Here is a 56,438-nt window from a genome sequence, read left to right on the forward strand (position 1 = left end):
CAGCGCCGATGGTACTGCACCCGACAGGGTGTGGGAGAGTAGGACGCCGCCGAACATCATTTGCACCACCACGAAAGGGGACCCCATAACCGGGGTCCCCTTTCGTGCGTTCACGACCCTCATCTGCACAGCGCATGCTTCACAGTCAGGAAGGAATCCCTCGTGGGAAACACGCCCGACAGCTCGGGACGCCGCTCGTTCGACGGCCCGCGGGGAGGTCGTGACCGGTCCACGTCCGGCCGGCCCACCGGTTCAGGCGGCGCCCGCCACGACCGGGGCGCCCGTCCACGCCCGGGATCGGGCTCCGACGAGCGCCGCACCCCCCGTCCCCCCGAGCCTCCGCTGCCCGAGGACGTCGACGTGAAGCTGCTCGACCCCGACGTGCGCCGCGACCTGCTCAGCCTGGACAAGTCCAACGCGGAGAAGGTCGCCATGCACCTGGTGATGGCAGGCACGCTCGTGGACGAGGATCCCGAGCGAGCCCTGCTGCACGCCCGCGCCGCGCGCGGCCGGGCCGGCCGCGTGGCCGTGGTGCGGGAGGCCGCCGGCATCGCCGCGTACCACGCGGGGGAGTGGGCCGAGGCGATCGCCGAGCTGCGCGCCGCCCGACGCATGGCTGGTGGGCCCGGCTTGGTGGCCGTCCTCGCCGACTGCGAGCGTGCCCTGGGACGTCCCGAGCGTGCACTGGAGCTGGCCCGCTCCGACGAGGCCCGTCAGCTGACCGGGGAGGCCGCCGAGGAGCTGCGCATCGTGGCCGCCGGTGCCCGTCGTGACCTGGGTCAGCTCGACGCCGCGGTGGTGATGCTGCAGACCCCGGAGCTTGATCCCACCCGCACGGGTTCGGCCGCGGCGCGGTTGTTCTACGCCTACGCCGACGCGCTGCTGGCTGCCGGTCGCACCGACGACGCCATCCGCTGGTTCATGCAGGCGGCCACCGCGGACGAGGACGGCGAGACCGATGCCGAGGACCGCGCGGCTGCGCTGGGCGCGGGCGGCGAGGGCGCCGGATCTGGGGAGAAGATCGGGGACCTGGAGGGGGACGAGGACCAGTGAGCACCCTGCGGGCGGGTTTCGACGCCCTGCTGGTCGACCTGGACGGCACGGTCTACGCCGGACCCACCGCCATTCCGGGCGCGGTGGACGCGCTGAGCAAGAGCGAGCAGCGAGTCCTCTACGTCACCAACAACGCCAGCCGGGCTCCGGGCGACGTGGCTGAGCACCTGCGCGAGCTGGGCCTGCCCGCCGAGGACGCCGACGTGGTGACCAGCGCGCAGGCCTCGGCCGGTCTGCTCGCCGAGCAGCTGCCCGCCGGTGCCGCCGTGCTGGTGGTGGGCACCGAGGCACTGGCCGCGGAGATCCGCGAGCGGGGGTTGGTACCCGTGCGCGAGCTGGCCGCCGGCCCCGCAGCCGTGGTGCAAGGGCACTCCCCGGAGACCGCCTGGCCGATCCTGGCCGAGGCGGCGCTGGCCATCCGGGGCGGCGCGGTGTGGGTGGCTGCCAACCTCGACCCCACGCTGCCCTCCGACCGCGGCCTGCTGCCCGGCAACGGCTCGATGGTCGCGGTGCTGCGCTCGGCCACCGACACCGAGCCCCAGGTGGCGGGCAAGCCTGCCCCGCCGATCATGCGCGACGCGGTGGCACGTGCCCGTGCCCAGCACCCCCTGGTGATCGGCGACCGGCTGGACACCGACATCGCCGGCGGGCGCGCCGCCGAGCTGCCCACCCTGCTGGTGATGACCGGGGTGAGCACCGCGCTGGACGTGCTGCGCGCCGACGCCACGGAACGCCCGGACTACCTCGCCGGTGACCTGTCCGCGCTGGACCGTCCGGCCACCGACGCGGCCATCGGCCCGGTCGACGGCTGGGCTGCCCGCCTCGAGGGCGACTCCCTCGTCGTGGCCTGCGACGACCCCGCCGCCAACCCCTGGGACGGGCTCCGCGCGGCGTGCCCGGTGGCCTGGCAGGGTGGCGCGGTCGTCACCGTCACTGCCGAGGGAGCCGGCGCCGAGGCAGCGCTGCGAGCGTGGGGCGTCACCACCGCCTAGCCCGTCGGCGGTCAGAGCCATCCGATAGCGTGGACGCGGTGAACAGCACGGCTCCACGCCCCGGTCCGAGCCGGGTAGACCCCGCAGCCATCACGGCGGACGTGGATGCGGTGCTCGCCTCCCAGCCTCGCCCGGACGGGCCGCACGCACCCGAGGATTCCTCGCCCGCGGCGGCGCAGCTGCACGAGCTGGAGGCTTTGCACCAGCGCCTCGCCGCCGCCCTCGCCACGATCGACAAGGCCTGACGTGGCCCGGCGCGCCCGAGTGGACGCCGAACTGGTACGGCGCGGTCTGGCCCGCTCCCGCGAGCACGCGGTGGAGCTGATCAACGCCGGCCGGGTCCGCATCTCCGGCACCGTGGCCACCAAGCCCGCCACCGCCGTGGAGGCGGGCACCCCGCTGCTGGTCACCGAGGTGGCCGACGAGCAGCAGTGGGCCTCCCGTGGTGCGCACAAGCTGCTCGGTGCGCTGGAGGCGTTCACCCCCGCCGGCTTGACCATCGAGGGTCGCCGCTGCCTGGACGCCGGGGCCTCCACCGGGGGGTTCACCGACGTGCTGCTGCAGCGCGGCGCCCGCGAGGTGGTCGCCGTCGACGTCGGTTACGGCCAGCTGGTGTGGCGGCTGCAGAGCGACGACCGCGTGCACGTGCACGACCGGACCAACGTCCGCAGCCTCACCCCCGACCAGATCGGCGGCGGCGTGGACCTGGTGGTGGCTGACCTGTCCTTCATCTCGCTCAAGCTGGTGCTGCCCGCGCTGGTCGCCTGCGTGCACCCCGGCGCTGACCTGCTGCCCATGGTCAAGCCCCAGTTCGAGGTGGGCAAGGACCGGGTGGGTGCCGGTGGGGTGGTGCGCGATCCTGAGCTGCGCACCGAGGCGGTGCTGGACGTGGCACGCACGGCCGCCGGCCTCGGGCTGCAGACCAAGGGAGTGGTGGCCAGCCCCCTGCCCGGGCCGTCGGGAAACGTGGAGTTCTTCCTGTGGTTGCATGCCGCTTGCACCGATGCTGCCACCACCGTCGATACTGACGCGGTGGAAACCATGGTGCGACAGGCTGTAGCGGCAGGCCCCCAGTGAGCACCTCCCCAGCGAGCACCTCGGCGGTGCGGACGGTGGAGGGTGCCGCGCAGCTGCGGCCGGAGCCGGCCGCGGAGCGCGAGGTGCTGCTGGTGGTGCACACCGGCCGCGCCGAGACCACCGGCCCCGCCGAGCGGGTGGCAGCCCGGCTGACCGAGGCCGGCATCCACATCCGCGTGCTGGTGGAGGAGACCGAGGACCTGGCGCTGCCCAGCGTGCTCGGCGCCCACGCCGTCGCCGCGGGGGAGACCGCCGCCGCCGGGGTGGAGCTGGTGCTGGTGCTCGGCGGTGACGGCACCATCCTGCGCGCCGCGGAGCTGGCCCGGTCGGTGGGCGTGCCCGTGCTGGGCATCAACCTCGGCCGCGTCGGCTTCCTCGCCGAGGCCGACCCCGATGACCTGGAGACCGCGCTGGACGCGGTGGTCTCCCGCAGCTACCGCGTGGAGGAGCGGATGACCCTCGACGCCGCCGTCATCGTGGAGGGCGTCGTGGTCAGCCGCAGCTGGGCGCTGAACGAGGCCAGCGTGGAGAAGACCACCCGCGGCGGCATCCTGGACGTGGTCCTGGAGGTGGACGACCGTCCGGTGTCCGGCTTCGGCTGCGACGGCGTGCTCTTCTCCACCCCCACCGGCTCCACCGCCTACGCCTTCTCCGCCGGCGGCCCGGTGATGTGGCCGGACGTGGAGGCGCTGCTGGTGGTGCCCAGCAACGCCCATGCCCTGTTCGCCCGGCCGCTGGTGGTCAGCCCCACCTCGGTGGTGGCCCTGGAGGTCGACGCCGGCGGTCCGCCCGCGGTGCTGTGCTTCGACAGCCGCCGCATCCTGCCGCTGCCCGCCGGTGCGCGGGTGGAGGTGGTGCGCGGCGAGCGCCCGCTGCGACTGGTCCGCTTCGACGACGCCTCGTTCACCGACCGCCTGGTGCACAAGTTCAGCCTGCCGGTGCAGAGCTGGCGCGGACGTCACCAGGGCTGAGCTGTCGGTGCCGCGGGCTAGGGTGGGCGCGTGCTGGCGGAGATGCGTATCCAGGGCCTTGGCGTCATCGCCGAGGCCAGCGTGGAGCTGCACCCGGGTTTGACGGTGCTCACCGGTGAGACCGGGGCCGGCAAGACGATGGTGGTCACCGGGCTGCACCTGCTCAGCGGTGCCCGCGCCGATCCCTCCCGGGTGCGCACCGACACGCCCAAGGCGGTGGTGGAGGGCCGCTTCCTGCTCACCGAGGCCGCCGGAGCCGCTGCCGCCGAGGTCGCCGAGGGCGCCGGGGCCGACTCCGACGACGACGGCAGCGTGATCGCGGTGCGCACGGTCAGTGCCGACGGCCGCTCCCGCGCCCACCTCGGCGGGCGCAGCGTGCCCGCCGGGGTGCTCAGCTCCTTCACCGAGCCGCTGCTGGCGGTGCACGGGCAGAACGACCAGCTGCGGCTGCAGCGCAGCGACCAGCAGCGCGCCGCCCTGGACCGATCGGCGGAGAGCACGGTGGCACCGCTGCTCAAGACCTACCGGGCGCTGCGCACCGAGTGGCTGCAGGTGAGCAGCGAGCTGGCCGAGCGCACCAGCCGCTCCCGCGAGCTCGCCCGCGAGGCCGACCAGCTGCGGATGGGCCTGGCCGAGATCGCCGACGTCGCGCCCAGCCCCGGCGAGGACGTCGAGCTCAGCCGCGCGGTGCGCCGCCTGGGCGACCTGGACGTGCTCCGGGAGGGCTCGGCCGACGCGCAGGCGGCACTGATGGGCAGCGACGACGGCGAGTCCGGCGGTGCCCTGGGCCTGATCGGGCAGGCCCGCGCCCGGATGGCCGCGTGCGAGGACGAGGTGCTGCAGGCCCAGGCCCAGCGGCTGGACGCGGTGCAGGCCGTGCTCACCGACATCGGCGGCGAGCTCAGCGCCTACCTGGCCGAGCTGCCCGCCGACCCCGGCGAGCTGGACACGGTGCTCACCCGCCAGGCCCAGCTCAAGGCGCTCACCCGCAAGTACGCCGCCGACGTGGACGGGGTGCTGGAGTGGGCCGAGCAGGCCACCCGGCGGCTGTCGGAGGTGGACGTCTCCGAGGACACCCTCATCGAGCTGGCGCGGCGCCGGGACGAGCTGGCCGCGGAGGTGACCGCTGCGGCGGCCAAGCTCAGCGCCGCCCGCCGCAAGGCCGCCACCAAGCTGGCCAAGGCGGTCTCCACCGAGCTCACCGGGCTGGCGATGGGTCAGGCCGAGCTGCACGTGCACGTCGGGGTGCGCCCCGCCGCCGACAACGACCCGGCCGCGCTGGTGGTGGACGGGGCCCGGGTGCACGCCGGGGACTCGGGCGTGGACGAGGTGGAGCTGCGGCTGGCCGCCCACCAGGGCGCCCCCGCGCTGCCCATCGGGCGCAGCGCCTCCGGCGGCGAGCTCTCCCGGGTGATGCTGGCCCTGGAGGTGGTGCTGGCCAAGGCCGACACCACCGCCACCCTGGTCTTCGACGAGGTGGACGCCGGCGTCGGTGGCCGCGCCGCGGTGGAGGTGGGCAAGCGGCTGGCCCGCCTGGCCCGCACCCACCAGGTGATCGTGGTGACCCACCTGCCGCAGGTGGCCGCCTTCGCCGACCGGCACCTGGTGGTGGACAAGCTGACCAGGGGCGGCACCGTCACCGTCAGCGGAGTGCGCACCCTCGACCAGCCGGAGCGGGTGGCCGAGCTGGCGAGAATGCTTGCCGGGCTTGAGGACACCGAGACCGGCAAGGCACACGCGGAGGAGCTGCTGGCCACCGCGGCCGCGGCCCGCGACGCCTGAGAACCGCCGGTCGGGCGGGGCCTGCCGCTGCGGCGCGCCTCCACCGGCAGGCCATAGTGGCCAGTCATCATCAAGGTCATGAAGATCACCGGCCTGCTCAGTCGCTCCCAGGAGGTCCTACCGGGCGTCGAAGGAGTGGCCAGGATCGACCGAAACACCCCGCGGCTGCTGCGTCGGATCGGACCGGGTGACATCGCTGTCCTCGACGAGATGGACCTGGACCGGGCCACCGCTGACGCGCTGGTCAACGCCGAGGTCGCCGGGGTGGTCAACGCCGCGCCCTCCATCTCCGGCCGCTACCCCAACCTCGGGCCCGAGGTGCTGGTGGGGGCGGGCATCCCGCTCGTGGACAGCGTGGGCGGCGAGGTGTTCCGGCGGGTCAAGGACGGCGCCAAGCTGCGCCTGAACGAGGGCTCGCTCTACGCCGGCGAGAAGGAGCTGGCGCAGGGCTCCGAGCAGAGCCAGGAGTCGGTGGCCGACCTGATGGTCGAGGCCAAGACCGGCCTGGTCGACCAGCTGGAGGCGTTCTCCGGCAACACCATCGAGTTCATCCGCCGGGAGAGCTCGCTGCTGCTGGACGGCGTCGGTGTGCCCGAGATCCAGGTGGAGATGCGTGACCGGCACGTGGTGGTGGTCAGCAACGGCTACGACCACGCCGAGGACCTCAAGCGGCTCAAGCCGTTCATCAAGGAGTACGGCCCCATCCTGGTGGGCGTGGACGGCGGGGCCGACGCGCTGGTGGCCGCCGGCTACACCCCGGACCTCATCGTGGGCGACCCCGACGGCATCGGCACCGAGACCCTCAAGTGCGGCGCCCAGGTGGTGCTGCCCGCGCACTCCGACGGCCACGCCCCCGGCCTGGAGCGCATCCAGGACCTGGGCATCGGCGCCATGACCTTCCCGGCCTCGGGCTCCAGCGAGGACCTCGCGCTGCTGCTGGCCGAGCACAACAACGCCTCGCTGATCGTCAGCGTCGGCTCGCCGGCCACCCTGCACGAGTTCCTGGACAGCGGCCGCCGCGACTCCAACCCCTCCACGTTCCTCACCCGCCTGAAGGTCGGCTCCAAGCTGGTCGACGGCAAGGCGGTGGCCACGCTGTACCGCAGCCGGGTCTCGGCCGGCACGGTGCTGCTGCTGGTGCTCGCCGCGCTCGCCGCCATCGTGGTGGCGCTGCTGGTGTCCGACGCCGGCCAGGTGTACCTCGACAACGCGGTGGACCTCTGGGACCGCTTCTACGACTGGGTCAAGGGGCTGCGCGAATGATCACCCTGCGTCACCACATCATCTCGATCGCCGCCGTGTTCCTGGCCCTGGCGCTGGGCCTGGTGCTGGGCTCCACCTCGGTGTCCAACGGGCTGCTCTCCGGGCTGCGCGACGACAAGAGCGGGCTGCAGCAGAACGTCCGGGCCCTGGAGACCGAGCGCAACGCCCTGCGCGAGCAGCTCAACGCCGCCAACGGCTTCGACACCGCGGTGGCGCCGCTGGCGCTGCGCTCGGTGCTCACCCAGCGCAGCGTGGTCATCTTCACCGCACCCGACGCCAGCTCCGCCGACCGGGACGCGCTGGTGCGCCTCATCGCCGACGCCGGCGGCTCGGTGGCCGGCCAGGTGGCCCTCACCCCGGCGTTCGTGAACCCGGCCAACGCCGACCAGGTGCGCTCCACCATCACCAACGTCATCCCGGCCGGGGTGCAGCTGCCCACCGGCTCGGTGGACTCCGGCAGCCTGGCCGGCTCGCTGCTGGGCTCGGTGCTGCTGCTGGACGCCACCACCGCCAAGCCGCGCACCACCCCCGCCGAGCTGGCCGTGGCCGTGCAGGCCCTGCAGGCCGCCGGGTTCGTCGGCAACGGCGGACCCACCCCCACCGCCGGACAGCTCGGCCTGGTGCTCACCGGGGGAGCGGTCACCGGCGACGGCGCCGGGGACCGCGCCTCCACCATCGCCCGCTTCGCCGCCGCGCTGGACCGCAGCAGCGCCGGCGTGGTGCTGGCCGGGCGCACCGGCTCGGCCGAGGGCAACGGCCCCCTGGGGGTGGCCCGCGCCGACGTCGACGTGACCGCCGCGCTGACCACCGTGGACAACGTGGACACCGCCGCCGGACAGATCACCGCCGTGCTGGGGCTGCAGGAGCAGCTGGACGGCCGCGCGGGCCGCTACGGCACCGCGGGCAACGCCCAGGGCATGACGGTGCCCACCCAGGGCTGAGCCGCCCCGCCCAGAACCACCGCCGCCGCCCCCTCGAGTGATCATCTCGAGGGGGCGGCGGCGGCACGTGGGGGCCCGCGCGTGTTAGCGTGGGGTTCCGTGAGTCACGGCCGTTTCTTGCCGGCACCGAGTGACACCGCACCTCATCTCACGGGAGCCTCTTTGCCTCAGTCACGTCAGAACGCCCACCACGCAAAGCACATCTTCGTCACCGGCGGTGTTGCTTCCTCACTGGGCAAGGGTCTGACCGCCTCCAGCCTGGGGCAGCTCCTCACGTCGCGCGGCCTGCGCGTGACGATGCAGAAGCTGGACCCCTACCTGAACGTCGACCCCGGCACCATGAACCCGTTCCAGCACGGTGAGGTCTTCGTCACCGAGGACGGCGCCGAGACCGACCTCGACGTCGGCCACTACGAGCGCTTCCTGGACCGGGACCTGCCCAGCTGGGCCAACGTCACCACCGGCCAGGTGTACTCCAGCGTCATCGCCAAGGAGCGTCGCGGGGAGTACCTGGGCGACACCGTCCAGGTCATCCCGCACATCACCGACGAGATCAAGTCCCGGATCACCGCCATGAGCGGCCCGGACCTGCAGGGTCACACCCCGGACGTGGTGATCACCGAGATCGGTGGCACCGTCGGCGACATCGAGTCGCTGCCCTTCCTGGAGGCGGCCCGCCAGGTCCGCCACGAGGTGGGCCGGGACAACGTGTTCTTCCTGCACGTCTCGCTGATCCCCTACCTGGCGCCCTCCGGCGAGCTCAAGACCAAGCCCACCCAGCACTCGGTGGCGTCGCTGCGCAACATCGGCATCCAGCCCGACGCGCTGGTGCTGCGCGCCGACCGGGAGATCCCGGACGGCCTCAAGCGCAAGATCTCGCTGATGTGCGACGTGGACCAGGACGGCGTGGTCTCCTGCCCCGACGCGCCCTCCATCTACGACATCCCCAAGGTGCTGCACACCGAGGGCCTGGACGCCTACGTGGTGCGCCGGCTGGGCCTGCCCTTCCGCGACGTGGACTGGACGGTGTGGTCGGACCTGCTCAAGCGGGTGCACGAGCCCGAGGAGCACGTCCGCATCGCGGTGGTGGGCAAGTACATCGACCTGCCCGACGCCTACCTGTCGGTCACCGAGGCGCTGCGCGCCGGCGGCTTCGCCCACCGCGCGAAGGTGAAGATCGTCTGGGTGCCCTCCGACGACTGCCAGACCGAGGCCGGTGCCTCCGCCGCGCTGTCACAGGTCGACGGGGTGCTGGTGCCTGGCGGCTTCGGCGTGCGGGGTATCGAGGGCAAGCTCGGCGCCATCCGCTACGCCCGCACCCGGGGTATCCCGCTGCTGGGGCTGTGCCTGGGCCTGCAGTGTGTGGTGATCGAGGCCGCGCGCAACCTGGCCGGCCTGGACGACGCCAACTCCAGCGAGTTCGACCCGGACACCACGCACCCGGTGATCTCCACCATGGCCGACCAGACCGAGATCGTGGCCGGCGAGGCGGACATGGGCGGCAGCATGCGCCTGGGCGCCTACCCGGCCAAGCTGGACAAGGGCTCGGTGGTGGCCGCGGCGTACGGCAGCACCGAGGTCTCCGAGCGGCACCGCCACCGCTACGAGGTGAACAACGCCTACCGCAAGCAGCTGGCCAAGGCCGGGCTGCGCTTCAGCGGCACCTCCCCGGAGGGCACCCTGGTGGAGTTCGTCGAGCTGCCCGCCGAGGTGCACCCGTTCTTCGTGGCCACCCAGGCGCACCCGGAGCTGAAGAGCCGGCCCACCCGGCCGCACCCGCTGTTCGCGGCGTTCATCCGCGCGGCCATCGACTACGAGGCGGCCGAGCGGCTGCCGGTCGAGCTGACGCACCGCGAGTCGGCCACCTCGGCGTCCTGAGGTGAGCGAGCCGGGAGCCCACGACTTCAGCGTGGCCGACAGCCAGGTGGTGTACCGCGGGGCCATCCTGGCGCTGCGTGCCGACCAGGTGCGCATGCCGGGCGGGGACACCTCCACCCGCGAGGTGGTGGAGCACCACGCCAGCGTGGCCGTGGTGGCGCTCGACGACGCCGACCAGGTGGTGCTCATCCACCAGTACCGGCACCCGCTGGGCCGGCGGCTGTGGGAGCTGCCCGCCGGCCTGCTGGACGTGGTGGACGAGGAGCCGCTGCCCGCGGCCCAGCGCGAGCTGGCCGAGGAGGTGGGCCTGGCTGCGCAGCGCTGGTCGGTGCTGGTGGACATCGACCCGTCGCCGGGCTTCTGCGACGAGTCCATGCGGGTGTACCTGGCTGAGGGGCTCAGCGAGGTGGACCGCCCGGACCCGGAGCACGAGGAGGCCGACCTGGTGGTGCAGCGGGTCCCGCTGGTTGATGCCGTGCGCCGGGTGCTCTCCGGCGACATCGTGAACTGCGCGGCGGTCAGCGGGTTGCTGGCGCTGTCGGCGGCCCGGGCCACCGGCACGCCGCTGCGCACGCCGGACGCGGAGTGGACCGACCAGTCGTTCGCGCTGCTCCGCCGGGGCGAGGCCGCGCACAGCTAGAACCTGGGTGCACAGCTAGACCCTGGGTGCTGCCCGCCCGTCAGCGACGACCCCGCTGGCGGGCGTGCAGGGCCCGGACCTGCTCGGCGAGCGAGGCGACCGGGCCCGCCACCGGCAGCCCCGGAACCACCGTGGTGATCGGCAGCGGGGCGACCGGGGCGGCCGGCTCCGCCCACTCGGTGAGCCAGTCCGACAGCTGGGCGGAGCTGGCGGCGAAGACGATTCGCCCCAGCCCCACCCACCCGTGCGCCCCCGCACACATCGGGCAGTGCTCGCCGGAGGTGTAGACGGTGCAGCCGGCGCGCTCCTGCGGGCTCAGGTGCGCGGCTGCCCACCGCGCGATCTCGATCTCCGGGTGCCGGGTGGCGTCGCCGCCGCCCACCCGGTTGCGGTCCTCGAAGCGCACGCGGCCCTCGCCGTCGACGAGCACCGACCCGAACGGCTCGTCGCCGTCGGCGAGTGCCTCGGTGGCCAGCTCGACGCAGCGCTGCAGGTGCACGAGCTCGACGGGGGACGGGTCGTAGAGCTGGGTCATGTGGCTGACCCTAGCGAGGGCACCTGCGGGCGCTGGCCCACGGCGCGGGCGACCACCGGGACGACGGTCAGCAGCGGGATGAGCAGCACCGCCGCGCTCAGCGCGCCGTAGGTGGCCAGGTCCACCGGCGGCACCGCCGGGCCCAGCAGTCCGACGCTGACACCCAGGACCGCGGGGAGCACGGTGGCCGTGCCGATCAGCCACGCCACCACCCCGGTGACCAGCGCCTCCACCCCGGCCATCGCGACCAGCTGTCGGCGGGTGGCGCCGGTGCGCCACAGCAGCACCAGCTCGGCCCGCCGCCCAGCGGTGGTGAGCACCAGGGCGTTGGCGGCGGCCACGCCCACGAAGGCCAGCAGCAGGAGCAGCAGCATCGTGGACAGCTCGCGCTGGCCGCCACCGGCGGCCACCACGGCGTCCACGTGCTCCTGCTCGCCCTGCACGGTCAGCCCGAGGCCGGCGACGGCGGGCCCGACGCCGGCGTCGCTGGTGCGCAGCAGCACCGTGTCCGGCGGGACGTCCACGCCGTGCGAGGCGGGGGTGCCCTGGCCGGTGAGGTAGTCGCCGAAGCCCAGGCCACGGTCGTACACCGCGACCACGGTGGCCACCGTGAGCTCACCACCGGCCCACCGGATCGCGATGGTGTCGCCGAGGCCCTTGCCGGTGTCCAGGCGGGCGTCGCGGCTGATGGCGACGGTGTCGGTGCGGTCCAGGCCGGCCAGGTCGCCGTCCACCACCCCGGGGTCGAGCGTCGCCGCGACGCCGCCGGCAGGCAGGGCCCGCACCGGCACGGGCTCCCAGCCCAGGGCGCCGAGCCACCCGCTCTCGTCGTCGGTGCGCACCTGGGCGGGCACGGAGGCCAGCGGGGTGGCCACCTCCACGCCCGGCACGGCGGTGAGCTGGTGTCGCTCGAGGTCCGTGCCGGTGACCACCAGGTCCGCGTGCAGCCCGTCGGCGAGCTGCTGGGCGCCCGCGACCACCATGGTGTCGTCGATGGTGGCCTGCACGGTGCCGACCCCCAGGGCCAGCGCCAGCGGCACCACCACCGTGGTCAGCCGCCGGGAGAAGCCGCGGGTGTTGGCCAGCGCCAGCTGCGTGGCCGGTCCGCCGCGGCGACCGATGCGGTGCAGCACCCACGCCACCAGCACCGGACCGGCCAGCGCCGCTGCCCCGATGAGCAGGAACGCCGAGACCGCGGCCGTGGCGCTGCCCAGGGCGCCGGGCACGGCCACCGGGCTCAGCGCTGCGGCCAGGCCCACCGCCGCCACGACGATCGCGCTGGTCCGACGAATGCGGCCGATGCCGACCGGCTCGACGACGCTGTCGCCGATGGCCGCCGTGGGTGCGGCACGCAGGGTGCCGCGGGTGGCCAGCCGCGCGGCGAGCCAGGCCACCGGCAACAGGAACACGAGGGCCCCGAGCACCGGCAGGGGGGAGAGCGTCAGCTGGAAGTCCGGGTCGACCATCTGGGACGAGGCCAGCAGCGGGGTCAGGGAACGCACCGCGACCAGGCCGACCAGCGCGCCCACCGGTGCTGCCACCAGCGTGACCAGACCGGTCTCCCGGCTGACCAGGCTGCGGATCTGCCCCCGCGTCGCCCCCACCGCGCGCAGCAGCGCGAAGTCCCGCTGGCGCTGGCGCAGGGCGAGGGAGACGGTGGCGGCGACCACGAAGACCACCAGCACGGTCGCGGTCCCGGTGAACGAGCTGGCCAGGACGACGAGGAACCCGGCGTCGCCGCCGGAGCGGAGACCGGACTCGATCAGCACGCCGGTGCCGGAGAGCAGGACCCCGGCCAGGGCCAGCACCACGAACGGTCCAACCAGGCTCGGCAGGTGCGCGGCGGCACCGGAGCGGGCGAGGCGCCACATCGCGCTCACCGCTCCAGCCCGAGCATGCGCTCGGCGACCGTCTTGGCCGTCGGATTGGCGAGCTGGTCGACCAGGCGTCCGTCGGAGAGGAACAGCACCTGCTCGGCGGTGGCGGCCACTGCGGCGTCGTGCGTCACCACCACCACGGTCTGCCCGAGCTGGTGGGCGGTGTCGCGGAGCAGCGTCAGCACCGCGGTACCGGTGCGGGTGTCCAGCGCACCGGTGGGCTCGTCGGCGAAGACGACCGTCGGCCGGGAGAACAGGGCCCGGGCGATGGCGACCCGTTGGGCCTGTCCGCCGGAGAGCTCACCCGGGCGGCGGTCGGCCATCCCGGCCAGGCCGACGGCGTCCAGCAGCTCCGCCTGCCAGTCGCGGTCTGGCTCGCGCCCGGCCAGCATCACCGGCAGCTGGATGTTGTCGGCCACGCTGAGGTGTGGCACGAGGTTGTAGGCCTGGAAGACGAAGCCGACGTGGTCGCGGCGGAACCGGGTGAGCGCGTCGGGGGCGAGGGCGCTGATGTCGCGCTCACCGACGGTGACCCGGCCGCGGGTCGGGACGTCGAGCCCGGCGGCGCAGTGCAGCAGGGTGGACTTGCCCGACCCCGAGGGGCCCATCACGGCGGTGAAGGAGCCAGCGTCCAGGGTGAGCGAGACACCGCGCAGGGCGTGCACCGCCCCCGAGGCACCGGTGTGCTGCTTGTGGACGTCGACGAGCCGCAGCGCGGCGGCGGTGATGCGGTCCGGCAGTGGTTGCCGGGCGGTGGTGGAGGCGGTCATCGCAGGTCTCCTCGGTCGCAGGATGGGCACCTGTCGAACCTAGGAATTCCTGCGCGGCGTCTCGAGCGCCGTGGGAGGGGGATCGCGACGTTGCATCCTTCGATGCAAGCGCTCACTCGGGGACGGCCACGACCTTGTTCTGGTAGGCCCACACCGCGGCCTGCAGGCGGGAGCGGACGCCGAGCTTGGGCATCATCCGGGCCAGGTGGGACTTCACCGTGGAGGTCTCCAGCACCAGGGTGGCGGCGATCTCGTCGTTGGACAACCCCTGGGCGAGCAGCAACAGGATGTCCAGCTCGCGGGCGGTGAGCAGCTCCGAGGCGCGTCCGGCGGTGACGGGGACGATCTCGCGGCGGGTGACCACCTCGCGCAGCACCCGCTTGGTGAGGCTGTCGTCGAGGGTGCCGTTGCCGCGCGCGACCGACCGCACCGCGGCGACCAGCACCTCCGGCTCGGCGTCCTTGAGCAGGAAGCCCGATGCCCCGGCCTCCAGCGCCCCGAAGAGGTACTCGTCCACGTCGAAGGTGGTGAGCACCAGCACCGGCACCGGGTGGGCCACCCCGGGCCCGCACAGCTCTCGGGTGGCGCTGATGCCGTCCTGGCCGGGCATCCGGATGTCCATGCAGACCACGTCCGGGCGCAGCGCGCGGGCGGCGTCCACCGCCTCGTGGCCGTCCGCGGCGACGGCGACGACCTCGAGGTCGGCCTCGGCGTCCAGCAGGGTCCGCAACCCGGCGCGCACCAGCGCCTGGTCGTCGGCGATCACCACCCGGATCATGCGTCCTCCGCCGCGAGCGCGTCCGCCCGGTGCGGCTCCCGGGGCATCCGGAGGCTCACCTGCCACCCACCGTCGGCGGTGGCGCCGACGTCGAGGCTCGCCCCGGTGAGCTCGGCGCGCTCCCGCATCCCGACGATGCCGAACCCGGCACGCCGCCCGTCGGCCGGGGCCGGGGCCGGGCCTGCCGGGCCGTTGTGCGCCGTCACCAGCACGGCGTCGGGGTCGCGGTTGTCGATGGTGACCTCGGTGCGTGCACCGGGGGCGTGCCGCGCGGCGTTGGCGAGGGCCTCCTGCGCCATCCGGTAGGCCCCCAGCTGGGCGAGCGGGCCGACGCCCTCACCCAGCGGCCGCGTCCCGGCCAGCACCGTCAGTCCCACGTCCCGGCCCGCGGTGGTGACGTCGTCGACGAGCGCGGCGATGCCCGCCAGCGACTCGGGCCGCACTCGGCCGGGGTCGGCTGCGGGGGCATCGTCCTCGCGGAGCAGGCCGACCAGGCTGCGCAGGTCCCGCAGCACGGCGGTGCTCTGCGCCCGCACCTGCGCCACCGCGGCCTTGGCGCCAGCGGGGTCGGAGTCGATCTGGGTGCCGATCGCCGCGGTCATGACGGCGATGCCGGAGAGGTGGTGGGCGGCGATGTCGTGCAGCTCGCGGGCCATCGCCGTGCGCTCGCGGGCGACGGCAGCCTGCACCAGCGCGCCGTGCTCCCGCTCGAGGGCGGCCGCCCGGCTCTCCCGGGCCAGGCGAGCCTCGCGGCGCGCCGCCACCACCACCGCCACCCCCAGGGGGAGGGCCACGGTGCTGAGGCCCTGCAGCAGCCCCAGGCCCACCGACGGCGCCACCGGCTCGCCGCTGCCCAGGCTGCTGGCCAGCGTGCCGGCACCGGCGAGCAGCGCCGCCGCGACGAAGGTGGGCCAGGACCGGGACAGCGGCTGGGCGAGCCCGAGGGTGTAGGCCGCGACCAGGGTGGCCAGCTGGGCCAGCCCGACCGCGTCACCGAGGCCGCAGAGCCCGCACAGCACCATCCCGAGGGCGACGACGAGCAGGATGGCTCGCGGTGCCACCTGACGCCACAGCAGCGCGGTGGCCTGCAGCGCCAGCGTGACCGCACCCAGCAACCACGCGGTGGTCGACGGAACGGGCAGCACCACGCCGGCCTCGGGGGCGACGGTGGTGGCGACGGCAGCAGCGACCAGCGCGGTGAGCGCGAGCGCCCCGGTGCCCAGCGCGACCCGCCGGTCGAGGGTGGCACTGCCTCGGCGACTCACGAGCGGCACGCTACCGCGAGGACCAGCCGACCTGGCCCTGCCTAGCGCAGCGGACGGCCGCGGCGGTCGGAGACGAACCCGGTGAGCATGAGGATGCCGTCGATGACGCCCCACAAGATGACCAGCGGCGCCAGGGTGCCCTGCGACAGCACCGTGATGAGCAGCTGGGCCGTGCCCACGCCGTAGTGGCCGGTGTAGAAGCGGCCGATGCCCAGGCAGCCCAGCACGATCTGCAGCGTTCCCGCCGTCACCCGCACCTTGTCGGAGCAGGGGCGGCCGGTGCGCGGGTCCACGCCGTAGGGGGCACTGGGCTGTCCGCCGTGGCCCGGCGCGGGGTACCCGTAGGCGCCGCTTCCCGCCGGGGGCGCCGCGAAGCCGGGGAAGCGCGGTGGCGCAGGGGGTGCGGGCGCGGCGGCAGGGGCGCCCCAGTACGGCGGCGCGAGCTCGCCGTGGCCCAGGTGGTCCGGCCCGCCGAGCGCGCCGAGCACCCGCGGGTGTGGCTGGGGCAGGTCGGAGAACAGCTCCCACAGGTCCTTGCGGGTGCGTGCAGCGGTGGCGGCGTTGAGCCGGTCCTGGTACTCCGCGTAGTCCAGCCGGCCGGCGACGAAGTGCTGGCCGAGCACCTGCTGGGCGTCGTGGCGCTCGGCGTCGTCCGTGCGCATGAGCCCGGGGTCCGGCGAAGCACTCATGCCTGCACTCTAGGCGCGCCGACAAGCCCAGGCCGGTCAGCGGCTCAGCCGCGCAGCGGGCGTCCCTGCGGGTCGGTGACCTTGCCGGTGAGCATCAGGATGCCGTCGACCAGGCTCCAGACGCCGCAGCCGCCGCAGGTGAGCAGCTGGGCCACCGCGATGCCGGTGTGGCCGGTGTAGAAGCGGCCCACGCCGAAGCCGCCCAGGAACAGCTGGAGCAGGCCGGCGGTGAGCTTCTCCTTGTCGGAGAACGGCACTCCGCTGAGCGGATCGACGCCGTAGGGGGCGCCCGCCGCGGGTCGCGGGTAGCCGGCCGGTGCCGGCTGGCCGTAGGGGCCGGGCTGGCCGTAGGCACCGGGCTGGCCGTAGGGGCCCGGCTGGGCCGGACCGGGCTGGCCGTAAGGGCCCGGCTGGGCCGGACCGGGCTGGCCGTAGGGACCCGGTTGCGCCGGACCGGGCTTGTTGTAGGGGCCGGGCTGGGCAGGTCCCGGCTGACCAGGTCCCGGCTGGCCGGGGGAGTGCTGGCCGCCCAGGGAGATCGGGTAGGGGTGCGGCAGGTCGTTGAACAGCTCCCGCAGCTCGTCCACCGTGGCCGCGGTGGCGGCGGTGCCCATCCGGTCGGAGTACTGGTCGGCGGTCATCCGTCCCTGGGCGTAGTGCTGGCCCAGCAGGGCGCGCGTCTCGTCTCGCTGGTTGTTGGTGACTGGGGATGAACCGTCGTTGCCTGGCTGGGTCATGTGCGCACAATATCGTGGTCAAAGCCACTGAGGGGGTTGCAGTTCCGACGCGCGCAGGGTGGGTCGCCCCAGGTGAGCCAGGTGGAGAGGATGCTGAGCGCCGTGCCCGAACCGTCCGCTCCCCTCACCGTCCAGGTGCAGACCTACCTGGACCACCTGGCGGTGGAGCGCGGCAGCGCCCGCAACACCTTGGAGTCCTACCGCCGCGACCTGCGCCGGTACTGCCAGCACCTGGCCAACCGCGACGTCACCGACCTCGCCGCGGTGCAGGAGCAGGACGTCACCGCCTTCGTCCGCGCGCTGCGCACCGGCGACGCCGAGCACGGGGTGCCGCCGCTGGCCGCCTCCTCCGCCGCCCGGGCGCTGGTGGCCGCCCGGGGGCTGCACCGCTTCGCCGCCAGCGAGGGCATCACCACCGTGGACGTGGCCCGGGAGGTGCGCCCGCCCAGCGGGCCGAAGCGGCTGCCCAAGGCGCTGGCGGTGGACCAGGTGCTGGCCCTGCTGGACGCCGCGAGTGGCTCGGGGGAGGCGGCCGGACCCCGCCAGCTGCGCGACCGGGCGCTGCTGGAGCTGCTGTACTCCACCGGCGCCCGCATCTCCGAGGCGGTGGGCCTGGACGTGGACGACGTGGACACCGAGTCGCGCACCGTGGTGCTGGCGGGCAAGGGCGGCAAGCAGCGGCTGGTGCCGGTGGGCCGCCCTGCCCTGGACGCGCTGCAGTCCTACCTGGTGCGGGGGCGCCCGGCGCTGGTCTCCCGGGCCGGGCCCGCGCTGTTCCTCAACGCCCGCGGCGGCCGGCTGTCCCGGCAGAGCGCGTGGCAGGTGCTGCAGACCGCCGCCGAGCGCGCCGGCATCACCACCGACGTCTCCCCGCACACCCTGCGGCACTCCTTCGCCACCCACCTGCTCGACGGCGGCGCCGACGTCCGGGTGGTGCAGGAGCTGCTGGGTCACGCCTCGGTGACCACCACGCAGGTGTACACGATGGTGACGGTGGACGGGCTGCGCGAGGTGTGGGCCGGCGCGCACCCCCGCGCCCGCTAGGCCCGGCAGGGGAGCCCGCAGCCTCCGCCAGGGGCCCAGAGCGCGGTGTACCGGCACGAATGCAGCGTCTCGTGGGCGGGGCGCGTTGCTTGCGCACACCATCGACTCCTAGGCTCGTGCCGGCAACAACGCCGCACTGCAACAGCGAAGGGCAGGCACCCCACCGTGTCGACACCGCAGGCCAACCCCCCGGGGGCAGCTCCTCAGGCGTCCGACGCGACGGGCGCCGACGTCCCGCTCGGCCCCACCGGCCGCCCGCGCCGCGAGATCCCCGAGCCGCCGCCGCTGAGCAGCCACGGCCCGGCCACCGTGCTGGCCATGTGCAACCAGAAGGGTGGCGTCGGCAAGACCACGTCCACCATCAACCTGGGTGCTGCGCTGGCGGAGTGCGGCCGCAAGGTGCTGCTGGTGGACCTCGACCCGCAGGGCGCGCTGTCGGCCGGCCTCGGCCTGGCCCACCACGACCTCGACCTCACCGTGCACAACCTGCTGGTGGAGCCGCGCGCCGCCGTGGACGACGTGCTGGTGCAGACCAAGATCGAGGGCGTCGACCTGCTGCCCAGCAACATCGACCTCTCCGCCGCGGAGATCCAGCTGGTCAACGAGGTGGGCCGCGAGCAGACCCTGGGCCGCGTGATGCGCCAGGTGGTCGACCGCTACGACTACATCCTCATCGACTGCCAGCCCTCGCTGGGCCTGCTCACCGTGAACGCGCTGGCCTGCGCCGACGGCGTGGTCATCCCGATGGAGTGCGCGTACTTCAGCCTGCGCGGGCTGGCGCTGCTCAACGACACCATGGAGAAGGTCCGCGACCGGCTCAACCCGCGGCTGGTGCTGTCCGGGATCTTGGTGACCATGTTCGACGCCCGCACCCTGCACGCCCGGGAGATCATGTCCCGCGTGGTGGAGGTGTTCGGCGACACCGTCTACGACACGGTGATCAACCGGACGGTGAAGTTCCCGGAGACCTCGGTGGCGGGGGAGTCCATCCTCACCTGGGCCTCCAGCTCGCCCGGCGCGGCGGCCTACCGCCAGCTGGCCCGCGAGGTCATCGCTCGGTGAGACCGTGAGCACCGACCTCGGGCAGCTGCGGGACGTGGCGCCCGAGCCCGGCGTCGGTGCTCGGCCCGGCTCCACCGCCCCGTTCACGGTGCGGCTGACCAACTTCGAGGGCCCGTTCGACCTGCTGCTGCAGCTGATCACGCAGCGGCGGATGGACGTCACCGAGGTGGCGCTGCACCAGGTGACCGACGACTTCATCGCCCACACCCGGCTGCTCGGCGAGCGGGCCGGGCTGGAGGAGACCACCGAGTTCCTGGTGGTGGCCGCGACGCTGCTGGACCTCAAGACCGCCCGGCTGCTGCCCGCCGGTGACGTGGAGAACGCCGAGGACCTGGCCCTGCTGGAGGCCCGCGACCTGATCTTCGCCCGGCTGCTGCAGTACCGCGCCTACAAGCAGGTCGCCGCGATGTTCGCCGAGCTGGAGCGGGCCGCGCTGCGCCGCTACCCCCGCTCGGTGGCGCTGGAGGACCGCTTCTCGGCGCTGCTGCCGGAGGTGCTGCTGGGCGTGGACCCGCAGCGCTTCGCCGAGGTGGCCGCCGCGGTGTTCCGCCCCGCACCACCGCCGCCGGAGGTCAGCCTGGCGCACCTGCACACCCCGCAGGTGTCGGTGCCCGAGCAGGCGGCGCTGCTGCTGGAGCGCCTGCGCGCGGCGGGCGGGCAGCGGTGGACGGCGTTCGGGGAGCTGGTGGCCGACTGCGAGTCCACGGTGCAGGTGGTGGCCCGGTTCCTGGCGCTGCTGGAGCTGTACCGGGAGGCGGCGGTGATCTTCGACCAGGACGAGGCGCTGGGCCCGCTGCTGGTGCAGTGGTCGGGGCAGGCCGTGGTGACCGTGGACGAGCTGGGAGAGGACTACGGGTGAGCACCCCCGAGCACGAGCAGGATCTGGACGAACAGGGCCTGGACGAGCAGGAGCTGGAGTCGGCGCTGGAGGCGCTGCTGCTGGTGGTGGACGCCCCGGCGTCGGAGCAGGTGCTGGCCTCGGCGGTGCAGGAGCCGGCCGAGCGGGTGCGCGCCAGCCTGGAGCGGATGGCGGCGGCGCTCACCGCGCGGGGCAGCGGGATGGACCTCCGTAGAATCGGAGACGGATGGCGACTGTTCACCCGCGACGTGCACGCCCCCTACGTGGAGCGGCTGCTGCTCGACGGTGCCCGCAGCCGCCTGACCCGAGCGGCTTTGGAGACCTTGGCAGTGGTGGCATACCGTCAACCCCTGACCCGTGCCCGCATCGCTGCGGTACGGGGGGTGAACGTGGACGGTGTGGTACGCACCTTGCTGGCGCGCGGTCTGCTGACCGAGGCCGGCATCGACGCGGACACCCACGCGACCCTGTACTCGACGACCGAGCTGTTCCTGGAGCGACTCGGGCTGTCGTCGCTGGCGGAGCTGCCTCCGCTGGCGCCATTGCTTCCCGAAGTGGACCTGATCGACATGGATGAGAATGCCTGAGCACGAGAACGACCAGATCGACCCCCGCGGCATCCGGCTGCAGAAGGTGCTGGCCCAGGCCGGTATTGCCTCCCGACGCGCGGCCGAGGAGATGATCGCCGAGGGGCGCGTCGAGGTCGACGGCAAGACCGTGACCACGCAGGGCCGCCGCATCGATCCCCGCAACGCCATCGTCAAGGTGGACGGCGAGCGGGTGATGGTCACCGAGGACCTGGTGCACCTGGCGCTGAACAAGCCCAAGGGCATGCAGTCGACCATGAGCGACGACCTGGGCCGCCCCTGCGTGGGCGACCTGGTGGCCGAGCGGGTGGCCGCCGGGCAGCGGCTGTTCCACGTCGGGCGCCTGGACGCCGACACCGAGGGCCTGCTGCTGCTCACCAACGACGGTGACCTTGCGCACAGGCTGATGCACCCGTCCTACGAGGTGCCCAAGACCTACCTGGCCGACATCGACGCCCCCATCGCCAAGGACGTGGGCAAGCGCCTGCGCGAGGGCGTGGAGCTGGAGGACGGCCCGGCCAAGGTCGACTACTTCGGCGTGGTGGACGTGTGGGAGGGCAAGGCTCTGGTGAAGGTGGTCCTGCACGAGGGCCGCAAGCACATCGTCCGCAACATGCTGGAGGCCGTGGGCCACCCGGTGCGCCGCCTGGTGCGCACCGACATCGGCCCGCTCAAGCTGGGTGAGCAGCGCCCCGGCTCGCTGCGCGTGCTCAACCGCGGCGAGGTCGCCGGCCTGTACAAGGTGGTCGGCCTGTGAGCGGTCCCGTCATCGCCATGGACGGCCCCTCCGGCACCGGCAAGTCCACCGTGGCGCGGCGCCTGGCCACCGACCTGGGTGCGCAGTACCTGGACACCGGCGCGATGTACCGCACGGCCACCCTGCAGGTGCTGCGCGCGCACGTCGACCTGGGTGACCCGGACGCCATCGACGCCGCCACCACCACGCTGGCGCTGCGCTCGGGCACCGACCCCGCCCACCCCACGGTGCAGCTCGGTGACGAGGACGTGTCCGCGGAGATCCGCGGTGCCGCCGTGACGCAGGCGGTGTCGGCGGTCTCCGCCGTGCCCGCGCTGCGCGTGCGGCTGGTGGCGCTGCAGCGGGAGATCGTCCGCCAGGCCCCGCGCGGCATGGTGGTGGAGGGCCGCGACATCGGCACCGTGGTGCTGCCCGACGCCGACCTGAAGGTGTACCTGACCGCCTCGGCGGAGGACCGCGCGCAGCGCCGGGCCACGCAGGACGCCGCCGAGGGCCGGCCCAGCGACTACGAGGCGGTGCTGGCCGACGTCCAGCGCCGCGACCACCTGGACTCCACCCGGGCCACGTCGCCGCTGCGTCCCGCAGAGGACGCCGTCACCGTGGACACCAGTGGACACAGCATCGACGAGGTACTCACCCGGCTCCGTGCCCTGGTGGCATCGACGAGCCGAACAGAAGGAGCAACACAGTGAGCGAGGAGGGCCTGGTCTCCGGAGACGGCATCTGGCTGGACGAGACCGACTGGGAGGTGGCCGCCGAGGACTTCGGCGACGAGCACGGCCCAGACGAGGCAGTCCCCACCCTGGCGGTGGTCGGACGGCCGAACGTCGGCAAGTCGACGCTGGTCAACCGCATCATCGGCCGCCGCGAGGCCGTGGTGCAGGACGTCCCCGGCGTCACCCGCGACCGGGTGTCCTACGACGCCAGCTGGAACGGTCGGCGCTTCACCGTGCAGGACACCGGCGGCTGGGAGCCCGACGCCAAGGGGCTGCAGAAGTCGGTGGCCGCGCAGGCCGAGATGGCGATGAAGACCGCCGACGCGGTGCTGCTGGTGGTGGACGCCGTGGTCGGCGCCACCGCCACCGACGAGGCCGTGGCCCGGGTGCTGCGGCGCGGCAAGATCCCCGTGCTGCTGGCCGCCAACAAGGTGGACGACGAGCGCACCGAGAGCGAGGCGGCCGCACTGTGGTCGCTGGGGCTGGGCCAGCCGTACCCGGTGAGCGCCACGCACGGCCGCGGCACCGGTGACCTGCTGGACGAGATCCTGGCGGTGCTGCCGCACACCCCGCGGGAGAGCGACCCCGTGGTGGGCCCGCGTCGGGTGGCGCTGGTGGGCAAGCCCAACGTGGGCAAGTCCAGCCTGATCAACAAGCTCTCCGGCGACGAGCGCTCGGTGGTGCACGACGTCGCCGGCACCACGGTGGACCCGGTGGACTCCCTGGTGGAGCTGGGCGGGCAGGTGTGGCGCTTCGTGGACACCGCGGGGCTGCGCAAGCGCGTGAGCCACGCCAGCGGCGCGGAGTTCTACGCCTCGCTGCGCACCCGCTCGGCCATCGAGGCCGCCGAGGTGGCGGTGCTGCTGATCGACGCCTCCGAGCCCATCAGCGAGCAGGACCTGCGGGTGCTGAGCATGGTGGCCGACGCCGGGCGCGCGCTGGTGCTGGCGTTCAACAAGTGGGACCTGGTGGACGAGGACCGCCGGCACATGCTGGAGCGGGAGATCGACCGCGACCTGGCCCGGGTGCCGTGGGCGCAGCGGGTGAACATCTCCGCGATGACCGGGCGCAGCATCGCCAAGCTGGTGCCGGCGCTGCGGCAGTCGCTGGAGTCGTGGGACAAGCGCATCCCCACCGGGCAGCTGAACACGTGGCTGTCGGAGGTGGTGGCCGCGACGCCGCCGCCGATGCGCGGGGGACGGCTGCCCCGGGTGCTGTTCGCGACGCAGGCGGCCACCCGGCCGCCGACGTTCGTGCTGTTCACCACGGGCTTCCTGGAGGCCGGCTACCGCCGCTTCCTGGAGCGCAAGCTGCGCGAGACGTTCGACTTCACCGGTAGCCCGGTGCGGGTGAACGTGCGGGTGCGGGAGAAGCGCGACCGCAAGAAGCGCTGATCTCGCTGGTTGACCCTGTTGCTGGCCCGTGCTGCTTCGACCTGACTACAGGCCGGAGCTGGTGCGGGCCAGCAGCTCGCCCAGCAGGGTGTAGTCGACGTCGTCGCCCTGGTGGATCTCCGTGGCCTTGCGCTCGCCGCTGCCCAGCGGCTGGGTGACTCCCTCGATGACCTCCACGTCCTGGGCGTTGTAGAGGGTGAAGCGCACCGCATCGGCACAAGCCTCGATGTCGGCGGCCTCCCAGCCGTTCTTGATGTAGTACGGCTTGCCGTGCCAGAGGCGCTCCTCCGCCTGCGGGATGACCTCCTGCACGAGGTAGCGCAGGCGCTCGCAGATCTCGGACTGCCAGGCCGCCCGCTGCTGGACGTACTCGGTGACCTCGGGGTTCATCCCGACCTCTCTTCCGCTGTCGCACAATGGCTTTGCTCGCAGTGACGAGTGCGACGGATCGTAAGGCGGTTGACGACGCGGTGGTGAACAACTACGCAGCGCTACCTTCTGGGCGCATCCTGGGGCCGCCCGCGAGCCTCTGACCAGCCGGTTCGTTGTCTGGGGGAGGGCTGCGGTAACCTCTTCCATGGCGCTCGCGAGAGCGTGTTCGGGCTGTGGCGCAGCTTGGTAGCGCACTTGACTGGGGGTCAAGGGGTCGCAGGTTCAAATCCTGTCAGCCCGACAAATTTCAGGCTCGGAGACTGCGGTCTCCGAGCCTGAAATCGTTCGCGCTGAGTGCGGGTGCATGAGTTCTGTGGGCGCCCGCAGACCTCGATTGTTGCCCCCGGTGCCGAAGACGAGTTCCAGAGCCTGCTACGGGCTTGCCGCTGCTTCCGGCTTTCGTGTCGGATTCGCAATTGCAGATGATATCGGCAGCTGACGTGGATCGCACGGTGCTGAGTCACGACCGCGCTAACCTGGCGGTGGCGCCGAATCGCCTGCCACCAGAACACTCAGTGTGCACTTCAGCGCTAGGCTCGCGGAACCCCCGTGGTCGCACAGTAGTCTGGGGTCTGCATCCAACCCCGAACACAACTACGCGAGGCACGATGGCCCACATTGAACGAATCCAGGTTGAAACTGAGGGTTTCCTCGCCGGCCTAGACGTGACGTTTGCACCAGGCCTCAATGTCATTATCGGCGCGCGAGGCACGGGGAAGACCTCGATCGTCGAGTTGATCCGCTACGCCATCGGCGCCGGCTCGTTCAGTGAAGACGTCGCCCGGCGCGGGAACCAGCAGGCAGTAGCGATCCTCGACGGCGGGGCGGTAACAATTACCATCGCGGACGGGGATGAAAAGTTTACCGTTACCCGTTCGGCCTCTGGGCAGGTGACTCGGTCGGCACCAGGTGATGTCTCCTGCACCGTGTTAGCCCAAAATGAGGTTGAGTCTGTTGGCGCTAAGGCATCGGGGCGCCTTCATCTGATTGATCGATTCCGAACTAAGCGAGCTACAGACGAGCGGGAGCTAAACGGGCTGCGGCTATCCTTGCGTAGCTTAACGGTCGAACTAGAGAGTATCATAACTGAAGGCCGTTCCCTTAATGAATCAATAGAGGCCCTCCGGGGAGTGACGGAAGAACTAGTCGAGGCCAACGCCGTTCAAAGGAGCCTTCTCAGCGCATCCGAAGCGTCCGTAGAACAGCAGAAAAATCTTGAGCGACTGCAGGCCGCTAGTCAATTGATTGCGCATCGCAGCTCCACCTTAACTGGAGACAGCGCAGCTATCGAGCGGTTCCGTCAGAGTGCGCGACGGCTTGCGTCCGAGGCGCCCACGTTGCTCTCGGAATGGCCAGATGGCGCCGGCGAAGATCCGCTGGAGAGCGATCGAATACGGCTTGGCAATCTCAAGTCACAACTTCTCCAGATCGAAACCGACGTTGCAAGTGTCCAAGATCGCGTCCAATTTGCGCAGGCCGAGACCGAGGCGCTTAGGTCTGCCGTCGATACTGATAGCCGCCAACTTCGGCAGAGGCTGGAGATGGCGACTACTGGCATTAGCCGCGCAGCCCGGACGGTCGCAGAACTCGAGGAGCGGCATGGTCAATTGCAGGCTCTCCGTGCGACCCGAGACGCCCGACGATCCCAATACTTGAAGCTCGCGGGCGAGCGGGACGAACTGTTCGCTCGGCTCGACCGCGTGTTGGAGAGAGTTTTCCAAGATCGACAAAGTGTTGTCGACGAACTGAACCGAGGTTTGGGTCCGAATATTCGAATCAGGCTAACAAAATCGGGCGAGGTAAGTGATTACCAATCAGCGATAGTCGCTGGACTTAGGGGTAGTGGACTCCACTACAATCAGTTGGCTCCAAATATTGCCCGGATGGTTAGCCCTATTGAACTAGTGACCTGGGTCGAAACTGGTGATGCGGCCGAGTTGGGGCAAACGATTGGCATCACCGAAGATCGAGCCCGTGCAGTAGTGGGTGCCTTGCAAGCGAGTGGCACGGCAGAGATCATCGCATCGATTACAGACGATGGGGCTGTAATCGACCTGCTCGATGGCACCGAGTACAAGCCTACGAGCCGCTTGTCGATCGGACAACGTTGTACTGTGGTTCTTCCCCTTCTCTTACGCCATCGAGGTGACCCGCTGGTGATGGACCAACCCGAGGATCACTTGGACAACGCCTTCATTGCGTCGACCCTTGTACCTGCGCTTCGTCAGCGAGGAGTGCACGACCAGTACATTGTTACGTCACATAACGCCAATATCCCTGTGCTCGGAAACGCCGACCGCGTGGTGGTGATGCACTCAGACGGCGAGCGCGGGTTCGCGCAGCATCAGGGCCCACTGGACGATCCCGAAAGCGTGGCTGCGGTTTCCGGGATCCTTGAGGGAGGGGCTGAGGCTTTCGCTGAACGCGCCAGTTTCTATAGATCTGGAGGGGTTTAACGAATGGTAGTAAAGGACGATCCGTTTACTCTTCTTGGGTCAGATAGCGCGGTGGATCGTCTACGAGGAGCCCGGGGGCTAACGGGCCTGGCTCAACCTGGAGATATCACTCGATTGCGAGATCTACGTGCGCGGGAGGTGGATTCGTGGGTCCAGGGAGCGTTAGACCGTGTGATCAGCTCTCTCTCGCTACCCGCGCCGACTGCTATGGAACCAGATGTGTGGTTTCCAGTTCCTAACGCGCAACTCAACGACGACATCCGTGCAGAGGCAATTCAGTACGTGTCGAGAGTTATGCTGCATGAGTTGCGGCCCCTGGCAGGCTCAATTTTCCGCGCGACCAGGGACTGCATGGGCGATGAGGAGTTTTTCGAGTCGCCGGCTCGTGTAGCGATAGATCGCCTTAAAGATTTTCTGGCAACAATGGAACGCCTCCACGCGGCTGCGGGCGCGCCGCGGATTACTCAGTTCGACCTCGTGCAACTCTTGGCGGATGAGACGTCGGCCGGGGGGTACGGGCCTTCTGAGGCCGTCTTGTCTCGATCCGACACACTTGTTGTACTTGGAGATCCACAACTGTTGCGATTTGCGGTGCAAAATTGCCTACGGAACGCGGTTGAGGCCTCGCCCGAGGATACTGCTCCAGTCGTGCTTACTTGCGGCGCCAATCAGACGGGTACCTGGGTTGCAATACTCGATGAAGGGATAGGGCTGCCGGAAGGCAAGGAAAATTTGTTGAATCCAGGAGTCTCGATGAAATCCAAAGATGAACACTTTGGTATGGGTCTTGCCATCGCCCAGCGCGCGATGAAATCATTCGGAGGTTCGGTGCAACTCGCTCCACGGGACCCCCGTGGAGTGGCCTGTGAGTTGCGTTGGCCTATACAGGAAGTTGCAGATTGAGAATCCTCCTCGTCGAAGATGAAGACCGAAGTGTTCGAGCTGCGCGTGACTCCATTGGAAGGGAGGTTCTAGACGCGGAAGTCTTAGTGGCTCAGTCGCGGGACGACGCGCTGGCGGTCATCCGGGCCGAGTCGTGTGATCTGGTCCTTTGCGATGTGCGGTTGCCTCCCCACGCGGGGAGTGCGGACGTGCAGGAGGCGCATGGTCTAGCGGTGCATGCAGCCTGCCGGCAGCATTGGCCCGGTACTCCACTGATATTCCTGACGGGGTTCGCCACCGGCCGTGACACGAGAGCGCAGTTGTCCTTGGGCGGCGTAACCACCATCTATGGGGTTGGGCAGCAACCGCTAGTCACGCTAGTCGATAAGGACGATCCTTTGGCGTTGGAGAGTCGGCTGAGAGTGCTAAATGCCGGCTTTCAGCAGGTTCTGGCCATCTCGGTTGCTGGGGCCGAACACGAGTTTTTCCGCCGCGCTGTGGGTTCATATGCGCTAAGCATTGGACAAACCCATGCCGAGGTAAGCCTCAGTTCGGGACTTTCGGGTGCAATTGTGGGACGGGTGGTTCTCACCGGTGAGGACCAGACTCCGGCGACCATCTTCTTGAAGTGCGCACCGCACTTAGATGCGGCCGACGAGTATAGGCGGTACAAGAAGTACGTAGCCAACCGCCTCGCACCGGGTTACTTCGCGCCGACCCACGAGCCAATGTCAGGCGGCCTGGGTAGGTTCTCGGCAATTGTCTCGACAGTGGCGGACAGGACGCAGCCGCTATTTGATATTGTTGAACAGTCGCCCGAATCTGGCGCCGATGTCGTGCGCCGGCTACGTGAGGGATTCGAGCCCTGGACAACGCCGCTATTGGGCCACCAAACACGTACGCTGGGCGAGCTCCGTAGGCGAGGCCTATCCGATACAGGTCTTGCCCTGTCGACCGACGCTGTGGCTCTCGCTTCCTCTGTCGAGGAAACTGAGGTTGTTATGGGCGAAGTGATATGCCACGGAGACCTTCACGGGGAAAACGTCCTGGTTGACTTGGATGGCCGTCCGGTGTTAATCGACTTCGGTGATGCGGGTCCGGGGCCGTCGCCTCTCGATCCTGTGACGCTAGAGCTCAGCGTCCTGTTCCATACTAATGGGCCTGCACGCACACTGCCAGAACTGAGCAAATTAAATTGGGCTGAGTGGCAGGACGTCGACCGCTTTGCGGCAGGTTCCCGCTTCCAGCCGTTTATTGTTGCGGTTAGGCAATGGGCATACGACCTGGCCACCCACAAGGAGGTGATGGCCATTGCCTATGCTCACGCGATGCGGCAAATCAAGTACTCCGATGTTGAGAATGGTCTCGCACTGGCCGTGGCCAGGGCGGCTGCCCGCGCCGTTATCCGATGATGTCTTTGAGGATTGCGCCGGGCGCGGGGTTCCCGTATTCGAAAACTGTTGGCAGTCAGAAGCCCCCCGAGCCGCCCCCCAGTAGACCTGTGGCGTTTGTTCAATCGCCGCGCGTGTCCGCCCCGGCCTAGATTTCATTTCCTGAACGCCACGTCGACCTTCAGAGCCTCCGACTGGACCCCGGCAGAGTCTCCGGCGCAGGTGGGCGGGGTGCGTACGCGGGGGAACCGGCCTGCGCACATGCCTCGTCCTTCGAGGGAGGCTCGTCGGGCGGTCGTCGCCTGGTCCCTAAACGCCGGCACCGACCACGGCGGACACACCGTGCTCGAGGCCGTGCAAAGGGGTTGGGGGTCGCCCCAGGGCACTCGACCTCGGGCACGGGGTGTTCACCCACTGCTCGGACCCGCTACGCCAAGCATCTGGTGTTCGTCCAACACTTTGGGAACGCCGAGCTCGCCGATATGACGGGCACGAACGCATTGCCGTCGATGCCGGCCGGCATCCGGGTACGACCTCGCTCCGTGGGGGAGTCAGGCACGCGGCATGCCCGATCGGGATCGCCCGAGTGGCGGACGACCTCGTGCGCAGTCCTGCTCCGGAGTCTGCAGCACTCCGGTCGGGGTCTCACTCACCAGAGAGGAGGGTGAGAAGGCCCAGTTAAGTGCGCATTCAGGTCGGGTGGCTGCCGGATAGCTGGGCTTTAGTGGTAGTAGAGACCATCCTTCATTGCGTCGCCCGCGACGGTGCGATCAATGATCTCGTAGCCCCGCCCCGGCGTCCTAGACTGGCTGCGCGGTCTCTCTCGTGGGCAACGAGGACAGCTGAGTGCCGTGACCACATCTCTCGACGAGCTGCCGATGACGCTGCGCGCAGCGGTTCTCTGGGAGCTGCGCGCGGCCGTGCGCAGGCCCTTCACCATCCCCCTGGTCGTGTCGTTCAACGCCCTCCTCATGGCCGGCGCCTGGTTCCTGCTCCCGGCGTCATGGCAGGGCTGGCTGTTCACCCTGCACGGCCCGACGGCGTTCGCGATGGTGCTGGCCTTCTGGATGTTCGCCGATGTCCCGGCGACCAACGTGCTCGCGCCGGACCGGGCACGGGTGCTGGCGTCGCTCGACGAGCCCGCGATGCTGCGTCGGCTGCTGCATGCCAAGAGCATCGCCCTGTGGTGCTTCGTGGTGCCCTTCTGTGTGGTGGTGGCGATCGTGACAGCCTTCCTCGCCCACGACTGGGCGCCGCTCTCGGTCAGCCTGACTGCCATCGCCATCGCCCCGTTCGGTGTCCTCGGGATCGCGGGATGGGTGGGCATCCTCTGGCCCTATCACCCCCGCAACCTCCGGTTCCGGTGGGAGAACCGCCGCCTGTGGTTCCCCGTGATCGTGCGCTGGATGACCCTCGTGTTGCTCCCCTACGGGGTCGTCCCCGCGCTGGGCCTGCTCGTCATCGCCCCCAGCCTCCTGCTGTGGTCGATGCTGTCGCGCGACGGACTGCACAGTCGCCCTGGCCGCGGTGGTCTCGATCGGGTTGTTCTACGCCGGGTCGCACGGCGGCATCCGCATGATCCGGCGGCGTCGAGAGCTCCTGCACGCCAACCTCAGTGACCTGGATCGAGGCTGACCTCTGTGCTCGGCCGGTAGGTCTGTACTCGGCCTGCGCCGCGGCGTCGCGGACCTGTTCCACTGCCGCACATGGCCGGTAGCCTGCAGCCCGTGACCGACGCTGAACACGTTCGCCATCGCGACCGCGTCGCAGTGCGGTTCCTCGCGTTCGTCCTCGTGAACCTGCTCTGCGTCTGGTTCTGCGTCAGGCTCGGCGTGGAGATCGTGGACGGCCTGCGAGCGGATGCGAGCGTGGTCGGCACCTTTGACGACCCGGGGTCCCGCTGCCCCAGCCGAGTCACGTACGTGGTTGACGGTGTCCGCTACGCGCTCGACACCGGCGACAGGGGCTGGTGCAGTCGCGAGAACGGCGACGCGACGTCACCGCAGCTGGTCTTCTACGACTCCGACGACCCGGACGTGGCGATCTTCGCTGACCCCGGCGGTCCCACGGCTGTGTTGATCGTGAACGCGATCGGCTTTGCGTTGCTGGCGGCACTGACCGTCTGGCTGTGGTGGGCCTTGTGGCGATGGACAAAGGCGTTGCTGCGCACAGGTCGCCGCGCTGACACGTAGTGGGGATCTGCGGACGGCTCACCTGGCGGGAGGCGTCGCCCTGGCGGCGGTGGTCTCGGCGCCCACCTGAGTGACGTGGATCGAGGCTGACGTCCGAGCTGACCGTCCCGCTACCCGGCCCGTCTGGGCCTCGGCTCGGCCATCGGCGACGGCCGCTGCCAACGCTGCGTGGAACCGACTGGGCACGACCGGGGGCTCGCTGCGAGGGACGCTTCGTCGGTCGGCGGGCTAACACAGGCGCGTGTCATCTACCCGGCGGTCTCACCTGAGCAGGGCAGCCACCTGTTCGTCCGAGGCCGCAAGCGCTGCGCGATCGTAGGTAGAGCCGGTGACCAGCAGCTCGTCGGCACCGGTGCGCTCCGCCAGCTGCTCCAGCCTTCCGCGCACGGTCGCGGGAGCACCGGCAACCACGCGGTCGAGTCCGCGTTCCACCCGCTTGGCGTCCTGACCGTCACGGAGCTGGTCGCGGATGGCCTTGACCGGCTCCAGCGCGGCGAAGGCGCCGGTCCGCCGCGACTGCACCATCGCCCACACCTCCGGCAGCGCCAGCTCGCGCGCCTCGGCGTCGGTGTCGGCCACCAGCACGTCCAGCGAGACGATCACGTACGGCTGGCTGCCAGCGTGCGGGCGGAAGTCGCGGCGGTACGCGGCCAACAGCTCACCTAGCTCCGGCTGGTCGAGCACCGGACCGCCCAGCACCACCGGCAACCCCAGCTCGGCCGCCACCGTGATCCCACGTCCGGTGGCGAGCACGAACAGCGGCACCGCCCGCTCCGTCACCGGATGGGCGGTCACCGGCGCGGTGCGGTCGAGGTAGCTGCGCAGCTCGGCGATGTCACCGGCGAAGGTGTCGGGCTCGGTGCCGGTGCGCCGCAGCGCCCGCCGCACCGGAGCGGTGAAGCCCAGCGAGCGGCCCACCCCCAGGTCGACACGGCCCGGGTGCAGCGCGTCGAGCATGAGGAACTGCTCGGCGACGATCAGCGGCTGGTGGTTGGGCAGCATCACCCCGCCCGAGCCGAGCCGGATGGTCGTGGTGTGCGCGCCGACCGCCGCCAGCAGCACCGCGGGTGCGCCCGAGGCGATGCCCGCAACGCCGTGGTGCTCGGCCACCCAGAACCGGTGGTAATCCAGCCGCTCCGCGTTGATCGCCCGTTCCACGGTGTGCGCCAACGCATCCCCCTCGGCGTGGCCGGAACGGGTGCGGGAGCGGTCGAGCAGGGAGAGCCTCACGCTCCACTGAACGTCGGGTGACCGGCGCCGCTTCCCGCCCCCGCCGCGGATCGGACCACCGGTCGAAGCAACTACGTTGGATCGTGCCGCGGCACGCCGTCCCCGCGGCCAGGAAGGCAAGGACCGTGCCGGCTCAGCAGCCCGTGTGGGCAGATGCGTACCAACCCGGAGTGCCGCTGCACCTGGACTACGGCGACACCACCGTGCTCGACCTGTGGGAGGACGCCGCACGGCAGTTCCCCGACCGGCCGGCGCTGGACTTCCTGGGCCGCGAGTCCAGCTACGCCCAGGTGGCCGAGCAGGTGAATCGGGTGGCCGGGGGCCTGCACCGTCTCGGTGTGCGCCCCGGCGACAACGTCGCGGTCCTGCTGCCCAACTGTCCGCAGAGCATCGTCGCGTTCTTCGCGGTGCTGCGCCTCGGCGCGACCGTGGTGGAGCACAACCCGCTGTACACCGCCTCCGAGCTGCGCCACCCCTTCGCCGACCACGGGGCCCGGGTGGCGATCGTCTGGGACAAGGCGGTCCCGGTGGTGGAGGACCTGCGCGCCGACTCGGCGCTGGAGCACGTGGTGGCCGTGGACATGACCACCGAGCTGCCGTGGACCAAGCGGCTGGCCCTGCGGCTGCCGATCAGCAAGGCCCGCAATTCTCGTGCGCAGCTGACCTCCCCGGCGCCGGGTGCGATGCCGTGGTCGGCGCTGGCCTCCGGGCAGTCCCTGGACGAGGCGCACCCGCGCCCCAGCACCGACGACGTCGCGCTGCTGCTCTACACGTCCGGGACCACCGGCGTGCCCAAGGGCGTGCCGCTGCGCCACCGCAACCTGGCCGCCAACGTCCGCCAGGGGCGGGCCTGGGTGCCGGGCCTGAAAGAGGGCAGCGAGTCGGTCCTGGTGGCGTTGCCGTTGTTCCACGCCTACGGGGTCACCGTCAGCGTGCTGCTGGGGGTGGCGCTCGCCGCCAAGCTGGTGCTGCTGCCCAAGCCTGAGATCGGGCTGATTATGGACGCCGTCAGGCGCGAGGTGCCGGGCTTCGTGCCTGCCGTCCCGCCGCTCTACCAGCGCATCGTGGACGAGGCCGAGCGCCGCAACGTCTCCATCCAGGGCATCCGCTTCGCCATGTCCGGGGCGATGCCCCTGCCGAGCGCGCTGGTGGAGCGCTGGGAGGCTGCCACCGGCGGGCTGCTGGTGGAGGGCTACGGGCTCACCGAGACCTCCCCGGTGATCGTCGGCAACCCGCTGACCACCGCGCGCCGGCCGGGCTCCATCGGGGTGCCGTTCCCGGACACCGAGATCCGCATCGCCGACCCGGACAACCTGGACCGCGACATGCCCCAGGGCGAGCGCGGCGAGCTGCTGGTGCGTGGCCCCCAGGTGTTCTCCGGCTACCGGGGTGCGCCCGAGGAGACGGCGGCCGCCTTCCACGACGGCTGGTTCCGCACCGGGGACATGGTGACCATGGCCCCCGACGGGTTCCTCACCGTGGTGGACCGGCTCAAGGAGGTCATCATCACCGGCGGGTTCAACGTCTACCCGTCGGAGGTGGAGGCGATGATCCGCACCCACGGCGGAGTCCTGGACGTCGCCGTGGTGGGCCTGCCGCAGGGCAACGGGGGCGAGGAGGTGGTGGCCGCGGTGGTCCTGGTCGACGGTGTCCCGGTGCTGCCCGAGGAGCTGCAGGCGCACGCGCGCCAGGGTCTGACGCCCTACAAGGTGCCGCGGCGCATCGTCTTCGTCGACGAGCTGCCCACCAACCCGATGGGCAAGGTCCTGCGCCGCGAGGTCTCGGTGCAGATCCAGGAGCGCTGACCCCGGGCTAGCTTCCTGGCACGGCGGGGTGATCAGGGCGGCAGTTAAAGGCCTTCGTGGTCAGTGGTGCCGGTCCGACGCATCTGGCTGGAGTAGGCGGCGAGGATTTGCCTCGCGCTGGTGCGGATCGAGCCGATGGTCGTGGGAGACGTGGTCGCGCTTGCTCCAGGGGCTGCCGGTGCGGGAGTCATGCTGGTCGGACCAGTTGATGACAGCGCTGCGTGCGCCGCGAACCGTGATGCAGTGGCCGGGGAGTGTGCCGAACAGGCGGAGCCCACCAGTGCGGTGATCGCACGCTGCAAGTCAAGTGTGGGCGCGTGCTTTCCTGAGCGGACCATGCCGTCGTTGTCGACCGTCACGTAGCCCCGTTCGAAGAGCGCATCACACCCCAGCACGCAAGCGAGCATCGCAGCTGACTGGAAGTCGCGGCGTTCGTCATCGCTGCTCATTCCTCGCGGAACGATGTGCGCCGCTACCAGCAGCTCTGCGGGAAGATCTCTGCCGCAGAGGTCGCACTCCGCCCGGTCTCTTCCGCGCAGGAGGTGCTGGCGAAGCTTGGGCTGTTCGCGTCGCACTCCAGCGATGGCGGACGCGTCGGTCTTGTCTCCGCTCCAGAAGGCGTCGGCGAATCGGATGGGACCCACCTCACCGGCGACATCGTCGACACCGGCTTCAGCAAGTAGCGCTCTACCATCGTCGTCGCTCAGCCGTGAAAGGTACTTCCGTGTCAGATTGCCGTCGCGGGTGAGCGGACCACCGTTACCGTGCTGAATTAGCTCGGCTGTACGCCGGAGCGGGATGTCCACGGCCGTGGCGACCGGCTCGACCAGCACCAGCCAGCCCTCGTCGGGGTCATCAGGGTTAGTGCTGTCATAGCCCTCGGGCCGGGGAGCGGGTTGCCATGGTGTGGTGACCCTGCTTATTGCTTCAATACGTCGATCCCCTGAGTAGTGGAACACGTAGTCTCCGACGCTCAGCTTCTTGAGCAGGACTCGATCTGATGGCTCCCGCCGCGAGGGGCTCGGACACGACCACAGCGTTCCCTGCTGGATTGCTATCGAGTAGTTGTTCATCTGGCTCGCCCACCAGTACGCCACCGTGTGTCCTCTGCTCGCACCCACTGGACCTGTGACGTCGAACTCTATTGCTCCAGTTGATGTTTCGTCGGGAAAGGAGGAACGCCACGGGCCGTCCCACCTCAGGCGGGCGCCGGCGTCACCGGGAGATGGTGATGTTGAACGCCGCAGTCTGCAGGGCTCGGACGGTCGCGAAGAACAGCGGGGCGGCGTGCTCGGTGGCCAGCGCGGTGTCGATGCCACCCAGGTCGAGGACGGCGCGGCTGGGCCAACCCAGGTCGGCGAGCAGACCAGTGACCACTGTCTTGGCCGCCTCGTCGTCGCCGCTGACGAACACGGTCGCGTCGGGCACGGTGTCCAGCGGGTTGACCATGACAGCGAAGTTCATCGTGTTGAGCGCCTTCACCACGCGCGCCCGCGGGAAGCTCGCCTGCGCCCGCTGGGCCACGCTGGCGCCGGGGTAGGCCATGGTCATCTCCGGGGTGAAGGCGGCCGAGGGGTCCAGCACGATCTTGTCGGCCAGGACGTCCGCCCCGACGTCGCGCAGGGTGTCGACCAGTGCCGTGCCGGGGACAGCGGTGATGACCACCTCGGCGGCAGCGACGGCGTCCTGCTGGCTGAGCGTGCCCGCCTCGATCGAGGGTGTCCGTGATCCGTAGGTCACCTGGTGACCGGCGGCGGCCAGGCCTGTCCCGAGGGCGGTGCCGACCTTGCCGGTGCCGAGGACTGCGATCTTCATGGGGGTACTTCCTTCATAGGGGCTGGAGTGACCGCGAGAGTGGTTGCGGTGCTTCGCTCGATCGTGGTCGCTGCGCGGCGGGCCGTCCAAGACCGACTGGGTCGCGCCCGATACCCCGGGGGTATCGACCGAGGCCAGCCGGGGTGTCAGCTCCTCGGAGGCTCAGTGTCCCGGCCCGGCCAGGACCGCCATGGCGGTGTCTGCCGCGGCCTGGAGGGCCGCGATGGGATGCCACCGCCACGGGGCACCTCCGGGTGGTGTGGCGGTGCTGACCGGGCCCTGTCGCGTTTCTTCAATCCACGCCGACCCGTGCCTGCAACGTTTCCCGGCATGAACGCAACCTCGACCTTCACGGTCTCCGACTGGACCCCGGCCGGCTCCCCGACGCAGGTGGGCGGGCTGCCCGTGCCCGTGACGGCGGCGCCGGCCGGGTTGGCGCACCTGGTGAAGACGTTTGAGGGCGACCTCACGGGGCGGTCGGTCACCTGGTTCCTGGGCAGCCTGAACTCCGAGACTGGCCACGGCTCCTACGCCGCGCTCGAGGCGGTGCAGGGCGAGCTGGGTGGACGCCCCGGCACGTTCAACCTGGTGCATGCGGCGTCGACGCACGGCGCGGACCGCTACGACGAGCACCTGGTGATCGTTCCGGACAGCGGTACCGGCGAGCTCGGCGGAATCGCCGGCACGGGACGCATCGTCGTCGACGCCGATGGCACCCACCGCCTCGAGCTGGACTACGCCCTGGGGGAGTGAGGCGGGGTCAGGCCTTGGCGCGCATCAGGACGTAGGACTTCGACGCCGGCCTGAGTGAGGTCAGCTGCGCTGCGCCAGGGCCACGTCGATGATCTCGCGGCTGGGCACGTGCAGCGCCTCGGCTGCACTGGTGCCGGTCGCGGCGAGGTAGGCGTCGACCAGCCGGTTGCCGACGGCGTAGCCCGCCCCCGTGGGCACCCCGACCGGTGCGGCGCCGAACCGGGTGGCGGCGGCGTCGCCGTGCACCCACGCGGCGAAGTTCTGCATCCCGCCGACGTCGAGCCCCGACACCACCTTGTCGAGCACGGCGTCGTCGGCCAGGTGCGGGACGCCGATGGGGGTGTAGCCCAGCGCGTCGCCGTAGAGCTGGCGGGCGAAGGCGTCGGCCAGTCCTTCCGAGACGACCTGTTCACCCACCACCACCGACGCCGGGTCCCAGACCACCCCGCCGGGGGCGTACCGCAGGTTGTGGTTGAGCTCGTGCACGGCCGCCGCCTCCAGCCGGGCCAGGTTCTCCTCGGTCGGCCAGAGCGTGAGCGAGAGGTAGCCCGTGGCGCTGCCGTTGCCGCTGAACCCGCGCGCCGGGCCCATGAAGTACTCGTCGTCAGGGTCGCCGAGCACCAGGAGCACCGAGATGTCCGGCACCTGCACCTGTGGGGTGGCGCGGGTCTGGACGTCGACCGCCTCAGCCAGCGCCCGCTCGATCCGCCGCCACGCGTCCGCGGCCTGCAACCGGGAGAGGGCCTCCCGCACCTCGTCCCCGCGTCGATCCAGCGGGAACCCGAAGCTCATGGCGTGCATGGCCACCAGGTCGACCTCACCGGGGAAGTACCGGAACATGCCCGCCATCGGAGCCAGCGCCCTGCGCAGGAGCTCCGGGCGCGCGGACGCCTCGGCGCGCAGCACCGCCTCCATGGCCGTCGCGGTGTCCAGCACGGTGATCGTCATGCCGGGGACGGTAAGCCCTTCCGCCGCGGCACTGTCCACTGAGGTCGGACGTTCGGCAGGCATACCTGAGGCCGCACCGCTGTTGCCCGAGGTGAGAGCGGTTCTGCGGTGGACGCAGCGGGAGGTTGTCATGACGGGTGCAGCAACACCACGCGACCGGATGACGCGCGTGCTGGTGACCGGGGTGCGCGGCAAGACCGGCGTGGCGCTGGCGGAGCAGCTCGTCGCGCGCGGTGACGTCGAGGTGCTCGGCGGCAGCAGCGACCCGTCCACGGTGACCCTGCACGGGGTGCGTCCGACCGCCTTCTCCTGGGACGAGCCGGTGGGGTGGGCTGCGGCGACCGGCGGCGTCGACGCGGTGTACCTGGTGCGCCCGGACCGTGCGGACGCCCCCGAGCTGATCGGTGCGTTCCTGGCGGAGACGGTGCCCGAGACGCGGGTGGTGCTGCTGTCGGAGAAGGACGCGCCGGAGGGCTGGGCGGTGCGGGCCGAGCAGGCGGTGCGCACCAGCTCTCGCGCCTGGACGATCCTGCGGCCGAGCTGGTTCATGCAGGTGCTCACCGACTCCCGCTTCTACCTCGACCAGGTCGTCGACGCCGGCGAGCTGGCCTTCGCTAGCGGCGGGGCGAGCGTGGCCTGGATCGATGCCCGCGACATCGCCGCCGTGGCCGCGCAGGCGCTGCTCGACTCGCGGCACGCAGGGCAGGTCTACGAGCTCTCCGGCCCGGAGGCAGTCTCGTTGCCGCGCACCGCGGACCTGCTCTCCGCGGCGACCGGACGCCCGGTGACGCACCGGGAGGTGACGATCGAGGAAGCGGGGGCCGGGATGGCGGGCTTTGAGCGCGACCTCACGGCGCTGACGTTCGAGCGCGTGCAGGCCGTCACCTTCGCGGTGGTGACCGACGACGTCGCGCGGGTGACCGGCCAGCCGGCCCGGACGCTGCAGACGTTCCTCACCGACTCCAGGGCGCTGCTGCAGCACCGCAGCTAGGGAGCGGGGGTCACGCCGCTGGCTGAGCGCGCCACCGCCTGCAGCGTGAAGGAGCCGGCGGGGGAGCCCAGCCGGTGGAACAGCTCGCTGCGCAGCGCCTGCCGGCGGCCCTCCGGCTGCGCGACCAGGTAGGACCCGGCCGGCCCGATGCCCGCCATCAGCCCGGCCAGCACCTCCTCGAAGCTGGCGTACGTGGTCTGCACCGTCATGGTCTGCTCGCTGACCTGCTCGAGGCCGCGGTCCTGGAGCAGCTGCACCACCTCGCCGGGCCGGCCGAACCGCCGGGCGTAGAGCTCGGCGGGCGCCTGCGGGTCGACCGCCACCGCCGCCTCCCAGAAGGCGTGGAACAGCTGCATGCCTCGGTCGAAGTCCCACACGCACGCCGCGACCTGGCCGCCGGGCACCACCACGCGCCGCATCTCGTCGATGCCCCGTGCGGGATCGGACATGAAGTGCAGCACCAGCGAGGCCACAGCCAGGTCGACGGAGTGGTCGGCGAAGGGCAGCGCCTCCGCCCGGCCCTCGCGCACGTCCGCGCCGGGGTTGCGGTCGCGGCAGGCGGCCACGAACGGCACCGACGGGTCGCAGGCGGCCACCGAGCTGGCGCCGAGGCGGCGCACGAGCTCGGCGGTCAGCGCACCGGGGCCGCAGCCCACGTCCAGCGCCCGTTGGCCGCGGCTCACCCCGCACGCGTCGGCGAGCTGGACGGCCAGGGGGCCGGAGTAGCGGCCCATGAAGGCGTCATAGATCTCGCCGCTGACCTGGAACGTGCTGGCACCGTCGGGCTGACTCATCGCCATTCCTCCCAAAAACCTGTGCCCAGGCTACGGCCGCGGCCATGCCCTGGCAGGCCTAGCGAGAAGGGTTGGGCGTGACCAGGTCCGGCGAGATCGCGCTGGCGTGCGTGGCCCCGGTCAGGCCCATGGTCAGGTCGAGCTCGGCGACGATGTTGGCGATCACCTCCTCGACCCCCTGCTGCCCGCCGACGGCGAGGCCGTACATGTAGGGGCGGCCGAGCAGGCAGGCGTCGGCCCCGTGCGCCAGTGCGACGAAGACGTCCGCGCCGGTGCGGATGCCGCTGTCGAACAGGACCGTGGGGTCGGGACCGATGGCCTCGCGCACCGCGATGAGCGCATCCAGCGAGGCGATCGACCGGTCCACTTGCCGCCCACCGTGGTTGGACACCACGATGGCGTCCACGCCCAGCTCGACGGCACGGCGCGCGTCGTCGGGATGCAGGATGCCCTTCAGCACGATCGGCAACCGGGTGCGCTCCCGCAGGGTCGCCAGGTGGCTCCAGCTCAGGCCGGGGTTGGAGTAGATGTCCAGGAACGTCTCCACCGACGCCCGCGGCACGGCGGAGCGCAGGTTGGTCCAGAACGACCCGGGGTGCTCGCGGGTGATGGACAGCAGCGACTTGATGGCACCGAGGGTGACCTGGACGTCGGCGGAGGTGCCCAGGCGCTTGGCCGCGGCGATGCGCTCGGCGACGATCTCGCGGAACCGCGGGTCGGAGGTGTACTGGCCGATGCCCTTGCCCTGGGCGAACGGCAGCGACCCCAGGTTGAGGTCCTGGGGGCGCCAGCCCAGCAGCGTGGTGTCGAGGGTGACGACCAGCGCCTCGGCGCCGCTGGCCTCCGCGCGACCGATGAGGCTGTCCACCAGGGCCTCGTCGGTGCTCCAGTAGAGCTGCATCCAGTGCGGGGCGCCGTCCATCGCGGCCGCGGTCTCCTCCATCGGGGTGCCGCCCTGGTTGGTGAAGATGTAGGGCACTCCGGTGGCCGCGGCGGCCCGCGCGACGTGCAGGTCGCAGTCGGGGTCGATCAGCTGGCCGGCCCCGACGGGGGCCAGCAGCAGGGGCGTGGGCAGCTTCGAGCCCAGCAGGGTGACCGAGAGGTCGCGGGTCGCCTGGCCGTGCGCCATCCGCGGGACGATCGCCCAGCGGTCGAAGGCAGCCCGGTTGTTGCGCATCGTCTGACCCTCGCCCGCCCCACCGGCGACGTAGGCCCACGCCTTGGCGGAGCTGGCCTTGCGCGCTTGGCGCTCCAGCTCGGCGAAGTCGGTCGGTACCGCGGGTCGTCGCCCCAAGACACCGTCACGGTAGATCGCCGACTGCCGGGCCCGGCCGCGGCTCTCGGTCGTCGTCGGGGAGGAGGCTGCGGGCGATGGCTGCTCTGGCACGGAACCACTCTAGGCAGCAGGCGGATCGGCGCACGGCGAGATCTGGGGCGGCCCTGCGGTGGTGCCCTGTCGCACGGGGCGGAGCAGGTCCCTGAGCGACGATGCAGACACGGCTCCTAGCCTCGCGTCGTGACGGGAGACGAGGTGCTGCAGGCGTACGGGGAACGAGCGGTGGAGTACGCCGACAGGCTGGGCGCCATGGGCGCGGTGCACCCGGAGGATCGTGACCTGGTGCTGCGCTGGGCGCTGTACCGCCCCGGCCCGATCATCGACGCCGGCTGCGGACCCGGGCACTGGACCGACTTCCTCACCCGCGCGGGCGTGGAGGTGGAGGGGACCGACCTGGTGCCTGCGTTCGTGGCGCAGGCACGGGACCGCTTTCCGGCCGCGCGGTTCCGGGAGGCGGCGTCGGACGACCTCGGGGTGCCCGACGGGTCGCTGGCCGGTGTGCTCGCCTGGTACTCGACGATCCACACCCCACCCGAGCAGCTCCCGGCTGTGCTGGCGGAGCTTGCCCGGTGCCTCGCCCCGGGCGGGAGCCTGCTGCTGGGGTTCTTCGAGGGACCGGCGGTGGAGGCCTTCGCGCACGCGGTGGTCACGGCCTACCGCTGGCCGGTCGAGAGGCTGGCCGGCCACCTGCAGGATGCGGGGTTTGCGGTCCGGGAGATCCACACCCGCACCGATCCTGGTGCTCGTCCGCACGGGGCGATCGTGGCCGAGAAGCGCCAGCTCGGTGGAGACCCCTCCACCGAGCCGGCGTCCGCGCCCTGGCCCTGCTAGGAGCCGGCGCCCGCGGCCAGCACCCGGGCCGCCTCGCGGTCGGCGGCGGTGTTGGCCACCCCGGCACGCGAGCCGGCCAGCTTGGCCTGGATGTGCTCGCCCACGGTGATCGGCGGGTAGGCCGAGCCGTCCCCGACGCAGGTGGGCAGGGTGTCGATCACCGCGTCCACGTTGCCGTCGTGGAAGAACGCCGCACTGCGGCGCCGCCGGATGGTGCCGTCCACGATCGGCGGCTTCACCCGGTGCACGGTGGACATCCACCGGTCGTTGGTCCAGCGGGCCATCAGGTCACCCAGGTTGATCAGCAGCGCGCCCTCCGCCGGCATCACGTCGTTCCACGACCCGTCGTGGCCCAGCACCTGCAACCCCGCGACGCGGTCGGCCCAGAGCACGGTGACGATGCCGTAGTCGGTGTGCGCCCCCATGCCGGTCAGCTCGCCGTCGAGCTCGATGGTGCCCTCGTCCAGGGCGTAGTTGTTCATCCGCAGCACGTCCAGGCTGTGGTCGGTGTAGCGCTGGAAGAACCCGGCCGGCAGCCCGAGCGCGTCGGCGAACAGCCCGGTGAGGGTGCGGGCGACGCGCGCAGCCTCGTCGTAGTACGCCGACACCGCCGCGCTGAAGGTCACCTCCTCGGCCGGCCACACGTTCTCCGGGTAGTCGGCCAGCGGCAGGTCCAGGCCTGGGTAGTCCGAGACGGCGGCACCGACGTTGAACGCCTCGAAGAAGTCGTGCATCCGGTTGGACGGGGCCAGGCCCAGGCTGAGGCTGAGCGACTCCGTCTTGGGCGGGGCGTACCCGCGGTTGACCTCCGGCGGAGTGCGGTAGCTCTTCTTCACCTCCAGTGGCAGCCCGAAGAACCCGTCCAGCGCGGCGGCGAAGGCGTCGGTGACCTCGGTGGGCACCCCGTGCCCGGTGATCTGCACGAAGCCGACCGTGCGCGCGGCCTCGTCGAAGGCCGCGGCGGCAGCTGCGCGCTCCTGCGGCGTTCCGTCGCCCACGTAGGCGGAGATGTCGACGACCGGGACGTGGAAGCGGGGGGTGGTCATGAGGGGTCCTCCAGGGTGGTGTGGCGGTCGGGGACGCCGGCGACGACGGTGTCTGCCCGGGCGCGCAGGTCGCGCCGGTCGGACTCGTCGAGCCAGCAGGCGTCGATGGCGTTGAACGTGAGCTGGGCGAGCTGGTCACGGCCGTAGCCGAGGGCGTGGGAGAGCACCCGGAAGTCGTGCGTCGGGTCGGTGCCGAACATCGGCGGGTCGTCGGAATCGATGGTGACGCACAGCCCGGCGTCGACCATCTCGCGGATGCGGTGGTGCGTGCCGTCGCCGCTGCCGGAGTAGCGGCCGATGTCCGAGCTCACCGGGGTGCAGGTGAACGGCACCCGCTCGGCCACGCAGCGCGCGGTGATGTCGGGGTCGTCCACCACGTGGTAGCCGTGGTCGACGCGGCTGCAGCCGAGGTCGTCGAGCAGGGTGCGGATGTGCGCCGGGGGACCGGACTCCGAGTGCGCGGTGCGCTCCAGCCCGTGCCGGGCGGCCAGCCGGAAGGCCTCCACGAAGCGGCCGGGCGGGCCGTTGACCTCGGCGTAGTCCAGCCCGATGCCCACCACCTCGTCGATGCGGTGGGCCACCACCTCCTCCACCAGCGCCACCGCGTCGGCTCCGCTGCGCTCCCGGTTGATGCCCACCACCAGGCGGGAGTCGATGCCGCTGTCGGCGCGGGCCGCGCGCATGCCGGACACCACCCCGGCCAGCAGTCGCGGGTAGGGCACGTCGGGGTGCCCGGGTGGGCTGAGCTGGATCTCCCGGTAGAGCACCCCGTGCGCGGCACCGCCGGCGGTGAGCGACTCGTAGGTCACCCGGTGGAAGTCGTCGGCGTCGCGGATCACCGAGCCCACCACGTCGAGCACCCGGAGGAACTCACCGAGGTCGGCGTAGCTGTGGTGGTCGTAGAGGTCCTCGGCGGTGCGCCCCGCCAGGGACACCCCGTGCTTGGCCGCCAGCTCGACGACCGTCTGCGCCGCGACGCTGCCGATCAGGTGGCAGTGCAGGCTGACCTTGGGCAGCGCGGCCACCATCGCGTCGATGGCCGGGTCGTGCGGGGTGGGGGTGGAGAAGGCGAACGGGGCCAGCGTCATCGGCGACCCGCCTCCGTGCCGAAGCGCGCCAGCACCAGGCTCTCGACGAGCTGGGCGAGCAGGTACAGCAGCAGCGAGGCCAGCGTGATCACCACGACCAGCGCCCACACCCGGTTGATCTGCGAGCGGGCCGCGGCCGAGACGACGGCGTAGCCGATGCCCTGCCCGGTGGCGAGCCACTCCGCCAGCAGGGCACCGGTGATGGCGCCGGGCACGGAGATGCGGATGGAGGCGAACAGTGCCGGCAGCGCCGACGGGAAGGCCACCTTGCGCAGCACCGACCACGAGCTGCCGCCGTAGACCATGACGACGTCGCGCATCTGGGCGGACACCGAGCGCAGCCCGAGGACGATGCTCACCAGCGCGGGGAAGAGCACCACGATCCCGCTCATCACCGCCACCGCGGTGAACCCCCGCCCGACGAGCAGGATGATGATGGGCGCCAGCGCGATCAGCGGCACCGCACGCAGGATCATCGCCACCGGCATCACCGCGCTCTCCACGGCGCGGGAGAGCACGATGCCCGCGGCCAGGGCGACGGCGGCGAGCATGCCGGCGACGAACCCGATGGCGGAGTCGGTGAGGGTGTGGCGCAGCAGCGGCCAGATCTCGGCGCGGGCCTCGGCGGCGTCGGAGTCGGTGACCAGGTAGGCCCACACGTCGGTGGGGCCCTTGCCGACGTAGGAGGAGACGTCGAACAGGCGCAGCCCGGCGACCCAGAGCAGCAGGACCACGGCCAGCACGAACACCAGGGTGAGCACGGTGCGGCCGAGCCCGCGCAGGACGTGGGTCATTCGGGTGCTCCCTTCGACCAGGGGGTGACGAAGCGGGCGACGAGGCCGAAGGCGGCGTAGGCCGTGCCGGCGAGGACGGCGCAGCCGAAGCCCAGTCCCCAGGCCTGCTCCACGTTGATGTTCTGCTGGGAGATCTTCAGGGCCAGGCCGACTCCGCGGTCGATGCCGCCGGCGTACTCGCCCAGGATCGCGCCCAGGAACGCGGCGGGGGCGGCGATCTGCAGGGAGGCGAGGACCGCGGGCAGCGCGGAGATCAGCTGCACCCGGCGCAGCCGCTGCCAGGCGCCGCCGCCGTAGACGGTGACCACGTCCAGGCTGGCCTTGTCGGCCGAGCGCAGCCCGAGCACGGTGCCCACCACGGTGGTGAAGAAGACCGAGAGGGCGGCCAGGGCCACGGCGGTGCCGGAGCGGTCACCCGGGTCGGGCACGCCGATGACGATGTAGAGCACCGGGGCGATGGCCACGATGGGGACGCAGTAGCTGATCACCGCCACCTGCATGATCACCGGCTCCGCCAGCGGCAGCAGCAGCACCAGCGAGGCCAGCACCAGCGCGGCGACGTTGCCGTAGAGGAACCCGACCGCAGCCTCCTCCAGGGTGATGCCGAAGTGCAGGGAGTAGAAGCCCCAGCCGTCGGCGCGCACCGAGCGCACCACCTCGTGCGGGGCGGGGATGCGGGCGTCGGCCAGCACCGTGACGGTGGCGATCCACCACACGGCCAGCACCGACACCAGCCCGGCCAGCCCGGTCAGCGCAGGGCGCAGCCGTTCTCGGCTCAGCACGGGATCACTGCCCGGACCCGGCGGAGTCGCCACCGAAGAGCAGCTCGGAGGCGTGGTCGTGCAGGGCGTGGAACTCCGGGGTCCGCATCATCGCGGGCAGCCGGGGGCGCGGGAGGTCGACCTCGATGATCTCCTTGATCCGTCCCGGGCGTGGGCTCATGACCGCCACCCGGTCGCTGAGGAAGATCGCCTCGGAGATGCCGTGGGTGACCATCAGCGTGGTCGCGGGCTTCTCGGTCCAGATGCGCAGCAGCTCGAGGTTCAGCCGCTGGCGGGTCATGTCGTCCAGGGCCCCGAACGGCTCGTCCAGCAGCAGCACCGACGGCTTGACCACCAGCGACCGCGCGATGGAGACCCGCTGGCGCATGCCGCCGGAGAGCTGGGCCGGCTTGGCCTTCTCGAAGCCCTGCAGCCCGACGAGGTTGATCAGCTCGGCCACCAGGGCGTCGTCCGGCTTCTGCCCGGAGACCTCGAAGGGCAGCCGGATGTTGGAGAGCACCGAGCGCCAGGGCAGCAGCGCGGAGTCCTGGAAGGCGATGCCGAGCTCGTGGTCACGGCGCAGCTCCAGCGGCGACTTGCCCTCCACCAGCGCGGTGCCCTCGGTCGGCTTCTCCAGACCGGCGAGGATGCGCAGGATGGTGGACTTGCCGCACCCGGACGGGCCGAGCAGCGACAGGAAGCTGCCCTTGTCGGTGAAGAGGGTGACGTCGTCCAGGGCGGTCACGCCCTTGCGACCGACGCGGAAGGTCTTGGTCAGGTTCTGGATCCGCACGCCGGTGCCCAGGGAGCGAGCTGCTCCCGAGGCACCGGCGGTGGTGAGGGTCTCCGACACGATTGCCCTTTCGGTGCGGGGGATGACTCAGGGCAGCTTGGCCAGCTCGGGCTTGTCCTTGAGCAGCTCGGTGAGCAGCGAGAGGTCGAAGAGCTCGTCGGCCTTGACGTTGATGTCGGCGGCGGCGAGCGTGGTGAGGGTCTGGCCGATCAGCGCGTCGGTGATGGTGAACAGCCCGTTCTTGGTCACGTCGGGGGTGACGATCAGGTCCTTCTGCACCTCCGACTGCTTGAGCTCCTTGGCCATGCTCAGGTTGAGGTCCTTGCCGTACTTCTCCACGGCCAGCCGGGCGCCCTCGGTGGGGTTGGCCAGGGCGTCCTGCCAGCCGCGGATCTCCGCCTCCAGGAACGCCTTCACCTTGGCCGGCTCCTCGGCGATCATCTTGTCGGTGGTGATGACGCTCTCCGCGACGAAGGGCAGGCCGTTGTCGGCGAAGGGCAGGTTGGTGATCTCGTGGCCAGACATCGACACCGTGAGCGACTCGTTGGTGACGTAGGCGAAGAAGCCGTCCACCTCACCGTCGATGACGGGCGACGGGTCGTACTCCACCGGCACCTTCTTGACGTCGGAGGCCTTGATGTTGTTGATCTTGAGCAGGGCGTCGAAGAGGGCCTCGTTGCCGCCGGCCTGCACGCCGATGGTCTTGCCCACCAGGTCCTGGGGCTTGGCGATGTTGGCCTTGTTCTTCAGCGAGAGAATGGTGAAGGGGTTCTTCTGGAACTTGGTGCCGACGATCTTCAGCGGCGCCTTCTCCTTCTCGATCACCTGGGCGGCCGCCACGGCGTTGCTCAGGGCGAAGTCGGCCTGGCCGGAGGCGACCATCGTCTCGATCGGACCGGGGCCCGGGTTGAGCGTCACCGAGCTGAAGCCGGCGTTGCGGTAGTGGCCGTTGGTGTCGGCGAAGTACTCGCCGGCGAACTCGGCGTTCTTCACCCAGGACAGCTGCAGGGTGATGGCGCCGTGGTCGGCTGCCCCTGAGCTGCTGGCGCCGGCGGACCCCTCGTCGTCGGAGCCGCAGGCCACCAGGCTGAGGGTGGCAGCGGCGACGAGCGCGGTGAGGCGGAGCCCGTGGCGCCGGCTTCTCGTGGGCAGCGACAGGGTCATGTGGTTCTCCTTGAATCAGTGACACAGGATGTGGTGGCACAAGACGGAATGGGCGCAGAGTGCTCGTTTTCCGAGCACGACGTGACCGTAGGAACGCCATGTTGCGAACCTGCGCGGCGCAGGTTTCGCGGGCGTTAAAACATTCGTTTCAGCACCGGACGACCGTTGCTCAGTAGTGCGTGCGGGCGACGTTGCTCAGCCAGGCGTCGAACGGGGCCACGGCGGTGGGGGTGCGCACCGCGTCCACGCGGGTGGGCCAGGTGGCGCGGTCCTGGGCGAACAGCTCGTAGAAGGCGCGGTCATCGAAGCCACCACGAGCGGCGTCGTCGCGGTCGGCGGCGTACACCACCCGGTCGACGCGCGCCCAGAGCGAGGCCGCCAGGCACAGCGGGCACGGCTCGCAGGAGGTGTAGAGAACGGCGCCGGTCAGCGCGAAGTCGCCCAGCCCGGCGCACGCGGCGCGGATGGCCTGCACCTCGGCGTGCGCGGTGGGGTCGTTGTCGCGGGTGACGCGGTTCTGGCCGGTGGCCAGCAGCTGCCCGTCCCGGACCACGAGCGCGCCGAAGGGTCCGCCGCCGGCGGCCACGTTGGCCACCGCCAGCTCCACGGCCTCGGCGAGCCAGCGCTGGTCGTGCTCGCTGGTGTCGGGCTGGCCGGTGGGGTAGATAGTCATGGGGTCTCCTCAGTGGTGAAACTGTCGTTGCGGGCCAGCCGCCAGAGACGGTCGCGGCTCATCGGGATCTCGTGGGGTCGCACGCCGAGGGCGTCGCGGACAGCGTTGGCCAGGGCCGGGGCGACGGGGTTGTACGGCGCCTCGCTCATCGACTTCGCCCCTCGTGGGCCGAGCACGTCGTAGGTGTCGGCGAAGAGCACCTCGGTGACAGGCACGTCACCCATCTGCGGCACCCGGTAGCTGCGGAAGGTGCGGGTGAGCACCTCGCCCTCGGCCAGCAGCATCTCCTCGTAGAGCGCGCTGCCGATGCCCTGCGCCACCCCGCCCTCCACCTGGCCGCGCAGCTGTTCGGGGTTGATCACCGTGCCGGCGTCGGCGGCCTGCACCGACTTGAGGATGCGGAGCTCGCCGGTGGCCGGGTTCACCGCCACCCGGAAGCCGTGCACGTTGAAGGCGACCGAGCGGCGGGCGCCGTCGTGGCTGCCGCGGGCGGTGAGCGGGGCGTGGAGCAGCTCGCACCAGGGGACGAGCGTGCCGTCGCTGCGGCGGACACCGTCCGGCTCGGTGCTCCCGCCGCCGGCGAGCTCCTCCAGCCGGGCCCGCAGGGCGGCGGCCGCCGCTGCCACCGCCACCCCGGCCACCACCGAGCCGGTGGAGCCGTAGGCGCCGGTGTCGTAGCCGACGTGGTCGGTGTCGGAGGCGCGCAGCCGCACCCGGTCGGTGCTGGTGCGCAGCTCCTCGGCGACGAGCTGCACGTGCACGGTGGCCGTGCCGTTGCCGAACTCGGCCGTGCCGCACGCGATGGTGACCGACCCGTCGGGGTCGATGGTCACCGACGCCTCGGCGTGGTGCCCGCGCGGGGGGATGGTGGCGATCATCGACAGCGCAATGCCCTCGCCGGTGCGCCACCCCCGGGGTGCCGGCTCACCGTCGCCGCCGGCCAGCGCCTTCTCCACCAGGTCCAGGCACTGGTCGGCGCCGTAGCTGCCGTACTCCAGGTCGTCGCCCGGCGGGCCGTTGACCACGAAGGCGTCACCGGGAACCACCACGTTGCGCCGCCGGATCTCGGTGGCCGACAGCCCGACCTCGCGGGCCAGCTCGTCCATCGCCGACTCGATCGCGAAGATCACCTGGCCCAGCCCGTAGCCGCGGAACGCCCCGGAGGGCACGTTGTTGGTGTAGACCGCCTCGGCGTCCACCCGCTTGTTGGGGCAGCGGTAGACCGCCACCGACTCGTGGCAGCCGTGGAACATCACGCCGGGGGCGTGGTTGCCGTAGGCACCAGTGTCGCTGAGCACGTCCACCGTCATGGCGGTCAGCACGCCGTCGGCGTCGGCGCCCAGCGTCACGCTCACCCGCATGGGGTGCCGGCACGGGACTGAGGTGAACTGCTCCTCGCGGGTGAGCTCCAGCTGCACCGGCTGCCCCAGCGCCAGCACGGCGCGGGCCACGACGTCCTCGACGAGCATCTCCTGCTTGCCGCCGAAGCCCCCGCCGACGCGGGCGGCGATCACCCGCACCCGCTCCGGCGGCAGGCCGAGGACGTGCGCGAGCTCGTCGCGGACCAGGAACGGCACCTGGGTGCTGGTGCGGATCACCAGGCGGCCGTCGTCGTCCAGCCAGCCGCGGGCGCCGTGGGTCTCCAGCGAGGCGTGCGTGACGCGGGCGGTGCGCCAGGTGCCGGACACCGTCGCGGCGGCGCCGGCCAGCCCGGCGGCGACGTCGCCGACCTCGCCGTGGGTCTGGGCGACGACGTTGCGGCCGGGCTCGGCGATGCGGGCGACGTCTGGGTCCTTGTCGCCGTGCAGCAGCGGGGCCCCGGGTGAGCGCGCCAGCTCGGGGTCGACGACGGCGGGCAGCAGCTGGTAGTCCACGCCGATCAGCCCGACTGCCTGCTCGGCCAGGGCCACCGAGTCCGCCACCACGGCGGCGATGCGCTGCCCGCGGAAGCGCACGACGTCGTCGAGCATGCGGGTGTCGTCGGGGTCGTCCAGGCGGTCCTGGTGGCGGCCGGTGGAGTAGAGCACGTCGGGGGCGTCGCGGTGGGTCAGCACGAGGTGGACCCCGGGCAGCGCCTCGGCCCGGGAGGTGTCGATGCTGGTGATCCGGGCGTGGGCGTGCGGGCTGGTGAGCAGCCGCATGTGCAGCACGCCGGCGTCGGGCAGGTCCAGCGTGTACGGCTCGGTGCCGGTGACGACGCGGGCACCGGCCGGCGCCGGCACGGAGCGGCCGAACGCCGCCGGGCCGGTGGCGTGGGTGTTGCCGCGGCCGGCGAGGGCGTCGCGGATGGAGCGGTACCCGGTGCAGCGGCACAGGTTGCCCTTGAACAACCGGCCCAGCTCCTGGTCGTCGGCGTGCACGTGCCCGTCGGCGTCGGCGAGCGCGGCGGCGGTGACCACGTAGCCGGCGGTGCAGAAGCCGCACTGGAAGCCACCGGCCGCGGTGAAGCAGCGCTGGACCGGGTGCAGCTGGTCCGGGGTGCCGAGCCCGGCCGCGGTGGTGACCTCGCGGCCCTCGCCGCGGACCGCCGGGTAGACGCAGGAGTGCACGGGTGTGCCGTCGACCAGCACCGAGCACGCCCCGCAGTCGCCGGCGTCGCAGCCCTTCTTGACGCTGAGCTCGCCCTGCTCGCGCAGGAAGGTGCGCAGGCACTGGCCCGGGCGGGGCTCGGCCGCCACCGGGGAACCGTTCACCGACATGGTCATGACGCCAGCTCCTCGCAGATCTCCGTGGCCAGGGTGGTGGTGACCGCCCGGCGCCAGTCCGCGGCGCCGTGGGCGTCGGCGTACCAGCAGTCGACGGTGCCCAGCGCACGCTCGAGCTCGCCGTCGGCAGGGACGCCGGCAAAGCGCAGCTGCACCGGTCGGCGGGTGGCCGCGGTGACCGTGAGCGTGGTGGCGCCGTCGGCGTCGCTCCGACCGATCACCAGCGCGGAGGAGCGACCGAGCGGGGCCAGCCCGATCCGGCGGAACGCGGTGCGGCTGTGCAGGTGCGCCAGCGGGACGTCGACGGCGCGCAGCACCTCACCCGGTTGCAGGGAGGAGCGGCCGGCGTCCCGGACGAACGACGCCACCGCCTCGCGCCGCGCGCCGCCGTCGGGGGTCCACACCAGCACCTCGGCGTCCAGGGCACTGGCCAGCGAGATCATCGCCCCGGCGGGCAGTGCCAGGCAGAGGTTGCCGCCCACGGTGGCCACCGACTGGATCTTGAAGGACATGAGGAACGCCTCGGCGCAGCTGCGGACCAGGCCCGCCGCGGCGCCCAGGACCTCCGCCGGTGCCGCCGCCAGCTCGGCCACCGTGCAGGTGGCGCCGATCCGCAACACCCTGGGCACCTCGGGACCCAGCTCCTCGGGAGGCAGCTCCCAGGCGGGCCAGCCCAGCGTGGTGAGGTCCACCAGGCCAGTGGTGGCGGGCTGCGGCTCGGAGAACAGCCAGGAGCCGCCGCCGAGCAGCGCCTCGCCGGGGCTGAGCCGCAGGTCGTCGCGGTGGGTGGCGCGGCGGTAGCCGGTCACGGTGTTCAGGTCCATCAGGCGGCCCTCACCGTTCGACCTCGACGAGCCGGTCGTAGGTCCGGCTGATGGCGGTGACCCGGGCGCTGCCCGGGCGGCCCAGCTCGGAGAGCACGCCGTCGGCGAGCACGCTGACCAGGCTCATCGCGGCGGCGTAGCTGTCGAAGGCGAGCAGTCCCTGCACCGGGCACTCCAGCCAGGTGCTGGCCGCGGCGGCGTGCTCGATTCCGGTGGGGTCGGCGATCAGCACCACCGTGGCGCCGGTGGCGGCGGCCTCGCGCAGGAACGCGCCGAACCCGGCCGGACGGCGGCGAAAGCCCATCACCAGCACGGCGTCGCCGGCGGCGAGGTCGGCGAGCTCCTCGCCCATCACCTGCCCCGGCAGCGGGGCCAGGCGCACGTCGCCGCGGGCGTGGGCCAGCTGCTGGCGCAGGTGCAGGGCCACCGGGTGGCTGTTGCGCCAGCCCACCACGGTCACCCGGCGGGCGGCGGCGAGGAGCCGGACCACCTCGTCCACGCCGGGCTGGGCGATGGTGCGCTGCACCGCCCGGTGCTCCTGGGTGGCGTGGGCGGCGAGGTCGGGGGTGCCGTCCACGCGGTGCGGCTCGCCGGGGGTCCGCAGGCTGCGCAGGTGGTCGCGCACCTCGTCGAAGTCGGCGTAGCCCAGGCTGCGGAACAGCCGGCTCATGGTGGCCTTGGAGACTCCGGCCAGGGCGGCGAGCTCGGAGGCGCGGTAGGTGGCGAGGTCGTCCAGGTGCTCGAGCAGGGACGCCGCGGCCTTGCGCTCCTGGGGGGACAGCTCGCCGTGGTGCTGGGCGATGCGCTCGTCGATCCTCACTGGACCACCCCCTGCTGTGTCTCGGCCACGCCCGCGTCCAGGCGGGCGGCGACGGCGAGCACGGCCTGCTCCAGGGCGTCGATGCCGTGGGCGACGTCGTCCTCGCGGACGTCCTCGGCCGGGTGGTGGCTGATGCCGTCGTGGCAGCGCAGGAACAGCATCGCCACGTCGGTGGTGGCGGCCAGCACCATCGCGTCGTGGCCCGCCCGGCTCCACAGGCCCAGCGGCTGCGAGTCACCGGTGGAGCGGATCCCGGCGACCACCGCCTGCTGCAGCCACTCCGCACACGGAGCGGCGGGGGCGCAGTGCGTCTCGACCACCTCCAGCCCCAGCCCGCGGCGCTGACAGATCGCCGCGATCTCGGTGTGCAGCACCGCCCACATGGCGTCACGCTCGGCGTCGGTGGCGGCGCGCAGGTCGAGGCTGAGCTCGGCGCGGCCGGCGATGACGTTGACCGCCCCGGGCTGCACCTCCACCCGGCCGACCGTGGCGATGCACTCCGAGGCGCGGGCGATGCGTTCGATGGTGGTGATCACCTCGCTGGCCCCGGCCAGGGCGTCGCGGCGGCGGGGGTACGGCGTGCCGCCGGCGTGCCGGGCCTGCCCGAGCACGGTGACGGTGAAGCGCCGCGCCCCGGCGATGGTGGTGACGTAGCCGAGCGCGGTGTCCGCCTCCTCCAGGTAGGGGCCCTGCTCGATGTGCGCCTCCAGGTAGCCGACGAGCTCCTCCGGCCGCCGGGTGGCCTCGGCCAACCGGTGCGGGTCCAGGCCGAACTGCTGGAACGCCTCGTGCAGCGTGGTGCCGTCGCGGTCGCGCAGCGCCCAGAACGACTCCTCCCAGCCGCCGGCCACGGCCCGGCTGCCCAGCAGCGCGGTGCCAAAGCGGGTGCCCTCCTCGTCGCTGAACCCGATCACCTCGAGCGCGAACGGCAGCTCGTGCGCCCGGTCGCGGAGCCGCTCGGCCACGGCGATGGCCATCACCACGCCGAGCATCCCGTCGTAGCTGCCGGCGTCGGGCACGGTGTCCAGGTGCGAGCCGAGCAGCAGGGCGGGCATCCCGGCCCGGCGACCCTCGACGCGTCCGCACTGGTTGCCGGCGGCGTCCTGCCACGTGCGCAGCCCGGCCTCCTGCATCCAGCGGGCGGCCAGCGCGTTGGCGCCGGCGTGCTCCGGCGACAGGTAGACCCGCTCGAGCGCCCCGCCCTGGGCGGAGAACTGGTTCAGCTCGGCGCAGCGGGCGATCACCTCGGCGGCACTGGTGCGCGCGCTCATCCGGCGTACACCTCCCGGGCCGCGCCGACGCCCCCGCCGGCGGTGACCGCCGCACCGCAGGCCCGCAGCACCTGCTCCAGGGCGGCCAGGGTGGTGAGCACCGCGTCGCGGCGGGCGTTGTAGCCCATGGTGCCGATCCGCCAGACCCGGCCGTGCAGCGGCCCGAACGACGTCCCGATCTCGATGCCGAAGTCCGCCAGCAGCGCTGCCCGCAGCCCCTCGCCGTCCACGCCGTCGGGGATCTCCACCGCCACGACGTTGTTCATCTTGTGCGCCAGGTCGCCGAAGACGCCCAGGCCCAGGCCCTGGACGCCGGCGAGCATGGCCGCCCCGTGCAGCCGGTGGCGCTCGACGGCGTTGTCGATGCCCTCCGCCACCAGCAGCCGGGCGCACTCGCGGGCGCCGTAGAGCATGGTGGTGGCCTCGGTGTGGTGGTTGAGCCGCCGCGGGCCCCAGTAGTCCATGACCATGGCCAGGTCGAAGTAGTTCGACTGGATCCGCCGGCCCCGGGGCTGGTCGCCGGCGTCCCGGATGCCCGCCTCCACGTGCCTGCGGGCCTCGATCACCGCCACCGCGCGCGGGGAGAGGGTGGTGGGTGCGCTGCCCGAGGGCCCGCCCAGGCACTTCTGCAGACCGGCCGTGGTGACGTCCACGCCCCAGGCGTCGGCGGGGTAGGGGTTGCCGCCCAGGGAGGCGGTGGCGTCGCAGTAGAGCAGCACGTCGTGGCGACGGCAGATCTCGCCGAGGTCGGCCAGCGGCTGGCACATGGTGGTGGAGGTGTCGCCCTGCACCACGGCCAGCAGCTTGGGCCGCACGGCGAGCACCGCCTCCTCCACCTGCTCCGGGCGGAAGACCTCGCCCCAGGGCACGGTGATGGTGTGCACCTCGGCGCCGCAGCGCTCCGCGATCTCCACCAGCAGGTGGCCGAAGCGGCCGAGCACCGGCACCAGCACCCGGTCGCCCGGCTCCAGCACGGAGACCAGCGCCGCCTCGATGCCGGCCCGAGAGGTGCCGTCGACCAGGAACGTCTGCTCGTTGCGCGTGCTGAACACCTCGCGGTAGAGCTCCATGGTCTCGTTCATCAGGTCCGTCATCGCGGGGTCGTACTGCCCGACGAGCTGGGCCGACATCGCACGCAGCACCCGGGGATCGGCCGTGCTCGGGCCGGGGCCCATCAGCAGCCGCGGCGGCGGGTTGATCTGGTTCATGACGGCCTTCCTGGCGGGCGGGTGAGCAGGCGGCCACGGGAGTGATCAGGGCTTGCCGCGACCACGGCGCCGGCGACCACGGTGTGCACGACGGAGCCGGCGTAGCGCAGCCCGTCGTAGGCCGAGAGGGGGTTGCGGTGGGCGAGGCGGTCCACGTCCACGTGCAGCTCGGTGGCGGTGTCGTAGACCGCGAGGTCGGCGTCGGCGCCCGGGGCGATGCGTCCCTTGCCGCCGAGGCCGACCAGCTCGGCGGTGCTGCGCGACATCCAGCGGCTCACCTCGGCCAGCCCGATGCCGCGCTGGCGGGCCTCGTGGGCCACGGCGGTGAACCCCACCTGCAGGCCGGACACCCCGCCCCAGGCCTGCTGCAGGTCACCGTCGCCGCGGAGCTTCTCCTGCGCGGTGGCGGGGGAGTGGTCGCTGACCACGACGTCGATCACGCCGTCGCACAGGGCTTGCCACAGCTGCTCGCGGTTGCCGGCGTCGCGGATCGGCGGACAGCACTTGAACTGCGGTGCGGCGTCGGGAATGGCCTCGGCGGTGAAGCAGAGGTAGTGCGGGCAGGTCTCCACGGTGATGGGCAGGCCCTCGGCGCGGGCGTCGGCGAGCAGGTCCAGGGCGCGGGCGCTGGACAGGTGCAGCACGTGCACCCGGGCGCCGGTGCGGCGGGCGCCGTCGATCACCCGGGCGATGGCGGTGGTCTCGGCGGTATCCGGGCGGGAGAGCAGGAAGTCGGCGTAGGCGCGGCTGGGTACGGCCGGGGCGGCGTCGAGCACCGCGGCGTCCTCGGCGTGCACCACCATGAGCGCGTCGATCCGGGCCACCTCGGTGAGGGCGGCGGTGAAGTCGGCGGGCGACAGCGGCGGGAACTCCTCGACGCCCGACGGCGACAGGAAGCACTTGAAGCCCAGCACCCCGGCGTCCCACAGCGGCTCGAGGTGGGCCAGGTTGCCGGGGACCGCGCCGCCCCAGAACGCCACGTCCACCGCGAGCTGACCGGCTGCGGCCTGCTGCTTGGCTCGCAGGTGCGCCACGGTGGTGGTGGGCGGCAGGGAGTTCAGCGGCATGTCGACGAGGGTGGTGACGCCGCCGAGCGCAGCTGCGGTGGTGGCGGAGGTGAACCCCTCCCACTCGGTGCGGCCGGGCTCGTTGACGTGCACGTGGGTGTCCACCACGCCGGGCAGCACGTAGGCGGTGTCGGGTGCGTCCAGGACGGTGCCGCTCAGCTGGTGGTCGAAGGGCGCGACGGTGCTGATGGTGCCGTCGGTGATGGTCACCGTGGCCGGGACGAACGCGCCGTCGACGAGGACGTGCCGTGCGCGGACGGCGTCGACGAGCATCAGCAGAACCCGGCGATGGTCGCCCATGCCCGTGGCTCCTCGGCGGCGCCCTCGCGCTGGACGGTCGCCTGGATCAGCCCGTAGGGGCGGTCGGCGGCGAAGAACACCTCGCCGGGGTTGTCCATGTCGAACGGCGCCAGGTCGACGAGGAAGTGGTGCTTGTTGGGGCAGGACAGCTTGACCTCGGCGATGCCCGGGAAGCGGGTGAGGATCGCCTTGCCCACCTCGAAGATGGTCTGCTGCAGGGCCAGGGAGTGCACGCTCGCGAAGGTCTCCAGCAGCGTGGCACGGACGGCGTCGTAGCAGGCGTTGAAGTCGTCGCTGTCCATCGAGGCCGGGTCGGTGTAGCGCCACCACGCCGTCACCGACGTGGCGAGGATCCGGTCGTCGGTCTCCCCGAGCGTGGTGAACCGGTCACGCGGGAAGCC

General features: G+C 71.7%; 53 protein-coding genes, 1 tRNA gene and 1 pseudogene (1 of these 55 running past the window's edge). 27 read left to right on the top strand and 28 right to left on the bottom strand.

All coding sequences use genetic code 11. The features are described 5' to 3' along the window. The first annotated feature begins 162 nt into the window (after positions 1-162). The 10 genes from AC3YO9_RS06605 to AC3YO9_RS06650 all read left to right on the top strand — a co-directional run bounded on the left by AC3YO9_RS06605 (position 163) and on the right by AC3YO9_RS06650 (position 10,597). Entirely contained in the window at positions 163-1,053 is an 891-nt protein-coding gene (locus tag AC3YO9_RS06605; RefSeq protein WP_241248944.1) for a tetratricopeptide repeat protein, read from the top strand. Then, a complete protein-coding gene (locus AC3YO9_RS06610; protein WP_489982588.1) occupies positions 1,050-2,045 on the top strand; it encodes an HAD-IIA family hydrolase in 996 nt (331 codons plus the stop codon). Before AC3YO9_RS06605 ends, AC3YO9_RS06610 begins: the two co-directional genes overlap by 4 nt. A 38-nt stretch (positions 2,046-2,083) precedes the next feature. Next, positions 2,084-2,290 (top strand): hypothetical protein, encoded by a 207-nt coding sequence (locus AC3YO9_RS06615; protein ID WP_127783765.1) that lies wholly within the window; start codon positions 2,084-2,086, stop codon positions 2,288-2,290. Between the two features lies 1 nt (position 2,291). Continuing rightward, complete coding sequence (locus tag AC3YO9_RS06620; RefSeq protein ID WP_127783764.1) at positions 2,292-3,122, top strand: TlyA family RNA methyltransferase; 831 nt, start codon at positions 2,292-2,294, stop codon at positions 3,120-3,122. Between the two features lie 53 nt (positions 3,123-3,175). Further along, positions 3,176-4,093, top strand: a complete 918-nt coding sequence (locus tag AC3YO9_RS06625; RefSeq protein WP_127784885.1) for an NAD kinase — start codon at positions 3,176-3,178, stop codon at positions 4,091-4,093. A 30-nt stretch (positions 4,094-4,123) separates the two neighbouring features. Then, positions 4,124-5,875 carry a DNA repair protein RecN gene (gene recN / locus AC3YO9_RS06630; protein ID WP_489982589.1) on the top strand — a complete coding sequence of 584 codons (1,752 nt, stop codon included), beginning with the start codon at positions 4,124-4,126 and terminating at the stop codon, positions 5,873-5,875. A 78-nt stretch (positions 5,876-5,953) separates the two neighbouring features. Continuing rightward, positions 5,954-7,138: a putative cytokinetic ring protein SteA gene (steA, locus tag AC3YO9_RS06635; RefSeq protein WP_127783762.1), complete on the top strand. Its 1,185-nt coding sequence runs from the start codon at positions 5,954-5,956 to the stop codon at positions 7,136-7,138. Next, positions 7,135-8,079 (top strand): copper transporter, encoded by a 945-nt coding sequence (locus AC3YO9_RS06640; RefSeq protein WP_489982590.1) that lies wholly within the window; start codon positions 7,135-7,137, stop codon positions 8,077-8,079. Before steA ends, AC3YO9_RS06640 begins: the two co-directional genes overlap by 4 nt. Before the next feature lie 162 nt (positions 8,080-8,241). Beyond that, complete coding sequence (pyrG, locus tag AC3YO9_RS06645) at positions 8,242-9,957, top strand: CTP synthase (RefSeq protein ID WP_127783761.1); 1,716 nt, start codon at positions 8,242-8,244, stop codon at positions 9,955-9,957. 1 nt (position 9,958) lies between these two features. Further along, positions 9,959-10,597: an NUDIX domain-containing protein gene (locus tag AC3YO9_RS06650; RefSeq protein WP_489982591.1), complete on the top strand. Its 639-nt coding sequence runs from the start codon at positions 9,959-9,961 to the stop codon at positions 10,595-10,597. A 40-nt stretch (positions 10,598-10,637) separates the two neighbouring features. On the opposite strand, the gene AC3YO9_RS06655 is transcribed toward AC3YO9_RS06650, so the two are convergent. The 7 genes from AC3YO9_RS06655 to AC3YO9_RS06685 all read right to left on the bottom strand — a co-directional run bounded on the left by AC3YO9_RS06655 (position 10,638) and on the right by AC3YO9_RS06685 (position 17,248). Next, positions 10,638-11,132 carry a nucleoside deaminase gene (locus tag AC3YO9_RS06655; RefSeq protein ID WP_489982592.1) on the bottom strand — a complete coding sequence of 165 codons (495 nt, stop codon included), beginning with the start codon at positions 11,130-11,132 and terminating at the stop codon, positions 10,638-10,640. After that, on the bottom strand, positions 11,129-13,003 hold the full coding sequence (locus AC3YO9_RS06660; RefSeq protein ID WP_489983431.1) for an FtsX-like permease family protein: 1,875 nt from the start codon (positions 13,001-13,003) through the stop codon (positions 11,129-11,131). Before AC3YO9_RS06660 ends, AC3YO9_RS06655 begins: the two co-directional genes overlap by 4 nt. 5 nt (positions 13,004-13,008) lie before the next feature. Then, positions 13,009-13,779, bottom strand: a complete 771-nt coding sequence (locus AC3YO9_RS06665) for an ABC transporter ATP-binding protein (RefSeq protein ID WP_489982593.1) — start codon at positions 13,777-13,779, stop codon at positions 13,009-13,011. Positions 13,780-13,891: 112 nt separating this feature from the next. Next, positions 13,892-14,557 carry a response regulator gene (locus AC3YO9_RS06670; protein ID WP_127783757.1) on the bottom strand — a complete coding sequence of 222 codons (666 nt, stop codon included), beginning with the start codon at positions 14,555-14,557 and terminating at the stop codon, positions 13,892-13,894. Continuing rightward, complete coding sequence (locus AC3YO9_RS06675) at positions 14,554-15,822, bottom strand: sensor histidine kinase (protein ID WP_489982594.1); 1,269 nt, start codon at positions 15,820-15,822, stop codon at positions 14,554-14,556. Before AC3YO9_RS06675 ends, AC3YO9_RS06670 begins: the two co-directional genes overlap by 4 nt. A gap of 41 nt (positions 15,823-15,863) precedes the next feature. After that, positions 15,864-16,511 carry a DUF1707 domain-containing protein gene (locus AC3YO9_RS06680; protein WP_489982595.1) on the bottom strand — a complete coding sequence of 216 codons (648 nt, stop codon included), beginning with the start codon at positions 16,509-16,511 and terminating at the stop codon, positions 15,864-15,866. Between the two features lie 44 nt (positions 16,512-16,555). Next, positions 16,556-17,248 carry an NINE protein gene (locus tag AC3YO9_RS06685; RefSeq protein ID WP_489982596.1) on the bottom strand — a complete coding sequence of 231 codons (693 nt, stop codon included), beginning with the start codon at positions 17,246-17,248 and terminating at the stop codon, positions 16,556-16,558. Between the two features lie 90 nt (positions 17,249-17,338). On the opposite strand from AC3YO9_RS06685, the gene xerD reads away from it, so the two are divergent. From xerD to der, 7 genes and pseudogenes are all read left to right on the top strand, one after another. Then, positions 17,339-18,292 (top strand): site-specific tyrosine recombinase XerD, encoded by a 954-nt coding sequence (gene xerD, locus AC3YO9_RS06690; protein WP_489982597.1) that lies wholly within the window; start codon positions 17,339-17,341, stop codon positions 18,290-18,292. A gap of 165 nt (positions 18,293-18,457) precedes the next feature. Beyond that, entirely contained in the window at positions 18,458-19,354 is an 897-nt protein-coding gene (locus tag AC3YO9_RS06695) for a ParA family protein (protein ID WP_127783753.1), read from the top strand. A 25-nt stretch (positions 19,355-19,379) separates the two neighbouring features. Then, positions 19,380-20,213 carry a segregation and condensation protein A gene (locus tag AC3YO9_RS06700; protein ID WP_241249917.1) on the top strand — a complete coding sequence of 278 codons (834 nt, stop codon included), beginning with the start codon at positions 19,380-19,382 and terminating at the stop codon, positions 20,211-20,213. Beyond that, the gene (scpB, locus tag AC3YO9_RS06705) at positions 20,210-20,800 is read left to right on the top strand and encodes an SMC-Scp complex subunit ScpB (RefSeq protein ID WP_489982598.1); all 591 of its coding nucleotides are present in this window, start codon (positions 20,210-20,212) and stop codon (positions 20,798-20,800) included. Before AC3YO9_RS06700 ends, scpB begins: the two co-directional genes overlap by 4 nt. Positions 20,801-20,828: 28 nt before the next feature. Then, positions 20,829-21,557, top strand: a pseudogene (locus AC3YO9_RS06710) (pseudouridine synthase); the annotation flags it as partial. Positions 21,558-21,574: 17 nt separating this feature from the next. Continuing rightward, a complete protein-coding gene (gene cmk / locus AC3YO9_RS06715; protein ID WP_489983432.1) occupies positions 21,575-22,249 on the top strand; it encodes a (d)CMP kinase in 675 nt (224 codons plus the stop codon). After that, entirely contained in the window at positions 22,246-23,667 is a 1,422-nt protein-coding gene (der, locus tag AC3YO9_RS06720; RefSeq protein ID WP_489982599.1) for a ribosome biogenesis GTPase Der, read from the top strand. The genes cmk and der overlap by 4 nt, the downstream gene beginning before the upstream one ends. Before the next feature lie 45 nt (positions 23,668-23,712). Here der and AC3YO9_RS06725 read toward each other — a convergent pair whose 3' ends face one another. After that, positions 23,713-24,057 (bottom strand): DUF1801 domain-containing protein, encoded by a 345-nt coding sequence (locus AC3YO9_RS06725; RefSeq protein WP_489982600.1) that lies wholly within the window; start codon positions 24,055-24,057, stop codon positions 23,713-23,715. A 209-nt stretch (positions 24,058-24,266) separates the two neighbouring features. Between AC3YO9_RS06725 and AC3YO9_RS06730 the strand changes: the two genes are divergently transcribed. The 6 genes from AC3YO9_RS06730 (at position 24,267) to AC3YO9_RS06755 (ending at position 31,020) form a co-directional block, all read left to right on the top strand. After that, positions 24,267-24,340: transfer RNA gene (locus tag AC3YO9_RS06730), tRNA-Pro, on the top strand. A 367-nt stretch (positions 24,341-24,707) separates the two neighbouring features. Continuing rightward, positions 24,708-26,555, top strand: coding sequence for an AAA family ATPase (locus tag AC3YO9_RS06735; RefSeq protein WP_489982601.1), 1,848 nt, complete (start codon positions 24,708-24,710; stop codon positions 26,553-26,555). A 171-nt stretch (positions 26,556-26,726) separates the two neighbouring features. Further along, positions 26,727-27,458, top strand: a complete 732-nt coding sequence (locus AC3YO9_RS06740; RefSeq protein WP_489982602.1) for a sensor histidine kinase — start codon at positions 26,727-26,729, stop codon at positions 27,456-27,458. After that, positions 27,455-28,849 carry a phosphotransferase family protein gene (locus tag AC3YO9_RS06745; RefSeq protein WP_489982603.1) on the top strand — a complete coding sequence of 465 codons (1,395 nt, stop codon included), beginning with the start codon at positions 27,455-27,457 and terminating at the stop codon, positions 28,847-28,849. The genes AC3YO9_RS06740 and AC3YO9_RS06745 overlap by 4 nt, the downstream gene beginning before the upstream one ends. An 830-nt stretch (positions 28,850-29,679) precedes the next feature. Further along, positions 29,680-30,447, top strand: a complete 768-nt coding sequence (locus tag AC3YO9_RS06750) for a hypothetical protein (RefSeq protein WP_489982604.1) — start codon at positions 29,680-29,682, stop codon at positions 30,445-30,447. 108 nt (positions 30,448-30,555) lie between these two features. After that, complete coding sequence (locus AC3YO9_RS06755) at positions 30,556-31,020, top strand: hypothetical protein (protein ID WP_489982605.1); 465 nt, start codon at positions 30,556-30,558, stop codon at positions 31,018-31,020. Positions 31,021-31,281: 261 nt separating this feature from the next. On the opposite strand, the gene AC3YO9_RS06760 is transcribed toward AC3YO9_RS06755, so the two are convergent. After that, on the bottom strand, positions 31,282-32,250 hold the full coding sequence (locus AC3YO9_RS06760) for an LLM class flavin-dependent oxidoreductase (RefSeq protein ID WP_489982606.1): 969 nt from the start codon (positions 32,248-32,250) through the stop codon (positions 31,282-31,284). Between the two features lie 125 nt (positions 32,251-32,375). Between AC3YO9_RS06760 and AC3YO9_RS06765 the strand changes: the two genes are divergently transcribed. Then, positions 32,376-34,055: a long-chain-fatty-acid--CoA ligase gene (locus AC3YO9_RS06765; RefSeq protein ID WP_489982607.1), complete on the top strand. Its 1,680-nt coding sequence runs from the start codon at positions 32,376-32,378 to the stop codon at positions 34,053-34,055. Positions 34,056-34,099: 44 nt separating this feature from the next. On the opposite strand, the gene AC3YO9_RS06770 is transcribed toward AC3YO9_RS06765, so the two are convergent. Next, positions 34,100-35,152, bottom strand: coding sequence for a hypothetical protein (locus AC3YO9_RS06770; RefSeq protein ID WP_489982608.1), 1,053 nt, complete (start codon positions 35,150-35,152; stop codon positions 34,100-34,102). Between the two features lie 118 nt (positions 35,153-35,270). Beyond that, entirely contained in the window at positions 35,271-35,870 is a 600-nt protein-coding gene (locus AC3YO9_RS06775) for an NADPH-dependent F420 reductase (RefSeq protein ID WP_489982609.1), read from the bottom strand. A 330-nt stretch (positions 35,871-36,200) separates the two neighbouring features. Here AC3YO9_RS06775 and AC3YO9_RS06780 point away from each other — a divergent pair, with 330 nt between their 5' ends. Further along, positions 36,201-36,623, top strand: a complete 423-nt coding sequence (locus AC3YO9_RS06780) for a DUF3224 domain-containing protein (RefSeq protein ID WP_489982610.1) — start codon at positions 36,201-36,203, stop codon at positions 36,621-36,623. 60 nt (positions 36,624-36,683) lie between these two features. Here the strand turns inward: AC3YO9_RS06780 and AC3YO9_RS06785 are convergent, their stop codons facing one another. Further along, positions 36,684-37,571, bottom strand: coding sequence for a DUF2268 domain-containing putative Zn-dependent protease (locus AC3YO9_RS06785; RefSeq protein WP_489982611.1), 888 nt, complete (start codon positions 37,569-37,571; stop codon positions 36,684-36,686). A 160-nt stretch (positions 37,572-37,731) separates the two neighbouring features. Between AC3YO9_RS06785 and AC3YO9_RS06790 the strand changes: the two genes are divergently transcribed. Then, the gene (locus AC3YO9_RS06790) at positions 37,732-38,562 is read left to right on the top strand and encodes a Rossmann-fold NAD(P)-binding domain-containing protein (protein WP_489982612.1); all 831 of its coding nucleotides are present in this window, start codon (positions 37,732-37,734) and stop codon (positions 38,560-38,562) included. Here AC3YO9_RS06790 and AC3YO9_RS06795 read toward each other — a convergent pair. Together AC3YO9_RS06795 and AC3YO9_RS06800 are read right to left on the bottom strand one after the other, a co-directional pair. Further along, positions 38,559-39,356 (bottom strand): class I SAM-dependent methyltransferase, encoded by a 798-nt coding sequence (locus tag AC3YO9_RS06795; RefSeq protein ID WP_489982613.1) that lies wholly within the window; start codon positions 39,354-39,356, stop codon positions 38,559-38,561. The genes AC3YO9_RS06790 and AC3YO9_RS06795 overlap by 4 nt on opposite strands. Positions 39,357-39,414: 58 nt before the next feature. Next, positions 39,415-40,743 carry a lactate 2-monooxygenase gene (locus AC3YO9_RS06800; protein WP_489982614.1) on the bottom strand — a complete coding sequence of 443 codons (1,329 nt, stop codon included), beginning with the start codon at positions 40,741-40,743 and terminating at the stop codon, positions 39,415-39,417. A gap of 129 nt (positions 40,744-40,872) precedes the next feature. Between AC3YO9_RS06800 and AC3YO9_RS06805 the strand changes: the two genes are divergently transcribed. Continuing rightward, positions 40,873-41,523, top strand: a complete 651-nt coding sequence (locus tag AC3YO9_RS06805) for a class I SAM-dependent methyltransferase (RefSeq protein WP_489982615.1) — start codon at positions 40,873-40,875, stop codon at positions 41,521-41,523. Here the strand turns inward: AC3YO9_RS06805 and AC3YO9_RS06810 are convergent. The 14 genes from AC3YO9_RS06810 to pucL all read right to left on the bottom strand — a co-directional run. Then, positions 41,520-42,569: an isopenicillin N synthase family dioxygenase gene (locus AC3YO9_RS06810; protein ID WP_489982616.1), complete on the bottom strand. Its 1,050-nt coding sequence runs from the start codon at positions 42,567-42,569 to the stop codon at positions 41,520-41,522. The genes AC3YO9_RS06805 and AC3YO9_RS06810 overlap by 4 nt on opposite strands. Continuing rightward, entirely contained in the window at positions 42,566-43,657 is a 1,092-nt protein-coding gene (add, locus tag AC3YO9_RS06815; RefSeq protein ID WP_489982617.1) for an adenosine deaminase, read from the bottom strand. Before add ends, AC3YO9_RS06810 begins: the two co-directional genes overlap by 4 nt. Next, positions 43,654-44,451: an ABC transporter permease gene (locus AC3YO9_RS06820; protein ID WP_127783731.1), complete on the bottom strand. Its 798-nt coding sequence runs from the start codon at positions 44,449-44,451 to the stop codon at positions 43,654-43,656. Before AC3YO9_RS06820 ends, add begins: the two co-directional genes overlap by 4 nt. Beyond that, complete coding sequence (locus AC3YO9_RS06825; protein WP_164860657.1) at positions 44,448-45,233, bottom strand: ABC transporter permease; 786 nt, start codon at positions 45,231-45,233, stop codon at positions 44,448-44,450. The genes AC3YO9_RS06820 and AC3YO9_RS06825 overlap by 4 nt, the downstream gene beginning before the upstream one ends. Before the next feature lie 4 nt (positions 45,234-45,237). Then, the gene (locus tag AC3YO9_RS06830) at positions 45,238-46,068 is read right to left on the bottom strand and encodes an ABC transporter ATP-binding protein (protein ID WP_489983433.1); all 831 of its coding nucleotides are present in this window, start codon (positions 46,066-46,068) and stop codon (positions 45,238-45,240) included. Positions 46,069-46,092: 24 nt separating this feature from the next. Then, positions 46,093-47,169 carry an ABC transporter substrate-binding protein gene (locus AC3YO9_RS06835; protein ID WP_127783728.1) on the bottom strand — a complete coding sequence of 359 codons (1,077 nt, stop codon included), beginning with the start codon at positions 47,167-47,169 and terminating at the stop codon, positions 46,093-46,095. A gap of 169 nt (positions 47,170-47,338) precedes the next feature. Next, the gene (locus AC3YO9_RS06840) at positions 47,339-47,842 is read right to left on the bottom strand and encodes a nucleoside deaminase (protein ID WP_489982618.1); all 504 of its coding nucleotides are present in this window, start codon (positions 47,840-47,842) and stop codon (positions 47,339-47,341) included. Further along, positions 47,839-50,547 (bottom strand): molybdopterin-dependent oxidoreductase, encoded by a 2,709-nt coding sequence (locus AC3YO9_RS06845; RefSeq protein ID WP_489982619.1) that lies wholly within the window; start codon positions 50,545-50,547, stop codon positions 47,839-47,841. The genes AC3YO9_RS06840 and AC3YO9_RS06845 overlap by 4 nt, the downstream gene beginning before the upstream one ends. After that, positions 50,544-51,371, bottom strand: a complete 828-nt coding sequence (locus tag AC3YO9_RS06850) for an FAD binding domain-containing protein (protein ID WP_489982620.1) — start codon at positions 51,369-51,371, stop codon at positions 50,544-50,546. The genes AC3YO9_RS06845 and AC3YO9_RS06850 overlap by 4 nt, the downstream gene beginning before the upstream one ends. A 10-nt stretch (positions 51,372-51,381) precedes the next feature. Continuing rightward, positions 51,382-52,191: a MurR/RpiR family transcriptional regulator gene (locus tag AC3YO9_RS06855; RefSeq protein WP_127783724.1), complete on the bottom strand. Its 810-nt coding sequence runs from the start codon at positions 52,189-52,191 to the stop codon at positions 51,382-51,384. Further along, positions 52,188-53,462 (bottom strand): allantoate amidohydrolase, encoded by a 1,275-nt coding sequence (locus tag AC3YO9_RS06860; protein WP_489982621.1) that lies wholly within the window; start codon positions 53,460-53,462, stop codon positions 52,188-52,190. Before AC3YO9_RS06860 ends, AC3YO9_RS06855 begins: the two co-directional genes overlap by 4 nt. Beyond that, positions 53,459-54,670: a pyridoxal-phosphate-dependent aminotransferase family protein gene (locus AC3YO9_RS06865; protein WP_489982622.1), complete on the bottom strand. Its 1,212-nt coding sequence runs from the start codon at positions 54,668-54,670 to the stop codon at positions 53,459-53,461. The genes AC3YO9_RS06860 and AC3YO9_RS06865 overlap by 4 nt, the downstream gene beginning before the upstream one ends. After that, on the bottom strand, positions 54,667-56,037 hold the full coding sequence (allB, locus tag AC3YO9_RS06870; protein WP_489982623.1) for an allantoinase AllB: 1,371 nt from the start codon (positions 56,035-56,037) through the stop codon (positions 54,667-54,669). The genes AC3YO9_RS06865 and allB overlap by 4 nt, the downstream gene beginning before the upstream one ends. Continuing rightward, on the bottom strand, positions 56,010-56,438 hold the 3' portion of the coding sequence (gene pucL, locus AC3YO9_RS06875) for a factor-independent urate hydroxylase (RefSeq protein WP_489982624.1). 486 nt of this gene lie beyond the right edge of the window; 429 of the gene's 915 nt are visible here — the last part of the coding sequence; its start codon lies off the right edge, out of view — the gene reads right to left on this strand; its stop codon occupies positions 56,010-56,012. The genes allB and pucL overlap by 28 nt, the downstream gene beginning before the upstream one ends.

This window comes from Rhodococcus sp. Z6_132 (assembly GCF_058133635.1).

Excerpts from the sequence above, each read along its gene's own strand:
- AC3YO9_RS06685 (WP_489982596.1), bottom strand. The coding sequence starts at position 17,248 with ATGACCCAGCCAGGCAACGACGGTTCATCCCCAGTCACCAACAACCAG.
- AC3YO9_RS06860 (WP_489982621.1), bottom strand. The coding sequence starts at position 53,462 with ATGAGCGCGCGCACCAGTGCCGCCGAGGTGATCGCCCGCTGCGCCGAG.
- AC3YO9_RS06820 (WP_127783731.1), bottom strand. The coding sequence starts at position 44,451 with ATGACCCACGTCCTGCGCGGGCTCGGCCGCACCGTGCTCACCCTGGTG.
- add (WP_489982617.1), bottom strand. The coding sequence starts at position 43,657 with ATGACGCTGGCCCCGTTCGCCTTCTCCACCCCCACCCCGCACGACCCG.
- AC3YO9_RS06785 (WP_489982611.1), bottom strand. The coding sequence starts at position 37,571 with ATGACGATCACCGTGCTGGACACCGCGACGGCCATGGAGGCGGTGCTG.
- AC3YO9_RS06735 (WP_489982601.1), top strand. The coding sequence starts at position 24,708 with ATGGCCCACATTGAACGAATCCAGGTTGAAACTGAGGGTTTCCTCGCC.
- AC3YO9_RS06810 (WP_489982616.1), bottom strand. The coding sequence starts at position 42,569 with ATGACCACCCCCCGCTTCCACGTCCCGGTCGTCGACATCTCCGCCTAC.
- AC3YO9_RS06795 (WP_489982613.1), bottom strand. The coding sequence starts at position 39,356 with ATGAGTCAGCCCGACGGTGCCAGCACGTTCCAGGTCAGCGGCGAGATC.
- AC3YO9_RS06845 (WP_489982619.1), bottom strand. The coding sequence starts at position 50,547 with ATGACCATGTCGGTGAACGGTTCCCCGGTGGCGGCCGAGCCCCGCCCG.
- cmk (WP_489983432.1), top strand. The coding sequence starts at position 21,575 with ATGGACGGCCCCTCCGGCACCGGCAAGTCCACCGTGGCGCGGCGCCTG.
- AC3YO9_RS06835 (WP_127783728.1), bottom strand. The coding sequence starts at position 47,169 with ATGACCCTGTCGCTGCCCACGAGAAGCCGGCGCCACGGGCTCCGCCTC.
- AC3YO9_RS06840 (WP_489982618.1), bottom strand. The coding sequence starts at position 47,842 with ATGACTATCTACCCCACCGGCCAGCCCGACACCAGCGAGCACGACCAG.
- xerD (WP_489982597.1), top strand. The coding sequence starts at position 17,339 with ATGCTGAGCGCCGTGCCCGAACCGTCCGCTCCCCTCACCGTCCAGGTG.
- AC3YO9_RS06865 (WP_489982622.1), bottom strand. The coding sequence starts at position 54,670 with ATGAACCAGATCAACCCGCCGCCGCGGCTGCTGATGGGCCCCGGCCCG.
- AC3YO9_RS06780 (WP_489982610.1), top strand. The coding sequence starts at position 36,201 with ATGAACGCAACCTCGACCTTCACGGTCTCCGACTGGACCCCGGCCGGC.
- AC3YO9_RS06725 (WP_489982600.1), bottom strand. The coding sequence starts at position 24,057 with ATGAACCCCGAGGTCACCGAGTACGTCCAGCAGCGGGCGGCCTGGCAG.
- AC3YO9_RS06680 (WP_489982595.1), bottom strand. The coding sequence starts at position 16,511 with ATGAGTGCTTCGCCGGACCCCGGGCTCATGCGCACGGACGACGCCGAG.
- AC3YO9_RS06775 (WP_489982609.1), bottom strand. The coding sequence starts at position 35,870 with ATGAAGATCGCAGTCCTCGGCACCGGCAAGGTCGGCACCGCCCTCGGG.
- AC3YO9_RS06640 (WP_489982590.1), top strand. The coding sequence starts at position 7,135 with ATGATCACCCTGCGTCACCACATCATCTCGATCGCCGCCGTGTTCCTG.
- steA (WP_127783762.1), top strand. The coding sequence starts at position 5,954 with ATGAAGATCACCGGCCTGCTCAGTCGCTCCCAGGAGGTCCTACCGGGC.
- AC3YO9_RS06670 (WP_127783757.1), bottom strand. The coding sequence starts at position 14,557 with ATGATCCGGGTGGTGATCGCCGACGACCAGGCGCTGGTGCGCGCCGGG.
- AC3YO9_RS06655 (WP_489982592.1), bottom strand. The coding sequence starts at position 11,132 with ATGACCCAGCTCTACGACCCGTCCCCCGTCGAGCTCGTGCACCTGCAG.
- AC3YO9_RS06660 (WP_489983431.1), bottom strand. The coding sequence starts at position 13,003 with ATGTGGCGCCTCGCCCGCTCCGGTGCCGCCGCGCACCTGCCGAGCCTG.
- AC3YO9_RS06850 (WP_489982620.1), bottom strand. The coding sequence starts at position 51,371 with ATGGACCTGAACACCGTGACCGGCTACCGCCGCGCCACCCACCGCGAC.
- allB (WP_489982623.1), bottom strand. The coding sequence starts at position 56,037 with ATGGGCGACCATCGCCGGGTTCTGCTGATGCTCGTCGACGCCGTCCGC.
- AC3YO9_RS06790 (WP_489982612.1), top strand. The coding sequence starts at position 37,732 with ATGACGCGCGTGCTGGTGACCGGGGTGCGCGGCAAGACCGGCGTGGCG.
- AC3YO9_RS06665 (WP_489982593.1), bottom strand. The coding sequence starts at position 13,779 with ATGACCGCCTCCACCACCGCCCGGCAACCACTGCCGGACCGCATCACC.